62 protein-coding genes (2 of these 62 cut by a window edge) are annotated in these 57,671 nt (G+C 33.0%); 30 read left to right on the top strand and 32 right to left on the bottom strand.

Features of this window, described 5'->3' with window-relative positions; all coding sequences use genetic code 11:
- Positions 1–11,336, bottom strand: partial view of a LamG-like jellyroll fold domain-containing protein gene (locus ACX119_RS00650; protein ID WP_459351243.1) — the 5' portion only. The gene continues 6,583 nt to the left of window position 1, outside the view; the window shows 11,336 of its 17,919 coding nt (coding positions 1–11,336); it begins with the start codon at positions 11,334–11,336; its stop codon lies off the left edge, out of view.
- Positions 11,337–11,695: 359 nt separating this feature from the next.
- A complete protein-coding gene (gene rqcH, locus ACX119_RS00645) occupies positions 11,696–13,624 on the bottom strand; it encodes a ribosome rescue protein RqcH (RefSeq protein ID WP_459351242.1) in 1,929 nt (642 codons plus the stop codon).
- A 104-nt stretch (positions 13,625–13,728) separates the two neighbouring features.
- Here rqcH and ACX119_RS00640 point away from each other — a divergent pair, with 104 nt between their 5' ends.
- Genes ACX119_RS00640 through cobM form a run of 4 tightly spaced genes read left to right on the top strand, consistent with a single transcriptional unit; the run spans position 13,729 to position 16,345 of the window.
- Entirely contained in the window at positions 13,729–14,208 is a 480-nt protein-coding gene (locus ACX119_RS00640; RefSeq protein ID WP_459351241.1) for a hypothetical protein, read from the top strand.
- 30 nt (positions 14,209–14,238) lie between these two features.
- On the top strand, positions 14,239–14,829 hold the full coding sequence (cbiT, locus tag ACX119_RS00635; protein WP_459351240.1) for a precorrin-6Y C5,15-methyltransferase (decarboxylating) subunit CbiT: 591 nt from the start codon (positions 14,239–14,241) through the stop codon (positions 14,827–14,829).
- 36 nt (positions 14,830–14,865) lie between these two features.
- Entirely contained in the window at positions 14,866–15,588 is a 723-nt protein-coding gene (gene cobI, locus ACX119_RS00630) for a precorrin-2 C(20)-methyltransferase (protein WP_459351239.1), read from the top strand.
- Positions 15,581–16,345: a precorrin-4 C(11)-methyltransferase gene (cobM, locus tag ACX119_RS00625; RefSeq protein WP_459351238.1), complete on the top strand. Its 765-nt coding sequence runs from the start codon at positions 15,581–15,583 to the stop codon at positions 16,343–16,345. The genes cobI and cobM overlap by 8 nt, the downstream gene beginning before the upstream one ends.
- Here the strand turns inward: cobM and ACX119_RS00620 are convergent.
- On the bottom strand, positions 16,338–17,102 hold the full coding sequence (locus ACX119_RS00620) for a glutamate racemase (RefSeq protein ID WP_459351237.1): 765 nt from the start codon (positions 17,100–17,102) through the stop codon (positions 16,338–16,340). The genes cobM and ACX119_RS00620 overlap by 8 nt on opposite strands.
- Positions 17,103–17,206: 104 nt before the next feature.
- Between ACX119_RS00620 and ACX119_RS00615 the strand changes: the two genes are divergently transcribed.
- On the top strand, positions 17,207–17,857 hold the full coding sequence (locus ACX119_RS00615) for a Snf7 family protein (RefSeq protein WP_459351236.1): 651 nt from the start codon (positions 17,207–17,209) through the stop codon (positions 17,855–17,857).
- Positions 17,858–17,905: 48 nt separating this feature from the next.
- On the opposite strand, the gene ACX119_RS00610 is transcribed toward ACX119_RS00615, so the two are convergent.
- Both ACX119_RS00610 and ACX119_RS00605 read right to left on the bottom strand, forming a co-directional pair.
- The gene (locus ACX119_RS00610; protein ID WP_459351235.1) at positions 17,906–19,060 is read right to left on the bottom strand and encodes a glycosyltransferase; all 1,155 of its coding nucleotides are present in this window, start codon (positions 19,058–19,060) and stop codon (positions 17,906–17,908) included.
- A gap of 117 nt (positions 19,061–19,177) precedes the next feature.
- Positions 19,178–19,939: a DOMON domain-containing protein gene (locus ACX119_RS00605; RefSeq protein WP_459351234.1), complete on the bottom strand. Its 762-nt coding sequence runs from the start codon at positions 19,937–19,939 to the stop codon at positions 19,178–19,180.
- Positions 19,940–20,053: 114 nt separating this feature from the next.
- Here ACX119_RS00605 and ACX119_RS00600 point away from each other — a divergent pair, with 114 nt between their 5' ends.
- Complete coding sequence (locus ACX119_RS00600) at positions 20,054–20,266, top strand: hypothetical protein (protein WP_459351233.1); 213 nt, start codon at positions 20,054–20,056, stop codon at positions 20,264–20,266.
- Between the two features lie 76 nt (positions 20,267–20,342).
- A complete protein-coding gene (locus ACX119_RS00595; RefSeq protein WP_459351232.1) occupies positions 20,343–21,050 on the top strand; it encodes a hypothetical protein in 708 nt (235 codons plus the stop codon).
- A gap of 34 nt (positions 21,051–21,084) precedes the next feature.
- Here the strand turns inward: ACX119_RS00595 and ACX119_RS00590 are convergent, their stop codons facing one another.
- Positions 21,085–21,744: an endonuclease III domain-containing protein gene (locus ACX119_RS00590; protein WP_459351231.1), complete on the bottom strand. Its 660-nt coding sequence runs from the start codon at positions 21,742–21,744 to the stop codon at positions 21,085–21,087.
- Between the two features lie 55 nt (positions 21,745–21,799).
- On the opposite strand from ACX119_RS00590, the gene ACX119_RS00585 reads away from it, so the two are divergent.
- Together ACX119_RS00585 and ACX119_RS00580 are read left to right on the top strand one after the other, a co-directional pair.
- Entirely contained in the window at positions 21,800–22,954 is a 1,155-nt protein-coding gene (locus tag ACX119_RS00585) for an aconitase X (protein ID WP_459351230.1), read from the top strand.
- Positions 22,951–23,343, top strand: coding sequence for an aconitase X swivel domain-containing protein (locus tag ACX119_RS00580; RefSeq protein WP_459351229.1), 393 nt, complete (start codon positions 22,951–22,953; stop codon positions 23,341–23,343). Before ACX119_RS00585 ends, ACX119_RS00580 begins: the two co-directional genes overlap by 4 nt.
- A gap of 5 nt (positions 23,344–23,348) precedes the next feature.
- Here the strand turns inward: ACX119_RS00580 and ACX119_RS00575 are convergent, their stop codons facing one another.
- The 3 genes from ACX119_RS00575 to ACX119_RS00565 are packed head-to-tail and all read right to left on the bottom strand — an operon-like array spanning position 23,349 to position 25,917.
- Positions 23,349–24,020 (bottom strand): hypothetical protein, encoded by a 672-nt coding sequence (locus tag ACX119_RS00575; protein WP_459351228.1) that lies wholly within the window; start codon positions 24,018–24,020, stop codon positions 23,349–23,351.
- Between the two features lie 30 nt (positions 24,021–24,050).
- The gene (gene sat, locus ACX119_RS00570) at positions 24,051–25,190 is read right to left on the bottom strand and encodes a sulfate adenylyltransferase (RefSeq protein WP_459351227.1); all 1,140 of its coding nucleotides are present in this window, start codon (positions 25,188–25,190) and stop codon (positions 24,051–24,053) included.
- A 13-nt stretch (positions 25,191–25,203) separates the two neighbouring features.
- A complete protein-coding gene (locus ACX119_RS00565; protein WP_459351226.1) occupies positions 25,204–25,917 on the bottom strand; it encodes a phosphoadenylyl-sulfate reductase in 714 nt (237 codons plus the stop codon).
- An 83-nt stretch (positions 25,918–26,000) separates the two neighbouring features.
- On the opposite strand from ACX119_RS00565, the gene ACX119_RS00560 reads away from it, so the two are divergent.
- From ACX119_RS00560 to ACX119_RS00545, 4 genes are all read left to right on the top strand, one after another.
- Positions 26,001–27,116: a thiamine biosynthesis protein gene (locus ACX119_RS00560; RefSeq protein ID WP_459351225.1), complete on the top strand. Its 1,116-nt coding sequence runs from the start codon at positions 26,001–26,003 to the stop codon at positions 27,114–27,116.
- Positions 27,117–27,146: 30 nt separating this feature from the next.
- Positions 27,147–28,382 (top strand): glycosyltransferase, encoded by a 1,236-nt coding sequence (locus ACX119_RS00555; RefSeq protein WP_459351224.1) that lies wholly within the window; start codon positions 27,147–27,149, stop codon positions 28,380–28,382.
- A gap of 153 nt (positions 28,383–28,535) precedes the next feature.
- A complete protein-coding gene (locus tag ACX119_RS00550) occupies positions 28,536–28,844 on the top strand; it encodes a hypothetical protein (RefSeq protein WP_297594109.1) in 309 nt (102 codons plus the stop codon).
- 11 nt (positions 28,845–28,855) lie between these two features.
- Positions 28,856–29,254 (top strand): hypothetical protein, encoded by a 399-nt coding sequence (locus ACX119_RS00545; protein ID WP_459351223.1) that lies wholly within the window; start codon positions 28,856–28,858, stop codon positions 29,252–29,254.
- A 7-nt stretch (positions 29,255–29,261) separates the two neighbouring features.
- On the opposite strand, the gene ACX119_RS00540 is transcribed toward ACX119_RS00545, so the two are convergent.
- The 3 genes from ACX119_RS00540 to ACX119_RS00530 all read right to left on the bottom strand — a co-directional run bounded on the left by ACX119_RS00540 (position 29,262) and on the right by ACX119_RS00530 (position 31,361).
- A complete protein-coding gene (locus tag ACX119_RS00540; RefSeq protein ID WP_459351222.1) occupies positions 29,262–30,056 on the bottom strand; it encodes an SDR family NAD(P)-dependent oxidoreductase in 795 nt (264 codons plus the stop codon).
- Between the two features lie 37 nt (positions 30,057–30,093).
- On the bottom strand, positions 30,094–31,107 hold the full coding sequence (locus tag ACX119_RS00535; RefSeq protein ID WP_459351221.1) for a lysylphosphatidylglycerol synthase transmembrane domain-containing protein: 1,014 nt from the start codon (positions 31,105–31,107) through the stop codon (positions 30,094–30,096).
- 110 nt (positions 31,108–31,217) lie between these two features.
- A complete protein-coding gene (locus tag ACX119_RS00530) occupies positions 31,218–31,361 on the bottom strand; it encodes a hypothetical protein (RefSeq protein ID WP_459351220.1) in 144 nt (47 codons plus the stop codon).
- 135 nt (positions 31,362–31,496) lie between these two features.
- Here ACX119_RS00530 and ACX119_RS00525 point away from each other — a divergent pair, with 135 nt between their 5' ends.
- The 3 genes from ACX119_RS00525 to ACX119_RS00515 are packed head-to-tail and all read left to right on the top strand — an operon-like array spanning position 31,497 to position 33,866.
- Positions 31,497–32,255 carry an ATP/GTP-binding protein gene (locus tag ACX119_RS00525; protein ID WP_459351219.1) on the top strand — a complete coding sequence of 253 codons (759 nt, stop codon included), beginning with the start codon at positions 31,497–31,499 and terminating at the stop codon, positions 32,253–32,255.
- Entirely contained in the window at positions 32,256–33,182 is a 927-nt protein-coding gene (locus ACX119_RS00520; protein WP_459351218.1) for a homoserine kinase, read from the top strand. It abuts the gene before it with no gap.
- A gap of 9 nt (positions 33,183–33,191) precedes the next feature.
- Complete coding sequence (locus ACX119_RS00515) at positions 33,192–33,866, top strand: 7-cyano-7-deazaguanine synthase (protein WP_459351217.1); 675 nt, start codon at positions 33,192–33,194, stop codon at positions 33,864–33,866.
- Here ACX119_RS00515 and ACX119_RS00510 read toward each other — a convergent pair.
- The 7 genes from ACX119_RS00510 to ACX119_RS00480 all read right to left on the bottom strand — a co-directional run bounded on the left by ACX119_RS00510 (position 33,863) and on the right by ACX119_RS00480 (position 38,135).
- Positions 33,863–34,120, bottom strand: coding sequence for a hypothetical protein (locus ACX119_RS00510; RefSeq protein WP_459351216.1), 258 nt, complete (start codon positions 34,118–34,120; stop codon positions 33,863–33,865). The genes ACX119_RS00515 and ACX119_RS00510 overlap by 4 nt on opposite strands.
- 41 nt (positions 34,121–34,161) lie before the next feature.
- Complete coding sequence (gene folE, locus ACX119_RS00505) at positions 34,162–34,719, bottom strand: GTP cyclohydrolase I FolE (protein ID WP_459351215.1); 558 nt, start codon at positions 34,717–34,719, stop codon at positions 34,162–34,164.
- A gap of 63 nt (positions 34,720–34,782) precedes the next feature.
- Positions 34,783–35,496: a 7-carboxy-7-deazaguanine synthase QueE gene (locus tag ACX119_RS00500; RefSeq protein ID WP_459351214.1), complete on the bottom strand. Its 714-nt coding sequence runs from the start codon at positions 35,494–35,496 to the stop codon at positions 34,783–34,785.
- A gap of 45 nt (positions 35,497–35,541) precedes the next feature.
- On the bottom strand, positions 35,542–35,736 hold the full coding sequence (locus ACX119_RS00495; protein WP_459351213.1) for a hypothetical protein: 195 nt from the start codon (positions 35,734–35,736) through the stop codon (positions 35,542–35,544).
- A 44-nt stretch (positions 35,737–35,780) separates the two neighbouring features.
- Complete coding sequence (locus tag ACX119_RS00490; RefSeq protein WP_459351212.1) at positions 35,781–36,812, bottom strand: hypothetical protein; 1,032 nt, start codon at positions 36,810–36,812, stop codon at positions 35,781–35,783.
- Positions 36,809–37,870, bottom strand: a complete 1,062-nt coding sequence (locus ACX119_RS00485; protein WP_459351211.1) for a helix-turn-helix transcriptional regulator — start codon at positions 37,868–37,870, stop codon at positions 36,809–36,811. The genes ACX119_RS00490 and ACX119_RS00485 overlap by 4 nt, the downstream gene beginning before the upstream one ends.
- A gap of 4 nt (positions 37,871–37,874) precedes the next feature.
- On the bottom strand, positions 37,875–38,135 hold the full coding sequence (locus tag ACX119_RS00480) for a winged helix-turn-helix domain-containing protein (protein WP_211689035.1): 261 nt from the start codon (positions 38,133–38,135) through the stop codon (positions 37,875–37,877).
- Between the two features lie 766 nt (positions 38,136–38,901).
- On the opposite strand from ACX119_RS00480, the gene ACX119_RS00475 reads away from it, so the two are divergent.
- Positions 38,902–39,366 carry a transcriptional regulator gene (locus ACX119_RS00475; protein ID WP_459351210.1) on the top strand — a complete coding sequence of 155 codons (465 nt, stop codon included), beginning with the start codon at positions 38,902–38,904 and terminating at the stop codon, positions 39,364–39,366.
- 7 nt (positions 39,367–39,373) lie between these two features.
- On the opposite strand, the gene ACX119_RS00470 is transcribed toward ACX119_RS00475, so the two are convergent.
- Positions 39,374–40,027, bottom strand: coding sequence for a Snf7 family protein (locus ACX119_RS00470; RefSeq protein ID WP_459351209.1), 654 nt, complete (start codon positions 40,025–40,027; stop codon positions 39,374–39,376).
- A 243-nt stretch (positions 40,028–40,270) separates the two neighbouring features.
- Here ACX119_RS00470 and ACX119_RS00465 point away from each other — a divergent pair, with 243 nt between their 5' ends.
- The 4 genes from ACX119_RS00465 to ACX119_RS00450 all read left to right on the top strand — a co-directional run bounded on the left by ACX119_RS00465 (position 40,271) and on the right by ACX119_RS00450 (position 42,780).
- Positions 40,271–40,702, top strand: coding sequence for a hypothetical protein (locus ACX119_RS00465; protein ID WP_459351208.1), 432 nt, complete (start codon positions 40,271–40,273; stop codon positions 40,700–40,702).
- Positions 40,703–40,966: 264 nt separating this feature from the next.
- Positions 40,967–41,710, top strand: a complete 744-nt coding sequence (locus ACX119_RS00460; protein ID WP_459351207.1) for an SDR family NAD(P)-dependent oxidoreductase — start codon at positions 40,967–40,969, stop codon at positions 41,708–41,710.
- 40 nt (positions 41,711–41,750) lie between these two features.
- The gene (locus ACX119_RS00455; protein ID WP_459351206.1) at positions 41,751–41,957 is read left to right on the top strand and encodes a hypothetical protein; all 207 of its coding nucleotides are present in this window, start codon (positions 41,751–41,753) and stop codon (positions 41,955–41,957) included.
- A gap of 10 nt (positions 41,958–41,967) precedes the next feature.
- Positions 41,968–42,780 carry a 3'(2'),5'-bisphosphate nucleotidase CysQ family protein gene (locus ACX119_RS00450; protein WP_459351205.1) on the top strand — a complete coding sequence of 271 codons (813 nt, stop codon included), beginning with the start codon at positions 41,968–41,970 and terminating at the stop codon, positions 42,778–42,780.
- Here the strand turns inward: ACX119_RS00450 and cysC are convergent.
- Positions 42,775–43,290, bottom strand: coding sequence for an adenylyl-sulfate kinase (gene cysC, locus ACX119_RS00445; RefSeq protein ID WP_459351204.1), 516 nt, complete (start codon positions 43,288–43,290; stop codon positions 42,775–42,777). The two genes, ACX119_RS00450 and cysC, sit on opposite strands and share 6 nt — an antisense overlap.
- Positions 43,291–43,326: 36 nt before the next feature.
- Positions 43,327–43,869 carry a hemerythrin domain-containing protein gene (locus tag ACX119_RS00440; protein ID WP_459351203.1) on the bottom strand — a complete coding sequence of 181 codons (543 nt, stop codon included), beginning with the start codon at positions 43,867–43,869 and terminating at the stop codon, positions 43,327–43,329.
- 118 nt (positions 43,870–43,987) lie between these two features.
- Between ACX119_RS00440 and ACX119_RS00435 the strand changes: the two genes are divergently transcribed.
- Complete coding sequence (locus ACX119_RS00435; protein ID WP_459351202.1) at positions 43,988–45,367, top strand: cation:proton antiporter; 1,380 nt, start codon at positions 43,988–43,990, stop codon at positions 45,365–45,367.
- Positions 45,368–45,425: 58 nt separating this feature from the next.
- Positions 45,426–45,569: a hypothetical protein gene (locus tag ACX119_RS00430; protein ID WP_459351201.1), complete on the top strand. Its 144-nt coding sequence runs from the start codon at positions 45,426–45,428 to the stop codon at positions 45,567–45,569.
- Between the two features lie 73 nt (positions 45,570–45,642).
- Here the strand turns inward: ACX119_RS00430 and ACX119_RS00425 are convergent, their stop codons facing one another.
- Positions 45,643–46,548, bottom strand: a complete 906-nt coding sequence (locus ACX119_RS00425; protein ID WP_459351200.1) for a transcription initiation factor IIB — start codon at positions 46,546–46,548, stop codon at positions 45,643–45,645.
- A 152-nt stretch (positions 46,549–46,700) separates the two neighbouring features.
- Here ACX119_RS00425 and ACX119_RS00420 point away from each other — a divergent pair, with 152 nt between their 5' ends.
- A complete protein-coding gene (locus ACX119_RS00420) occupies positions 46,701–47,624 on the top strand; it encodes a COG1361 family protein (protein WP_459352038.1) in 924 nt (307 codons plus the stop codon).
- Here ACX119_RS00420 and ACX119_RS00415 read toward each other — a convergent pair.
- Entirely contained in the window at positions 47,621–47,920 is a 300-nt protein-coding gene (locus ACX119_RS00415) for a hypothetical protein (RefSeq protein ID WP_459351199.1), read from the bottom strand. The genes ACX119_RS00420 and ACX119_RS00415 overlap by 4 nt on opposite strands.
- Before the next feature lie 107 nt (positions 47,921–48,027).
- Between ACX119_RS00415 and ACX119_RS00410 the strand changes: the two genes are divergently transcribed.
- Positions 48,028–48,255, top strand: a complete 228-nt coding sequence (locus tag ACX119_RS00410; protein ID WP_459351198.1) for a hypothetical protein — start codon at positions 48,028–48,030, stop codon at positions 48,253–48,255.
- Here ACX119_RS00410 and ACX119_RS00405 read toward each other — a convergent pair.
- A complete protein-coding gene (locus tag ACX119_RS00405) occupies positions 48,245–48,718 on the bottom strand; it encodes an Hsp20/alpha crystallin family protein (RefSeq protein WP_459351197.1) in 474 nt (157 codons plus the stop codon). The genes ACX119_RS00410 and ACX119_RS00405 overlap by 11 nt on opposite strands.
- 115 nt (positions 48,719–48,833) lie before the next feature.
- Between ACX119_RS00405 and ACX119_RS00400 the strand changes: the two genes are divergently transcribed.
- Positions 48,834–49,106 (top strand): hypothetical protein, encoded by a 273-nt coding sequence (locus ACX119_RS00400; protein ID WP_459351196.1) that lies wholly within the window; start codon positions 48,834–48,836, stop codon positions 49,104–49,106.
- Between the two features lie 2 nt (positions 49,107–49,108).
- On the opposite strand, the gene ACX119_RS00395 is transcribed toward ACX119_RS00400, so the two are convergent.
- Positions 49,109–49,339 carry a hypothetical protein gene (locus ACX119_RS00395; protein WP_459351195.1) on the bottom strand — a complete coding sequence of 77 codons (231 nt, stop codon included), beginning with the start codon at positions 49,337–49,339 and terminating at the stop codon, positions 49,109–49,111.
- A 6-nt stretch (positions 49,340–49,345) separates the two neighbouring features.
- Positions 49,346–49,726: a fluoride efflux transporter FluC gene (locus ACX119_RS00390; RefSeq protein ID WP_459351194.1), complete on the bottom strand. Its 381-nt coding sequence runs from the start codon at positions 49,724–49,726 to the stop codon at positions 49,346–49,348.
- Positions 49,727–49,856: 130 nt separating this feature from the next.
- Here ACX119_RS00390 and ACX119_RS00385 point away from each other — a divergent pair, with 130 nt between their 5' ends.
- Together ACX119_RS00385 and ACX119_RS00380 are read left to right on the top strand one after the other, a co-directional pair.
- Positions 49,857–50,048 carry a DUF1059 domain-containing protein gene (locus ACX119_RS00385; protein WP_459351193.1) on the top strand — a complete coding sequence of 64 codons (192 nt, stop codon included), beginning with the start codon at positions 49,857–49,859 and terminating at the stop codon, positions 50,046–50,048.
- Between the two features lie 179 nt (positions 50,049–50,227).
- The gene (locus ACX119_RS00380) at positions 50,228–51,148 is read left to right on the top strand and encodes a transcription initiation factor IIB (RefSeq protein ID WP_459351192.1); all 921 of its coding nucleotides are present in this window, start codon (positions 50,228–50,230) and stop codon (positions 51,146–51,148) included.
- A gap of 17 nt (positions 51,149–51,165) precedes the next feature.
- Here ACX119_RS00380 and ACX119_RS00375 read toward each other — a convergent pair whose 3' ends face one another.
- The 4 genes from ACX119_RS00375 to hsp20 form a co-directional block, all read right to left on the bottom strand.
- Positions 51,166–51,570: a hypothetical protein gene (locus ACX119_RS00375; protein ID WP_459351191.1), complete on the bottom strand. Its 405-nt coding sequence runs from the start codon at positions 51,568–51,570 to the stop codon at positions 51,166–51,168.
- Between the two features lie 103 nt (positions 51,571–51,673).
- Complete coding sequence (locus ACX119_RS00370) at positions 51,674–51,892, bottom strand: hypothetical protein (RefSeq protein WP_297594168.1); 219 nt, start codon at positions 51,890–51,892, stop codon at positions 51,674–51,676.
- A 35-nt stretch (positions 51,893–51,927) separates the two neighbouring features.
- Positions 51,928–54,063 (bottom strand): CDC48 family AAA ATPase, encoded by a 2,136-nt coding sequence (locus ACX119_RS00365; protein ID WP_459351190.1) that lies wholly within the window; start codon positions 54,061–54,063, stop codon positions 51,928–51,930.
- 28 nt (positions 54,064–54,091) lie between these two features.
- Positions 54,092–54,592, bottom strand: coding sequence for an archaeal heat shock protein Hsp20 (gene hsp20, locus ACX119_RS00360; protein ID WP_459351189.1), 501 nt, complete (start codon positions 54,590–54,592; stop codon positions 54,092–54,094).
- 119 nt (positions 54,593–54,711) lie between these two features.
- On the opposite strand from hsp20, the gene ACX119_RS00355 reads away from it, so the two are divergent.
- The gene (locus ACX119_RS00355; RefSeq protein ID WP_459351188.1) at positions 54,712–55,362 is read left to right on the top strand and encodes an ACT domain-containing protein; all 651 of its coding nucleotides are present in this window, start codon (positions 54,712–54,714) and stop codon (positions 55,360–55,362) included.
- Between the two features lie 69 nt (positions 55,363–55,431).
- Positions 55,432–56,790, top strand: a complete 1,359-nt coding sequence (locus tag ACX119_RS00350; RefSeq protein WP_459351187.1) for an NAD(P)/FAD-dependent oxidoreductase — start codon at positions 55,432–55,434, stop codon at positions 56,788–56,790.
- Between the two features lie 17 nt (positions 56,791–56,807).
- Here the strand turns inward: ACX119_RS00350 and ACX119_RS00345 are convergent, their stop codons facing one another.
- A protein-coding gene (locus ACX119_RS00345; RefSeq protein ID WP_459351186.1) for a peptidylprolyl isomerase crosses the window boundary here: on the bottom strand, positions 56,808–57,671 show its 3' portion. It continues 645 nt past the right edge of the window; 864 of the gene's 1,509 nt are visible here — the last part of the coding sequence; the start codon falls outside the window, past its right edge — the gene reads right to left on this strand; its stop codon occupies positions 56,808–56,810.

The raw sequence follows: 57,671 nt of genomic DNA, 5'->3' as shown, positions 1-57,671 counted from the left end.
TTGAGTGGGAGTGATTCGTCTAGTGAGATGGAGAATGTCTTGGAGATTGCGTCATTGAGTGGGAGTGATTCGTCTAGTGAGATGGAGAATGTCTTGGAGACTGCATCTTGTAGTGATAGAGACTCTGCTAGGGAGACGGAGAATGTCTTGGAGACTGCGTCATTGAGTGGGAGTGATTCGTCTAGTGAGATGGAGAATGTCTTGGAGATTGCATCTTGTAGTGATAGAGACTCTGCTAGGGAGACGGAGAATGTCTTGGAGATTGCGTCATTGAGTGGGAGTGATTCGTCTAGTGAGATGGAGAATGTCTTGGAGATTAGATCATTGAGTGGGAGTGATTCGTCTAGTGAGATGGAGAATGTCTTGGAGATTGCGTCATTGAGTGGGAGTGATTCGATTAGGGAGATAGAGAATGTCTTGGAGACTGCATCTTGTAGTGGGAGTGACTCTGCTAGGGAGATGGAGAATGTCTTAGTTATTGCATCTTGTAGTGGGAGTGATTCGATTAGGGAGAGGGAGAATGATTTGGAGACTGCATCTTGTAGTGGGAGTGACTCTGTGAGAGATGCAAAGAATGTCTTGGAGATTAGATCATTGAGTGGGAGTGATTCGATTAGGGAGAGGGAGAATGATTTGGAGATTAGATCATTGAGTGGGAGTGATTCGATTAGGGAGAGGGAGAATGATTTGGAGACTGCATCTTGTAGTGGGAGTGACTCTGTGAGAGATGCAAAGAATGTCTTGGAGATTAGATCATTGAGTGGGAGTGATTCGATTAGGGAGAGGGAGAATGTCTTGGAGACTGCATCTTGTAGTGGGAGTGACTCTGCTAGGGAGACGGAGAATGTCTTAGTTATTGCATCTTGTAGTGGGAGTGATTCGATTAGGGAGAGGGAGAATGATTTGGAGATTGCATCTTGTAGTGGGAGTGACTCTGTGAGAGATGCAAAGAATGTCTTGGAGATTAGATCATTGAGTGGGAGTGATTCGATTAGGGAGATAGAGAATGTCTTGGAGACTGCATCTTGTAGTGGGAGTGACTCTGCTAGGGAGATGGAGAATGTCTTAGTTATTGCATCTTGTAGTGGGAGTGATTCGATTAGGGAGAGGGAGAATGATTTGGAGATTAGATCATTGAGTGGGAGTGATTCGTCTAGTGAGATGGAGAATGTCTTGGAGATTGCGTCATTGAGTGGGAGTGATTCGTCTAGTGAGATGGAGAATGTCTTAGTTATTGCGTCTTGTAGTGGGAGTGACTCTGTGAGAGATGCAAAGAATGTCTTGGAGATTAGATCATTGAGTGGGAGTGATTCGTCTAGTGAGACGGAGAATGTCTTGGAGATTGCATCTTGTAGTGATAGAGACTCTGCTAGGGAGACGGAGAATGTCTTGGAGATTAGATCATTGAGTGGGAGTGATTCGATTAGGGAGATAGAGAATGTCTTAGTTATTGCATCTTGTAGTGGGAGTGATTCGATTAGGGAGATAGAGAATGTCTTAGTTATTGCATCTTGTAGTGGGAGTGATTCGTCTAGTGAGATGGAGAATGTCTTGGAGATTGCATCTTGTAGTGGGAGTGACTCTGTGAGAGATGCAAAGAATGTCTTGGAGATTAGATCATTGAGTGGGAGTGATTCGTCTAGTGAGATGGAGAATGTCTTAGTTATTGCGTCATTGAGTGGGAGTGATTCGATTAGGGAGATGGAGAATGTCTTGGAGATTGCGTCATTGAGTGGGAGTGATTCGTCTAGTGAGACGGAGAATGTCTTGGAGATTAGATCATTGAGTGGGAGTGATTCGTCTAGTGAGATGGAGAATGTCTTGGAGATTGCATCTTGTAGTGATAGAGACTCTGCTAGGGAGACGGAGAATGTCTTGGAGATTAGATCATTGAGTGGGAGTGATTCGTCTAGTGAGATGGAGAATGTCTTGGAGATTGCATCTTGTAGTGGGAGTGACTCTGCTAGGGAGACGGAGAATGTCTTGGAGACTGCATCTTGTAGTGATAGAGACTCTGCTAGGGAGACGGAGAATGTCTTGGAGACTGCATCTTGTAGTGATAGAGACTCTGCTAGGGAGACGGAGAATGTCTTGGAGACTGCATCTTGTAGTGGGAGTGACTCTGCTAGGGAGACGGAGAATGTCTTGGAGACTGCGTCATTGAGTGGGAGTGATTCGTCTAGTGAGACGGAGAATGTCTTGGAGACTGCGTCATTGAGTGGGAGTGATTCGTCTAGTGAGACGGAGAATGATCTTGCAATGTCATCTTGAAGTGAGAGTGACTCTGTGAGAGAAATAGAGAATGATTTGTCTGTATCAATATTATCAACTAGTGAGAGTGATTCTGTGAGAGAAATAGAGAATGATTTGTCTGTATCAATATTATCAACTAGTGAGAGTGATTCTGTGAGAGAAATGAAAATATCATTAGTGTTTTCTATAGTATCATTTATTGACAAATTTTCGTTTAGGGGAATTGATATTTGACGATTTATAGAATCATTAAATGATAAAGTTTCTTCCAGTGAAACAAATGTTGTCACAGGTACTCTATAATGAATTCTCATCATTACAATATCAACTGATACATCATCGTTTCCACTACCACCCATTGCAAATGTTAGTTGAGCACCAAAGTCAGGATCAGTTACAGTTGTAACATTTAATCCTGTAAATCCATGCAATGATGTTGCACCGCCAAAAGTGTGAACTGTTCCTTCAGTTGCATCAAATGTTACATGGGTAGTAGTATTTCCACTAGAGTGTAGGTTTCCAAGTTGATTATACAAGGTTACATCAGAAACACTACCTGATGGGGCACCATTATGCAAAAATCCTTCAATCACAAATTCAATTCCTTCAATGAATGCATTTGATGGAATTTGAGTACCGCCACCAGTACCAGTAGTGAAACCAAATCCATGTAATTGGAGAGTCTCTGTATCTACACATTCAGCATATTGACCATCATCAGCAGCTACATTACCAGGTTTGAAACAACCTGCTGTTGTAATATCTGTAGAAACAGCATATGACGTAGTAAACTCAGATGCAAAATTTGCAAACATGCTATCATTGAACGAAAGAGATTCTGTGAGAGAGATTAATGGTCTTTTGAAGCTAGTAGTATCAATTAAGGATAAAGATTCTGTGAGAGAGACTTTAATAGAATTTATGGATTCAACTGTTCCATCAGATAAGAAAAGTGATTCTGTGAGAGATGTAGATATATTTTTGTTGATGCTGTCCTGTAGGGAAAGAGATTCTGTGAGAGATGATGAGAATGCGTTTATGGATTCAACTGTTCCATCAGATAGGGAAAGAGATTCTGTGAGAGAGACGGATGAAGTTTTGCCAGTTATTACAGTATCTGCAAATGATAGTGATTCTGTGAGAGAGACGGATGGCTTGGTGAAGCTAGTAGTGTCAGCTAGTGAAAGTGATTCAAATAGATTAACAGGTAATATTACTCTAAAATCGATACTAAAAGTCATTGATTCAAAGAGAGAAATTGATGGTCTTTTGAAGCTAGTAGCGTCAACTAATGATAGAGATTCTGTGAGAGAGACGGATGAAGTTTTTGCAACGTTGTCTTGAAGAGAAATATTCTCTAATAGAGATAAAGTGAATGTTTTGTCAGTATCTACAACATCATCAAGTGATAATGATTCTGTGAGAGATAAAGCGAATGTTTTGTCAGTATCCAAGGCATCATCAAGTGATAATGATTCTGTGAGAGAGACGGATGAAGTTTTTGCAACGTTGTCTTGAAGAGAAAGGGATTCGGTTAAAGATACAACAAAGTCTATAGGTGTTCTGAAATGAATTCGCATTTGAACATGATCAATTGAAATATCATCGTTTCCACTACCAACCATTGCAAATGTTAATTGAGCACCAAAGTCAGGATCAGTTACAATTGCTTGAGTTAACGTATCAAAACCATGTAATGATGTTGCACCGCCAAACGTATGAACTGTTCCTGTAGTTGCATCAAATGTTACATGAGTAGTAGTATTTCCACTAGAGTGTAGGTTTCCATTTTCATCATACAATGTAACATCAGTGATTAGACCAGATATGGCACCATCGTTTAGGAATCCTTCAACAATAAACTCAATTCCTTCAATGAATGCATTTGATGGAATTTGAGTACCGCCACCAGTACCAGTAGTGAAACCAAATCCTTTGAGTTGAAGTGTCTCATTGTTTACACATTCTGAATAAGTATTATCATCAGCTGCTACATTGTTAGGATTTTTACAAGAGCCTGCATTATTTGAAGGGAATGCATATACTGTGACCTTATTAGTTGATATTGATTCAGCTGCAGATGCATCAAGTGAAAGTGATTCTGTGAGAGAGACGGATGGCTTGGTGAAGCTAGTAGTGTCAGCTAGTGAAAGTGATTCTGTGAGAGAGACGGATGGCTTGGTGAAGCTAGTAGTGTCAGCTAGTGAAAGTGATTCTGAAAGAGAAACACGTATTGGATTGACTTTAATTGTTCCATCATCAAGTGAGAGTGATTCATCTAACTCAACTAAAGTTTCACCACCACCAATTGCCAATATCTGAAGATCAAATGATAATGATTCAGTTAGAGAGATTGAAACATCTTGAATACTATCAATGACTCCATCATCAAGTGCTAATGTCTCAGACAATGATACTGATGAAAGTTTTGTCGATTCAACAGTGTCACTAAGGGTTAATGTCTCACTATGACTAGTTGAGGTTATGGCCCTGTTCACTTCAACTCCTAAAAATGCAGGGGTTGAAGCTTTTGAGAGAGTGACAGCAAGAGTTGTTGGAAGCGATGTAGAAGGATCACGACTAACAAGATCTACTTCATGTTTGTTACCTCCTGATTGGGTCAAATGAAGATCTACTACACTTCCACCACTTCCAGAAGCTGAACCTTGATCTTGGTTGGAGAGGGCACCAAGAAGTATGTTGGCTGGAGAAACATCGGTAAATGTTATGGTGGTGGTAGTTGATGTTTTTCTCTCAGAGATTGGATTTGTTCCATTAACACCAGATAGATACCATGCACCTGCACCAAAGGATTTGAATGATCCAAGTAGAGTAACTGTAACATTACATGCTGATCCATGATTTGTTGGGTTTGTGATGTACCAGATTTCAGCTTTGGATTCTGCGTTTGAAAAAGAGGCAATTCCGGTATTGACAAGAGACTCAGCAGATACGGTGTTACATCCAGTATTACCACCATATGTTACACTTAGAACTTGTGCAGCAGCAAGAGTAGAATCTATGCCTACACCTACAAAAACTGCATCATTTGCACTATCAGCAGATGTATTAATTGTAAAGGTTTGTGGGCTGGTTGAAGCCATAGAAGACATGCCTCCAGTAGTTGTTTTTGTTGCAGGATCGTTTGCAACAAACCAAGGTCTTGCCTCAGTAAAGTTTCCAGAACTGTGAATGATTTGTATTTCTCCAAGTGGATATAATTCTGGAAATACTAGTGGAACAGAGTAAGAATACTCTACTGCAGTTTTATTACCAATGAGTTCTTTTGTCCAAGTAAGTTCCTTGTGATTACCAACTGTGGTTATGTTAGCATCAGTATTGCTTATCTCAAAAACTGATGGAACTCTTTCTATGAGATCTATGCTATTTCCAGTTACAAAGGATTCTACATCTACTCTAACATCAAATAGATTAGGATTAGTAATAGGATCAATTTTACTTTGTGCTGTTCTGATTATATCAAATTCAAAGAAGTCTGCTACGTCAAATGTTGTACTAAATGTAGTATTGATTCCAGAGTCAATTGCGTGGATATTTACATTATGTGTTCCTTCTAATGAAACTAAATACTGAGAATCATACAAACCACATTCTTCATTTGGATTTATTCCATCCCCAGACTTTAGTAATGTAATTCCTGAATTTGGATCCACAATAGTCATTGTCAAATCAGCATTACATACTGGATGTCCAAGATTATCAAGTACAACAATTACAAATTCAGCAGTCTCACCTGGTTTGTAGATACTCTTTTTGGTGTTAAGTGACACAAGACCCCATGCAAATTCATCTTCAATGATGTGAGTTTGGTCATTATCTGTGAAGATAGTTTTAATCTTATAGATTCCAGGCTGTTTAGCATAATCAGATAAGAGTTTTAAGCTGACTTTTCCTTCTCGAATTGTCTCATAGGTAGAATCAATTTCAATGAGGTTTCCTTTTGGATCATAAACCTCAATTGTTATTGTTTTCTGAGAATCTACCCAGTTTCCTTTCTGAATTGGCTTAATTTCAGCGGTTTCTTCAACTGATTTTATAATATCTTTGAGTCGATTGGCATTTTGAGGATTATCCTTTTCTAAATGTTTGATAGTTGGTTTGATATGAGTAATAATTTGTTTTACTTTATTCTTAATCTCTTTTAGTTCTTTTTCATTAAATTCATTATTGCTTGATAATTCATTAATTTTTTCTTTAAGTTCATCAATTTCATTTTTAATGTCTTGAATTTGATCTAATTCCTTTATGATGATATCAGTTGCATTATCTAATCTATTTTTTTCATCTAAAATAATTTTTGAAGATCTGTTAAATTCAAATTCAAATTCTGCATCCTCATGTATCAGATAGCTTTCTTTTACGGATGTTAGTGTAGGAATGAATGTGGAATTCATTAAAGCATTATTTTCATTAGAATTAATTTGTACATCTAGTGATAGTGATTCCAAAAATACAATATTGTATGAGCCATTGATGGATACACTAGCAGTATCAGTAAATTCTAGTGATTCTGAAAGTGATATCAGATTGACATTGTTTATTGTTGCCTGAACAATATCAGTTAATGATAATGATTCAGTTATAGTTTGTATTTCATTATTCTCTGAAATATTATTAGAAATGATTGTGGCTACAACTTCATCAGAAAATTTCATTACTTCAATTGATGATTTATTTGTAGAATCATTTACTTTGCCGTTTATTTTGTATGTAACATAATCTGTAAATGATATTGATTGGACTGTTGATGGTGTAAGTCCTTGTGTATCAATTGTAGAAACAAGAATTGTTTCAGAAACAGTTGAATTGTTTACAAATACCGTTACATGATCAGTAAATGAGAGTAATTGTGACTCAAATGGAAGATTGAAACTATCAGAAGGTGTAACATATTCTCCATAGATTTTATTGATTTGATCTTCGGTAAGTGCTTCTTTGTATATTAATACATCATCAATTGTACCAGAAAAGTGGTTTGATAGGCTTATCTTGCTTCTGAGAGTGTTAAGATAGGCACCAATAATCAGATCAGATTCATTTTCAGCAATTTCTGATGGAACAGGAGTTACATCACCTTCCAGAATTTTAAATGATTCAGGAATTGTTGTTTTAGCTTCAAGATCGCCATTTAGGTATAGTGAAATTTCTGTTCCGTTAATTACTGCTACAAGATGTGACCAATCATTAATTTGTGAATTACCTTCGATTTTTGTCCATGTGATTCCATCAAAAATAGCAAATGTTGGAATTTTTTCTGGAGAATAAATATTATTAATTCCAAGTACAAATGAATTTTCTTTTGAAACTACAGTAAATTCTGCTGAACCTGATTTGTAATCCGGATTAATCCATGTAGATATAGTAAGTTTGCTAAGTTGAGTGTTTAATGATTCTTCTACAACAGGAACATAATTTTTTGTATCATTAAATGTTATAGAGTTTTTAGTGGAATTAGATAAGTCGTTTATTGTTGCATTTACATTTATTATATCAGTATTTGTAGAATTTGTAGTAATTTTTGGTGTCAATACATTAATTGCTTTTAATTCTTTTTCTTTTTCAACAATTTTTATTTCTGTTGAATTAGTTAATGATTGAATAAAGGGTAATGTTTGTAAATAGATTTCTTTAATTTGTTCTGCAGTGAGGTATACATTAAATATATTAATTTCTTTTATTTCGCCACGGAATTTTTTTGTTACTTCATCAATAGTTCTATGATTTTCAAGTGATGCACCAACAATTACATCAGAAGATGTTGCAATTGTTTCAATAGTTTTTGGTTCTAGTTGTCCATCAAGATTAATTGAAATTCTTTCTAATGATTCATTAACATTGGATAGTGAACCATTTGTGTAGATTGATAGTGTTGTTCCATTAAATGTTGCAGCTATATGAGACCAATCATCACCAATTTTTGTTGAAGTTTCTACTGTATGCCATTTAATTCCATCAAAAACAGCAAATTTTGCTATGTGTTGTGGAGCAATATTGTTATTGATTGTGAGTGCAAATGATTTTTCTTTTGAAACTACAGTAAATTCTGAAGATCCACCAGAATAATCAGGATTAATCCATGCAGTAACTGAGAGGTTTGTAATATCACTAGTAGAATTTCCATCATTTGAGACATAACCATCTCCATCAAGAATTAGGCTTGATTCAGTCTCCTTGAGATATACATCTCCAATAAAGCGAGAACCGTTAACTTGAGAATCAAATTTCCAGGTTTCAGTAGCATTTGGTAAAATAACTGGTATACCTGTAGAGTTTGTGCCTGGGATGGCTGTACCGTTAACTGGTATACCTGTAGAGTTTGTGCCTGGGATGGCTGTACCGTTAACTGGTATACCTGTAGAGTTTGTGCCTGGGATGGCTGTACCGTTAACTGGTATACCTGTAGAGTTTGTGCCTGGGATGGCTGTACCGTTAACTGGTATACCTGTAGAGTTTGTGCCTGGGATGGCTGTACCGTTAACTGGTATACCTGTAGAGTTTGTGCCTGGGATGGCTGTACCGTTAACTGGTATACCTGTAGAGTTTGTTAGATTATCATTTTGTTCATCAATATTAGTGCCGTTAATTATTGAATCAATGATCGATTCTGTTCCTGATGTTGAATTAGTAGTCAATGGATTATTGATCGATGTTTGATTAGAAGATGAAACCCCAGTAGATTCTGTATCTTCAGCTGGTGTAGAAGATGAGGTGGTATCTACTGGGGTAGATGTGTTATCAGAACTGTTAGTGATAGAATCAATGATCGATTCTGTTCCTGATGTTGAATTAGTAGTCAATGGATTATTGATCGATGTTTGATTAGAAGATGAAACCCCAGTAGATTCTGTATCTTCAGCTGGTGTAGAAGAAGATGAGGTGGTATCTACTGGGGTAGATGTGTTATCAGAAGTTGAATCCTCAGAAGTTACTGTATCTTCAGCTGGTGTAGAAGAAGATGAGGTGGTATCTGAGGCAGTTTGATTAGTAGAAGATGAAACCCCAGTAGATTCTGTATCTTCAGCTGGTGTAGAAGAAGATGAGGTGGTATCTACTGGGGTAGATGTGTTATCAGAAGTTGAATCCTCAGAAGTTACTGTATCTTCAGCTGGTGTAGAAGAAGATGAGGTGGTATCTGAGGCAGTTTGATTAGTAGAAGATGAAACCCCAGTAGATTCTGTATCTTCAGCTGGTGTAGAAGAAGATGAGGTGGTATCTACTGGGGTAGATGTGTTATCAGAAGTTGAATCCTCAGAAGTTACTGTATCTTCAGCTGGTGTAGAAGAAGATGAGGTGGTATCTGAGGCAGTTTGATTAGTAGAAGATGAAACCCCAGTAGATTCTGTATCTTCAGCTGGTGTAGAAGAAGATGAGGTGGTATCTACTGGGGTAGATGTGTTATCAGAAGTTGAATCCTCAGAAGTTACTGTATCTTCAGCTGGTGTAGAAGAAGATGAGGTGGTATCTGAGGCAGTTTGATTAGTAGAAGATGAAACCCCAGTAGATTCTGTATCTTCAGCTGGTGTAGAAGAAGATGAGGTGGTATCTACTGGGGTAGATGTGTTATCAGAAGTTGAATCCTCAGAAGTTACTGTATCTTCAGCTGGTGTAGAAGAAGATGAGGTGGTATCTGAGGCAGTTTGATTAGTAGAAGATGAAACCCCAGTAGATTCTGTATCTTCAGCTGGTGTAGAAGAAGATGAGGTGGTATCTACTGGGGTAGATGTGTTATCAGAAGTTGAATCCTCAGAAGTTACTGTATCTTCAGCTGGTGTAGAAGAAGATGAGGTGGTATCTGAGGCAGTTTGATTAGTAGAAGATGAAACCCCAGTAGATTCTGTATCTTCAGCTGGTGTAGAAGAAGATGAGGTGGTATCTACTGGGGTAGATGTGTTATCAGAAGTTGAATCCTCAGAAGTTACTGTATCTTCAGCTGGTGTAGAAGAAGATGAGGTGGTATCTGAGGCAGTTTGATTAGTAGAAGATGAAACCCCAGTAGATTCTGTATCTTCAGCTGGTGTAGAAGAAGATGAGGTGGTATCTACTGGGGTAGATGTGTTATCAGAAGTTGAATCCTCAGAAGTTACTGTATCTTCAGCTGGTGTAGAAGAAGATGAGGTGGTATCTACTGGGGTAGATGTGTTATCAGAAGTTGAATCCTCAGAAGTTACTGTATCTTCAGCTGGTGTAGAAGAAGATGAGGTGGTATCTGAGGCAGTTTGATTATCACCAAATACTGATTGATCAGCATAAGCCATTGGCCAATATGATGATGAAATAGAATAAGGTGTGATTACAATTGTTGATAAAATAATAACAACCAGAACAAAAGATAATGGTTGTTTAAATTTAGAAATTTTAAATTCAAAATCTTCAAAGCGAAGGAACAAAAATAAAATAAGTGGTGAAAAAACAATTAAAGCAAATTGTTGATCTGTTTCTGAAACAGAAATATTAGAAAGAGTGTCAAAGGAAGAAAATAATTTTAAGGTAGAATCAAATAAATTTTCTGAGAAAAATTGGAATTCATCATAAATGTTCAGATCAAGATCATGTTCTAAAATTAATAATGAATTGATTTGAATAAATGAATCAGTAGATAATGTTTCGAGTGAATTATTATCTAAAGTATCAATTAATTTATCAGATGATAAGATATTTAATTTTAGATTCTTTTTTCTATCTTTAGTTTTATCAATTGTAGTAACTCTATCAAATGTAGTTTGTGGTTGAATTATAAATGAATTAGAAAAAACAGAATTCTCAAATAATCCTGAATCAATATCTAAACTTTCAGACAGAAAAACAAATTTACCAAAAGTGTCAGATGTGGATATTCTTACTGGTTTAGATTGTGTAGAATCTTTTTTCATTGGTTGATTTGATGAGATTCCAACTGATTCCTGTAATGAAACAGAAATATTTCGTGTTTCTTTTGGTGCAGAAGAAACAGTTGGTGAGAAATCAGATGAGTCTGAATCTTCTATTGGAATATCAGCAAAGCCAAATGGAATGATGGATGTAACCAAAAATAAAATAAGGAAAATCGATAAAATAGTTCTCAATTAAAAACTCCCCCAACACAAAATGTTGCAAAAATATCTTGGTGTAGAAATTGATTTGCAAGGATTTGGTGTAGACTTTCGTCTGGGGGATTGAAAAACCAATTAATGCTATCCAAAGGATAGTCTAAGGTATCCACCTCATCTTCTTCTACACCAATGAAAAGTGATTCACGAAAAACAATAAGGAGGCTGGAAAAGAATCCATGAGGGCGATTCCATCATGGAAAATAAATTAATTCATTGATCCATTTTGGATCTTTAATCAAATGATAATTTTAAGCAAAAAATATGTTTTAAAAATTATTTTAAAATTTGTATAAATTAGGATTTAAAAATTTTTAATAAAAATTATTTTCAACCTACAAAGATGCTACATCATATTGACCAAAATTAATTTCTTTAATTTGACTTTTTCCAGCTGGAAGAACACGGACAAAATCATCTAATGTAATTTTTTTTGTAATTTCTTCTTCTAATTTTAAAAATTCAATTCGAATTTTTTTAGCTGCATCCACCATTTCTAATCCATGAGGTTCAATGATTGCATAACAAATAGAATTTCTAATAATTGGAATCACAGGACCGCATGTCAATGCATAACCATCATCTTGTGGAATAATCCCAACAGCCAATCGAAGTGTTTCTGATTTGATAAAATTTCGTTGTCCATCAATAGTAAAAGATCCTTTTGGTAAGAATTCTCCACTTGGTGCTGATTTTTTTACTTGTTCGGGATTTACCCAATATGCACTTACACCATACATTCCTTCTTTCCATGCTCTACTAAAACAAACTGTTGCATCTGCAACTTCATTCATACTTTTATCAGAAGCATTTAGTGCATCTTTTAAAATAAAAAATGGTGAACCAAAAATATCTGCATGAAATATTTTATCATTTTTTACTAAATGTTTTCTAACAACGGCTGAATTAGACGCTGCATCTCTTCCACCAATTGCAAGTAATCCATCAGTAGTGACAAACCATCTGTACCGCTCATACCAATTTTTCTTTCTAATTTCTGTAACTAATGATAAATCTTTTTCAGACTCTGTTTTATTTTGAAATTTTTGAAGTTTTGCTTGTGTTTTTTCTTTAATATTCTGAATTGACTTGATTGCAGATGATTGTTTTTTTGCTTCATTAAATAAAACAGACGCAATAGATTGTAGAGGCGAATGAGGGTTAATGTGAATTTTTTCATCGTGAATGACAAGTAATGAATTTCCTTTTTCCTTAACAAGTTTAGAATTATGATGTGATAAAATATTTTGTGCACGAGTATCTTCTATTGATATGATTCCTTGGGATATCATTTCATAAAGGGAATTAGCAACAGATGAAATATTCATAGAGCGCTCTTTAACAATTTCAATAGCTTTTTCTTGTTCGCTAATCTGAGTTTCTAATTCTTTAATTTTTTTATCAGATCCAGATGATTGAATAGTTTTACCTTTATTTACAATGCTTTCAGTAAATACTGTATCCAATCCTTCAATGAAACTTTTTACAGGTATTATTTCTCCTTCTAGATTTTTAAAGTTTAATGGAAGAACTTCTGTAGATTCATTTCTAACTATTACTGGTTCATGATTTCCAGAAATTACATCTGATACAATTGTTGTTGTTGTCTCAAATAATTTATTGATCTCCTCTGATGATAATAGATTTCCTATTTTTTTGGAATCAATTTTTGAGATTTCAAATATAGCTTCAACATATTTTTTTGGTAATCCCAGCGTTCTACCTAACCATTTAGCAGATGCAAGATCAGATTTTTTTAGTTCATCAAAATCAGATATACTAATATTAAAAATATCAAGTCCATTTCCTGGTGGTGGTACATAATCTAATCCAACACTTAGCTTTCTATGTCTAACATCTATGGAGTGTTGCAGTGCAAGAATTTTCATGTCGCTATTGCAAAGTAAAATATTTCCATCTCCAAAAAATTCTCCAACTAAAACAAACTCCTTTCCAAATCCTTCAAATGTAAAATATGCTATTCTCTCGGATCCTATTTGTTCAATTTTTTTTAATTTTAATCTTAAAAGATCATTTCTTAATCGTTTAAGAAGTCTATTTGGCTCAATTTGTTCAATTTTTACTGTAGTTAACCAAACACCAGAAGTTGAAATCATCATAAAAAGATCATTTTTCTCAGTATGATGTAACTTGAACAGAATACTATCCTTAGTAATTCCATAAACATTACTGATATAGTAATCCTGAACTTGATCGGAAATCTGATTAACTAAGTATCTAAGCTCGATTCCGGATAATGGCATAACTAACTTATTTTGTATCTAAAATTATACCCTTGCTATGAGTATGCATGTTTTATGACCAAAGATATTAAACATGGTTTAGTTGAGACACGCTAGAAAATTACTTGGCAAAATTCAAAAAGAAAAAATCTGAACCTACTAAATCACCTGAGGATTCCAATAATGAATCTATCAATAAAGAATCAATTGATGTTCCCGAAACAGAAAAATCTGAACCAGTTCCTGAAAATTCATCAACTGATCCACCAGTAAGTATTGCTGAAAGAAGTGAAAAAGATAGAAAACTAAATAAATTATTTTGGATGAGAGTTGCTCTGGCTTTCATTGCAGGTACTGCTGCAACTTTTATGTTTGAAGGAATTGAAGGTGAGGAGAGAAGATGGGCTTCTATAGCATTTATGATTATTGTATTTTTTGGAACAATTATTGTTGCTAAAGGAATGAAAATGCAATTACCATCCTCTGATAGAAAAAAAATTGTCACACAAGGTATTGGTAGCTATGTATTTTTGTATTTATTTACATGGATTGTAACTTATACAATAGCTCATTCTGGAAGTGTTACAACTGGAGTAAATCTCTAAAATGCAATTAAAATTATTTAATGAGATTTAATGTGGGATTTTAAAACTCCAGGAATTCCTGATGAATACTTTGATAGAACAGAGAAAGTTCCTATTACAAAAGAAGAAGTAAGAACTATTCAAATTAGTAAGGCTCGATTAAAACCAGGTCAGGTTGTATACGATATTGGATGTGGAAGTGGCTCTATTTCCATTGAAGCTGCAATGCAAATTGAATCAACTGGTAAAGTATTAGCAATTGATTATGATCAAAATGCTATTGAATTAACTAGAAAAAATATGGAAAAGTTTGGAATATCAAATGTAATGTTGATTCATGGAAACGCTAAAGAAAAAACATTAGATCTTGAGGAAGCTGATGCTATATTTATTGGAGGGACAGGTGGAGATACTAAAGAAATAGTAGAAATTTCACAAAATAAATTAAAATCTGGTGGAAGAATAGTAATAGGAATAATTTTAATCGAAACTCTATATTCCGTACTACAAATTCTAGATAAATTAGAGTTTAAATCGATTGATATAACACAAGTCACCATCTCAAAGAGTAGGAAAACATCTACGGGAACTATGATGCTTGCAAGAAATCCTGTAACAATAATTTCTGCAACAAGAGTCTAGTCTAGATTTTTAATTGGGATAAATTTCCTAGATTACATGTCAGGTCTTATTGGAATAGGAGTTGGTCCAGGTGATCCTGAACTCCTTACAGTCAAGGCAGTAAAGGCAATCCAAAATGCAGATATAATTATGTGTCCTGCTTCAAATGAGGATCGTCCCAGTATTGCATTGTCAGTGGTATCTTCATTAATTGACAAATCAAAAAATCAAGATATTGTTAAACTCATTTTTCCGATGACAAAAGATAAAGATGTTCTTGAGCAAACATGGAAAAAAAATGCAAAGATCATGGCAGAAAAAGTTTTGTCAGGAAAAAATGTTGTTTATCTTACAGTAGGCGATCCTTATCTATACAGCACTTGGATCTATATGCATAAAGATCTAAAAGAGAATTATCCAGATATGGAAATCAGTGTCATTCCAGGAATAGTTTCAATGTTTACTTTTGCTTCAAAAGTTGGAATAAGTATTGCTGAAGGAGCTGAAAAAGTTGCAATTATTCCATCATGCTATGATTTATCCAGTGTAAAAGAAATCGCTAAACATTCTGAAACAATGGTATTTCTTAAAGATGGTAGATATTTTGATCAAGTAATTAATGTCCTAAAAGAGTCTGGATTTCCAGATAATTCAATTTTTGCGATAGGACAAGATCTTGGAACAGAAAATGAAATTGTGAGAAAATTAACATTGGGTGAAATCAATGATGATACTTTAACAACAAAATATTTTTCAATCTTGGTGGTAAAACGTGTCTGATGTTTATTTTGTTGGATGTGGTCCAGGAGATCCCGAGTTAATAACAGTAAAAGCAAAAAAATTAATTCAAAAAGCAGATGTTGTTGTTTATTCTGGATCATTAATTCCAAAACCCATACTGAAACTTTGCAAAAAAGGAAAACTCTTTGACGCTGCAAAATTAGTAAGAGAGGAAATATTTGATTTGCTATACAAAAATGCAATTAAAGATAAATTAATAATCAGATTACATGATGGTGATCCATCAATTTATGGTGCAATTAAAGAACAGATTGACAATCTTGAAAAAAAAGGAATAAAATCAATTGTTATTCCGGGTGTAACAGCATTTCTAGCTTCAGCTGCAGCCTTAGGAACTCAACTAACACTTCCTGGTGTGACACAGACAATTATTATTACTCGTGCAGAATCTAGAACCAAAGTTCCAAAGCGTGAAAAAATTTCAGAGCTTGCAAAACACAAAGCTACATTGATCTTTTATCTTAGCATTCATTTGATATCTAATTTAGTAAAAGAGGCTGTTGCTGGTGGATACAAAAAATCTACACCTGTAGCAATTGTTTACAGAGCGAGTTGGGATGATCAAAAAATTATCAAAGGCACACTAGAAGATATAGCAAAAAAAGTAAAAGATGAAAAAATTACAAGAACTGCAATCGTAATTATTAGTGATGTAATTGATCCTGAAACTTATGAATATTCCAAACTATATGATAAAAAATTTAGTCATGGGTATAGAAAATCTAAAGTCAAATAGATAGAAAATTTACTTGGTTATTGATTCCTAATTTTTTTAATTTGTTTTGAAATTCATGAACATTACCTGAAGTAAATATTTTTAAAGAATTTTTTTTATTTTGTTTATGTTGAATTTTTTTGTAGATCTTTTTTGCAATAATGTTACCTGGATCTAGAAATTGTATTGATAAGTATTCTTTCTCTAATAATGTTTGTATAAAAGGTAAGTGAGTACTAGATAATGTAATTGTATCAATTGAGTTATTGACTAGTGTATCATCAAGAGTTTTTTTAATAATTTGAGAGCATAGTTTTTTATTTGTTAAAAATTTTCCAGATTCTACCAAATCAACAAGTTTTGAGCCATTTATCTTTGTAATTTTTGTAGATTCTAAAAACTTTTGTTGAATTATATGATTACATAAACCCTTACTCCTAATTGCAGAATCCGTAGCTAGAATTCCAATATGTTTTGTTTGAGAAAGTTTTTCAGCTAATTTTAAAGGTGGCTTTACATCAATTATTTTTTTGTTTGTCAAATCAAGCATCAAACTTGGAGTATTAGATGCTACTACTATAAAATCTGGTGAAAATTCATTTTCTAGTAATTTAATGGATTTTTTAATTATGTTATTTATTTGAGATTTAGATTTTGTCCCATATGGATAGTTTTGACTATCAGCAAAATAGATTATCTCAGACTTGCAAATCCTTTGAATTGCATTAATTATTGATAATGAGCCTAGCCCTGAATCAAAAACTGCAATCCTTGACACAAATTATAGACATAGGGGAGGCATATAGTTAGTTAGCTAAATTTAATCCAAAACTGATCTAAATTTACACTCTGTATTAAGACTAAAAATCTAAATCAACATCCATGCCAAACTTCGATAAGACTTGGGCTCATCAAGAGACCCAAAGCGTAACTGGCAAACTCCGTGAAGCAGTAAAGCCTCAAGGTGCATTGAAACCACGAATTCAAACTGCAGTCAACAAACTACAAGTCCAAATATCAAAAATGGACTCTATGTTAGGTAAACTGCACGAAAGAGATGCGCAACTCTTTCAGAGAGTCGTGACTGCAATGCAGCAACATGATACTAGCACAAGTAGAGTTTTGTCTAACGAATTAGCTGAAATTCGTAAAGTTACAAAGATGCTCGGCAATGCAAGAATGTCATTAGAACAAGTCCAACTAAGACTGACTACAATTCATGATCTTGGTGATGCTATGGTAGCAATTGGACCAGCAATGTCTACAATGAAGGGATTGAAGTCATCGCTAGGAAGATTCATGCCAGAAGCTGATTCAGAATTGAATAGTATGACACAGACTCTTAATGGACTCATGATGGATTCACTTGCTGGAGATTCATTTAGTATGGAATCTGCAACCTCAAGTGAAGAAACCGAAAAGATTCTACAAGAAGCATCTGCAGTAGCTGAGCAACAGATAGGAGACAAATTCCCATCTGTGCCATCTTCAACTGGACTTTCGTCTCAATCCTCTACTTCTACATTTGAGTAGCTGGTAAGGAAAGACGACTGTCATTCTTTTTGTTTTAATTTTTAAGAGTTAATTCCACAGTTTTTCTTTAAAAGTAAGTTTTTTGTTTAAGATAAAGTTACTAAATGCTGCAGTACCAATTGCTGTAATAAGAGCTAATGGATATGTGACATCATAAGAATCTACAAGTAGATAGATCATTCCAAGTTGTACTAATGCACCTAATGAACTAAAGAGACTAAATTTACCATATTGATAAAGTGTTTTCTTACTAGAGAAATCTCTATCTTCAAATGTCCAAATCTTGTTTAAAATAAAATTAGTTGACATTGATACTATTATCCCAAAAATATTTGCATGAAGATACCACATTTCTGTTAATCCATGTGTGAATAAGGTTGACACCACATAATTTACTAATAAACCAGATGCTCCAACAGTAAAGAATCTTGCAGCTTTAGAAAGAAAACGAACTGAAGTACGTTTCTCAGTTGATTTTCCAACTTGTTTATTGGTATATAATTTCCATATAGATTTAAAATAATCAACTATAGTTTTAGAATCTAATTTACTCGAACCAAATTTTCTATTCTCAAAAGTATAAGGAATTTCTTTAATGTTAATCCCTTTTGTTTTCACCAAAAGTTCTAAAAGAAATTTGTAACCTAAAGCATCAAAACTTAATTCCTTAATGATATTTTTTTTAAATGCAAAAAATCCAGACATTGGATCTTTTGTTTTAACTCCCAATCCTTTTTTAGCAATCATGGTTGCAATCTTACTCATTATCTTTCTTTTTGTAGTCCAACCCTGAATATTTCCTCCAGAGATATATCTTGATGCAACCACTAAATCGCATTGATATTGTTTGAACATCTCAATCATTTTTGGAATAATTTGTGGAGGATGTGAAAAATCAGAATCCATTACAACAATTGTGTCACCCTTTGCTGTTTGAATTCCGTTTAAAATTGCAGATGAAAGTCCTTTCTTTGCTTTTCTGTGTACAATATCAATAGTACTACCAGCAATTTTTTTAATATTTGAGATATAATCTTCAACTAACTTACCTGTTCCATCAGGAGAATTATCATCAACAACAATGGTTTCAGTATTTACACCCTTTGGGATATTTTCATGAATCAATTTAAGCATCCCTAGAATGTTCTGAGATTCATTATAAGTTGGAAGAATGATTGAAATCTGAGGATAATTTTGACTCATACCTATTTCTCTTAACCTAAAACAAATGAATATTAATTTATAAAAAAATTCATGCCCAACTATTCTTTTTTTAACAAGAATATGGAGATTATCTGGATTTTAATTTCCATATAATCATTATTGGTATAGTCTATTCAATTTTTTCAGTTTAAAATTAATGAGAATCATAGTTGAAAACAGTAGTAGTAATATCAATAATGGATAGTTTATTTCTGGAAGTGATTTGTCAGGAGAGATTAGATTTCCCCACTTTGATGGGGATGGGATTTGAAATGAATCTTGTGTTGAGTTATTAGGCCAAGTATAATATTCATTGGAGTTTGAATCAAATACTGAAAGATAAAAACCATAATTATCAGAACGATTCAAAATTTGAATTGGAATTTTAAATTCATAGCTAGAGTGTGGAAGTGTTGAATAACGATCATTTTCATCAGAAACAGAACTGATTGCAATTAATCCATTTGGATTAGAAATTTCATTCATAACAGAATTTGATTTACTTGTATTATTTCCTTGAAATGTTTTTGGGTGATCACTATCTAATGATATAGAAAAACAGAAATCATCATTTGAGAAAAATTTGGTTTTATCATTTTTTGCATCAAAACAAATTATTGATTCATCCATTTTTTTATCTAATGTAAGATCACTTATTGGATCAATGAAAACATAAATGTAATCTTCATAATGAGCAGTTCTTAAATGAATAATAAAATTGCCATCATCATGAGAAATGAGATTATGACTAGATTGCTTCCATTCTAAATAATTTGACCATTTTCCATCAAACAGTACATCCTCCATACTAGGTGATTTTGTAATTAAAATTGATTCTTCTGCAGCATACGAATAACTAGAAAAGAAAAAGATCATCATGAATGATATGAATAGAAAATATAATTTCAATTAAATTTTTAGAACTTATATCAGATATAAAAAAATCACTCAATGATAATCAAGTTTATAGCAATGAATGATCAAATATTTGCTATGAAAAAAACTATTCTAATTGGTGCAACAATTATAATCATTATTGGCATTCTAATTGTATCTGGAATAATTTCAAATGATATTGAAAATTCTGATGAAATAGTATCTGATCAATCATTATCTTTAGAAGATACTAAAACTGAAGTATTGGAGGAAAAAGGTAGAAATCTAAGTGTTGAGCTATCTGAGTCTATTGGCCTTAAATCACCCTAAATATTGCCAAAAAGGATCAATTTGTTGAGGGTTTTTTGCCAAGCTACCTATAATACAGTTAATCATAGTTTTTTCAATGAAAAGAACTACAACTATTGTGTTATTTGCAAGTATCTTTGCAGTAACAGTTGGGACATTAGGTCTTAGCAGTAATTCTGCTACATCTTTAATGGTATCAGCTGCCCCACAATCTCAGGAAATTAGCATGTTAGGTCATGTTGAATATCTTGTTACAGATGAGATGGGAAATGTTAAGCAATATTTGCAAGGTGACAACGAAGTAGTAAACGGCGGTGAAGACTGTGTTGCAAATTTGGTCTTTGGAGTTGGTGGATGTACTGCATCTACAGTATTTAGTTGGGTTGGAATTGGAAACCATACCAGTGGAACTGTAAGTGCAACAAACCAAACATTAGCAGATGCAACAGATAATGCTGTTGCAACATGTGCTGATACAACTAATGATGGTGACATGGCCAGAAGAAATGGAGTTGTAGCATTAACAAGTGCAGCATCAGGTCCAACAGGTACAATTGTAACAATTGATACATCAACTGTTCCATTCACATTTGACGCTAGTAATGCAACAACTGTATATGACTCGGGGTTGTTTAATGCAAATTATGCAGGATCACCAGTAAATGGTAAATGTCCAACAGCAACTTCACAAACTTCAGGTACAGATTGGGAAATGTTCTCAAGACAACTACTCAACACAAACCAAGGAATTACCGTCAGTGATGGAGATAGTCTCTCTGTCAAATGGACAATCACTGTAGGATAAGATTAATTTTTTAACACAATCTTGTCTTTTATTTTTATGTTTTTTTAGAATTATTTAGATTGTAATATTTACAATTCTTTTTAATTTTACATACATCACACATTGGAGATACTGGTTTGCAGATGTTTTGACCGTACATAACAAAAGTATCATTAATGTCAATCCAATATTTTTTTGAAATCTTTTTCATTAATTCCTGTTCAGTTTCTTCGGGATTTTTTGTCTCTACTAGCCCCAATCTATTTGATATTCTATGTACATGAATATCGACAGGGATTGCAGGTTTTTCAAATGCATATACAAGTACACAATTAGCAGTCTTTCTACCAACACCTGGTAGTTTTACTAGTGTTTCCAAGTCATCAGGCACAATTCCGTTATACTCTGAATCTATTATTTTGGCCACATCAATAATTCGCTTTGATTTGACATGATAAAACCCAATGGATTTAATAATTTTCTCAACATCTTTAACTTTGGCATTAGCTAGAGATTTCGCATTCTTGTATTTAGAAAAGAGAACTTTGCATACTTTGGTAGTGCTTTCATCTTTAGTTCGTGCAGACAGGATTGTTCCAATTAGAATACTAAAAGGACCTCCTGTTTCTACTTCATGAAGTTCTCTTAGTGCAGTCATTCTTGGTGGTTTTACAGAATTCATTGTATCTGTCATACCACGCAGAATTTTTTCCATATCCATGTAGTAATTTACGTACAAGTATTATATCTGTAGTAGTGAATCAATATTATTGGAATTAACCAAGGAAGAAGAATCTGCACTAAAAGGTGAGCAGGGAGAAATAATGCAGATGGCATACAGAATTTTAGTAGCTACAGGTGAGGCAACTGATGCCGATAGATTAATCCCCATAGAGTGGTCACATTTATCAGGTGTAAATTACAATACAATTGGTGATGCAGGAGAGGAATTTCTCTCTAGCATTAGTAAGGATGCAAGAGTCAAAGTAAGAACAACTTTGAATCCCATGGGTTTTGACATTGATAATGTTGAGAATTATAATTTAGATGATAATTTTATTGCAAAACAACTCTCAATTAAAAATTCATATGAAACAATGGGTGTTACTCCATCATTTTCCTGTATTCCATATGAGATATTTGATATTCCAAAACAGGGAACGCAGGTTGCATTTGCAGAAAGCAATGCTGCAATTCATGCAAATTCCTATGATAATCTAAAGACAAACAAGGAAAGTGCATTTAGTGCATTAGCTAGTGCTCTTACTGGTAAAAGTCCATTTTCATCTTTGCGAAAAGAAGACTCTCCCAATCTCACCATAAGAATGAAAATAAAAAATCCTAATGAGTTAACATATGGAATGCTAGGTTTCTTTGCTGGAAAAGTTGGAGACACTTCAGTAAACATTTCGGGGCTTGGAGAAATGGATAAACGTCAATGCAAGGCAATGTGTGGCGGAATGGGAACCTCTGGAACATGTGCAAAATTTCTATTTGGTGAAGGGGATGCAGACTGTGAAAAAGTAGATTTTGATGAAAAAGAGATGCAAAATGTTCATGATGAGTTAAACACATCAGAAAAAGGAGACTTGATCACTTTAGGCAGCCCACAGTTAGGATTAGAAGAGATTTCAGAACTAACATCCAGGCTAAAGGGCAGATCATTTATGAAGAGATGTCTAGTTTTTTGCCCTAGAACAGTAAAGGAGCAAGCAAAAAACATTGGATATTCAAATGAGTTGGAACGTGCGGGATGTGAAATTCTTTCAGATTGTTGTACATGCCTTACTCCACTAATCAATAAAGAAAATGTGGATGCAGTAACAACTAATAGCATTAAGGGCGCATTTTATTTGAAAAACTCTAATGGAGTTGATGTAAATCTAAAACCATTATCAAAAATTATTGAAGACGAAACAAGATGAGGAAAATTTTGGTTCAAGGAAATGTAAAGGGGAAAATACTAAAATCTAAAATGCCAATTAATTTTTTAGGTACAGTAGATAAAAAAACGGGAATAATTTCTGACAAAAATCATGAATTGTTTAACAAGTCAATTAAGGATACAGTTCTGGTTTTTCCATCAGGAGTAGGAAGTAGTGTTGGTGCATACACAATTTATTCAATTAAATCAAATAACTCTGCTCCAATTGCAATGATTTGTCAAAAAGCTGATTTGACAGTTGCTACTGGTTGTGCACTTGCAAATATTCCATTAATCATTGTTTCAAATGAAGAGTTTAAATCATTAGTTGATGGACAGGAAATTACTTTAGATACAAAAGAAGAAAATCCAATTTCAGTGATACAATAATAAAACTAGGAGCGCTTTTTAGTTAGAAACAAAACTCCTACAATTACTCCAATACCTGCAGCAATGTAAAATGGAAACAAAGCAAAAACGTTCTTTGATGGATCACCAGATAAAAATTCTACTACCATTGATCCAGAATTAACTGCTGGAATGTCAGTAGAGCCCTGCAATCCATAAACAGAGTATGAATCTATAGCAAATTTACCAATGTCTAGATTAGTAACTACTATTCGTGCACCATTATTTACTGTCAGTCCCGCTCTATCAGTGTAAGATACGATAGATTTTGCCTGAGGATACCAACCACGTTCCAAATCCCTATGGACCACGACGTATCCTTCTTTTGGGGTCTGAACTGCTACCCAAAACTTGAGATCAGGCTGCGATCCCATTCCAACTTCAATAAACTCATCATCTGATTCTTGGTCATAGAATCTAAGAATCGCATTTCCATCGGGATGAGAATATAGAAGATTATTATCGATTGTTACTTGCCAACTCACTGAATGAACATCATTTAGAGAAATTACTGGGGCATCTCGTAGAACTACGTTAAAATTTTCAGCAGGAATATCCAATGTATCAATAATGAGTGAAGGGTTTTTCAATTCTTCTTGAGCAAATACTGGTGAAATTAGAAATCCTGCAAATAAGATTAATCCAATAATATACATCATAAGCTAGAGTAATTTCGATTGAATAAATATCTAATCAACAAAAGGTTTTGGATGATCCAAGATTACTTTGGCAACTTCTGGTCTTAGAATAAATTCAGAAGGTGCTTCACCATTTTGAATCATCTCACGTAGTTTAGTTCCGCTTATCTGCTCTTTTGCATCATCATTATGTGGACAAACTTTTGGAGTAGTATATGTCAAACATTTCCTACAATAGAAAAATGCTGGGAAGAAAACTGGAGCAATGTCTAGTTCAGGATAGTCATCAAATATTTTCTGAGCTGCGAATGGATCATAGAACTTTCCAACACCTGCATGATCTCGACCAATAATTATGTGAGTACAACCATAGTTTTGTCTCATTATTGCATGATGTATTGCTTCTTTTGGTCCTGCATACTTCATCTCAGTATGTAGTGTTCCAAGTAAACATCTATTTTCTTTATAGTACAATTTTATCATGGTTTCATAGCATTTTACAATTACTTCATCAACAAAGTCGCCAGATTTTTTCTTTCCAATAATTGGATTTACAAATACGCCATCACGCGTAGTAATTGATGTTTTTTGAAGCATCTCATGTGCTACATGTGGAGGATTTCTAGTTTGAAATGCACAGATTGTTTTCCATCCTGCTTTTGAGAACGCCTCTCTGGTTTGAGTTGGAGTTAGTCTATATTTTCTAATTTCATTCTCTTTTGGTCTTTGAATATAGTCAATCTTTCCTCCTACCAAGAATTCTTTCATAGACATTGTCTTTGCAACACCTGGATGAGATGGATCAGTTGTTCCATAGACTCCTTGTGATGTCTTTTCTTTATCAAAGGAGTATGTTTCATCAACATGTAATACAGCAACACCTGTTCCTTCGGGGTTTTTCAATAATACATCACCAGCTTCTTTCATTTCGGTTGCTGTTTGCTTATCTACATCAAGAACAATTGGAATGGCCCAAGCTAAATTATTTGCTAGTCTGCCTTTGGATATTACACTCTCAAAGTCTTTTTGTCCCAAGAATCCTTCAAGAGGGCTAAAAATTCCATCTGCAATGTTTTCAACATCATTTGCCAAGTCCTCTGAAATTGTAATTGAGAACAATCCTGTCGGATCAACTTTAGTAATTCTGTTAACTAGAACTCCACCGTGTGGTTTGATCATACTATCTGACATGTAAAATCCTCAACTAAGGGTCTATATGAAGGCCACACTCTTTGTGTTCTCCTTGTTCCCACCACCATCTTCCTGCTCTAAGATCTTCTCCAGGCTTTATTGGTCTGGTACATGGCTCACATCCAATACTAGTATATCCTTTGTCTAAGAGACTATTGTATGGAAGATTATTTTTTTTAATATAATCTTGAATTTGTTCCCATGTCCAATCAATTATTGGATTAATTTTAAGAATACCTCCGTGGCCATGATCTATCTGAAACATACTAACATTTTGGCGAATTTTGGTTTGATCACGTCTCAAGCCAGTGATCCAGCCATCCAATGTTGCAAGCATCTTATTCATTGGATGAACTTTTCTAATTTCACAGCAAAGTTTTCTATTCTCTACACTATCATAAAATAGGTTCATTCCTTTTTGATTTACCATTTCTTTGACTTCATTTGCATCAGGGAATAATATTTCAACTGAAATATTGTATTTTTTTCTAACAACATCAATAATGTCATATGTTTCCTGTGGTAAACGCCCTGTATCTAAAGTAAAGAATCTAAATTTTGGGTTAATCTTTAACATAATATCCATAATAACTGCATCTTCAGCACCAAAACTTGATGCTTTTGCAACTTTAGGATGCAGATTTTCAGATACCCACTGTAAGGCCTCCTCAGTTGTCTTTATTCTAGAATTAAGATCATCTACTTGTTCTTGTGTAAATCTTGCCACAAATTCATTTAAGATATTTGTTTTATATTGATTACCCAATTTTTGTCCTAAATTATAAACAAGTATAATTGAAAATAGAAAATATGGATGAAAAGTCATTTGTTGTAGTTTTTCCAACAATATTTTCAAAAAATAAAATTCCGCAGCTAATATCCAATATCAAAAACATTCTAAAAATTAAAGATCAGCAATTCAAGTCAGTCAAACGGGATGGAGACATTATTTTAGTTGATGCAAATGATCCAGTTTTTGCATCATCTGCAATAAATTTACTTTTTGGTATTGAAAAAATAACAATTTCAAAACAAGTAAAAAATAATTTTCAAGATGTTGTAACTGAGATAACTGATGTTGGAGGGAATCTACTTCTAAAAAGAGAGAAGTTTCTAGTTAAAGTAGAAGGAGTTTCAAAAGGATTTCTTCCTAAAGATGTAGAGATTGCAGCTACATCAAACATTATTGAAAAAAAATCAAATCTTGGTGCGCATCCAGGAACAGAAGAGAATTATGATAAATTGTTGTATACTTTTTTAACAAAAAATTATGCATACATTAGTATTTTTTCAGATCAAGGAAATGGTGGAATTCCATATGAATTAAAAAATAAAAAGACAATTTGTGCAATTTATGATGAGATATCTGCAGTATCATGTTTTGAAACAATTAAACAAGGAAACCAAGTTAAGATAATTGTAGTTTATTCCCAAGAATCAGAATTACTAAATCTTGCAAAAATAATAAATCAAATTATTCCAAGGCTTGCTCAAGATAAAATCCAATTAGATTTCTATAATCTTAAAATTAAACCAAGTAGAACCAAAAATTATCTATTATTTGTAAATTCAGTTTTGGAGATAATGCTTCATTCTTCTATTGATAGAGTATCTATTGCAGTATCACCACTAGCATTTAGTTCTGATTTTATAGATAATTCATTAAGAAAAGTATTTGGAAAAAATAAAATTCCAATATTGCCTCTTTCTGGAGTTGATTACAATTTATTTTTAGAAGCAAAAGAGATTGGTTTGGAGAGAAATATCAAAAAACTAGAAAAAAGGATTTCAAATACATCAAATGAAATTCCCACTATTTTAAAAAATGAAGTTGATTTTGCCCTCAAAACAAAGAAAACTATAACTATCTCACTTGGACCAAACAACGTTCATGATATCTTAGATGCGCTGGATGCAAATCATTGAGAATTTAAACGGCATATTTGGTTTGATATTGTGCTCAAAATAGGAGAATTTATCTATCCATGGGGAAGCGGTCATTATTCTCGTATGATGAGACTAAACGAAGTCTTAGGGGATCATATTAAAGAAAAGTTTGAAATTCATTTTTCTAGCAAGGACCATGTTTATGAAAAACTATTAGATAAATTTCCAGAACAACGAGAAAAAATTCATGAGATCTTAATGCCTACCCCAATTGATGGAAAGTTTGGTCCAAGTGTTACAATGTCTCTAATGAATTTGCTCTTACCTATTTCAAAAAATCCACCATTAATTAGACAAATTATAAATTATTTGAAAGAAGAAAGAAAGCTATACAACAAAGAAAAATTTGATCTGGTAATTAATGATGGAGATATGGGTTCAAATATTCTTGCAAAAAATAGAAACATTCCAAGTCTGTTTATCACCAATCAATTCAGACCTAAATTGTATAATTCAAGATCATATTTGTATCCATCATTGATTTTTGTTGCAAAACAAATTGCTAAAGCATCAAAAATACTTGTAGCTGATTCACCACCACCATTTACTTTATGTGAATATAATCTCAATTTTACAGAGGATGTAAAAGAAAAAATAACATATGTCGGACATTTTACAAAAAATAAAATCTCCAAAAGAGAAGAAAAATCTAGTTTAGAAAAATTAGTAGAAAACAATGATTTTGGTTATTGGATGAGAACAGGGAATAAATCAACTAATGATGGAACTGGTCAGAGATATGAGCAAGTATTTCACCAAGAAGAAATGAAGGATGAAAAAAGAATAATTTCTCATGCACGAAACGATTCTAGCATAGATTCTGTTTTAGGTAAAGATGGTAAAAAATATTCAATTACTGATGCAGTTGATAAAAAAATTGATTGGATACAAATTGATGTTGGTTTTCTCTCAGAACAAGAAAAGGATTCGATACTAAATTTATGCAAATATGCAGTAGTAAATGGTTCCCATACAGTAATGGGTGAAATAATGGGTGGAAAATCAAAACCAATCATCGGATATCCCATATATGATGAGCACACTAACAACATCAAATGGGCTCATGAGAAGAAACTTGGAATTTTAGTTACAAATACAAAACAAGTAACTAAAGCAATTTTCAATATTAAAGAAAATTATGGAATTTTCGAAGAGAATTTAGTGGAATTTTCGAAAAACTTTGTTCCTAACGGAGCAGAAAATTCAGCAAAGATTGCTGCTCAAATCTTAGAAGAAAAGAGATAATAGATTATTTTTTGAATTTTGCTCATCTGGCACGCGGGATTTCGATGGGCGAACGGACCGAAAGGGATGATGAAAAAATCCGCGTGTCAGATTAATATCGATCTGCTAAGAATGTGGGAACGCTTTTATGGAAAAAATTAAGCCAAATCAACAGTGCCTAATTGTCCTGAATGTACAGCAAGAGAGAAGAAGAAGATTCAAGCAAAGTATGAAGCAGACACTCCAGAAGAAGAGAGGGGCAGAGATGATTTATTCAAACTATATGATGAAATTGAAATTCCTATGAAAATGGATGCTGCTACAAAGCATTTCATTTGTAAGAGATGTGGATTATATGCTACACGGGAACAAGTATCAGATATTCGATACAAATTAAATCAAAAAGAGAGAACTAGAGATGATAAGCACGATGACTATCTTGAATGGTGGTCAAAAAGCAAGAAAGAAAAACAAGAAAACTAGAGTGGGTTAATATGGTAAAAAAGAAAGATGACATTCCTGATTGGGTTACTGATGAGATCCAAAATGCAAAATTTCAAAAACCAACAGAGATGAAAAAAACAGGTTATATTCTTGAATTGTATGATGCAGATAACAAAATAGATACACAGTTGTATGATCCTGTGGAAGATGGAAGACATATTGTTACCATGGATTTACCAAAAAAGATCAAAATGTCAGATCTTGAAAAAGGTGTTGTCTATGAATTTACATTTAATCAACACAAAGCACCATTAAGTAAAAAAGTATCAGAGTATCTTGAAAAAGAAAAAGAAATTGAAATGAATGCAATTTATCAATTTGAATTAAAATCATTAGAAATGTTAGATGTAGGCTCAACTGAGGCTGCAGATGATGATTTGGAAGAATAATTAAAATCTATTTCTTTGAATCTAGTTGTTTTTTAAATGATTTTCCAATAATTGGATTAATAAAATATGGAAAAGTATGTTTCATCCATACTGCACCTCTAACAACAGATGGAACAATAATTTCTAATCTAGAAGAATTTGATGCTTTGAGAATTGCTTTTGCAACTGTTTTAGGACTTAATGAAGTTGGAGAATATTGAGGCATCTGTTCAAAAGAAGGATGATCAAAGAAGTTTGTTCTAACCATTATTGGACTGACTACTGTAATTCCAATTCCAGTTCCTTTTAACTCATGTTTAAGCCCCTCTGAGAATCCAAGCATTGCAAATTTAGATGCACAATATGATGTAATTCCTGGCAAACCAAAACTTGCAGCAACAGATGCCACATTAACAATATGACCAGATTTTTTTTCTAACATTGATGGAAGGAAATTTTTGATACAGTAAACCATGCCCAAATAATTTGTTTCCATTTGAGATTCAATCTCTTCGATAGATAGTTCAGATACAGAACCATAAATTGCAAAACCAGCATTATTTACTAGTATATCGATAGAATCAAATTTTTCTAAAACTATTTTTGATATTTCATTAACCTGATCTTTTTTTGAGACATCACAGGACAAAATCATTGTAGTAATATGGAATTTTTTTAATTGATTTTCTACATCTTCGAGTTTATCGGTTCTTCTAGCAACTAAAATAACATTTGCTCCAAGTTTAGCAAATTCTATGGCGGCTTCTTTCCCAATACCAGAGGATGCACCAGTAATTAGAACATTTTTGTTTTTGAAATCCACAAATTAAGAAAATCGTTTTATGATAAAGTGGTTTCTATTAAGTTTGTGGCTTTGATATTCTACTCAAGGCTAGTTTGACTAAAAGCAGCCATGTAACTACAATAGGGACATAATAAGTTGCAATTCTCCAACCAATAACTGCATCCCAAGCAACAACCCCCTTTGGAATATCAAAATCAAATGGATTCAGATTATTAAGATATGCTACAATTCCAAATTCAGCTAAACCAGAACCACCAACTGTAATGGGTAGGTTTCCAATAGCATTTGCACCCATTACTGCCATAATAGAATCAAATGCATTAATCACATATCCTGTACCCATTGCAATAATCATAAATGATATTCCATAAAATGACCATGATGCTAGTGAAAAAAAGAATGACACTGTAAAAATTTTTTTGGATTCAGAAGTTTTTAGATTTTCTTTGCTCATAGTACAAACTTCTTCCATCCAGATGTTTGTCTTATCAATATATTTAGTCCCTTTTGCTTTTCCTAATTTTATTACAAGGTTTGCCAAAACTTTTGGAACTTGGAACATATGTACAGAAGATAAGACAAACATTACCAACCACAAAGCTGTTACGACAATACTTGTAGCCAAAATAATTGCTGCAACTACATATGCTCCATTCATTAATGCTATAATTCCAGCTATAATAGATAATAGACCTGCAGCAAATACTTCAGTTACAATATCCATAATGGCAATCCATGCAGATTTTGAAGCCTTTACTCCTTTTTTGTGCAAATAATAGAGTACAACAAATTCTGCTCCTACAAACATAGGGGTAGTAAATTTGATAAATTCACTACCAACTCGGACACCAGTTAATTTCCAAAAAGAATCAAAACTTCCAAGATATTTTCTTGCAATATATGCAAATTTTACTCCCTGAAGGCCTAGTTTTATCATCATTGCAATAACTGCACCTAAAAATGGAAAAAATCCAATTGCTAGTACATCTTCTAATTGAATGTCAAATTGAATGGCAATAACGAAGATTGGAATTAGTGTAATAGGTATTACTACTAGTCTCCAGTTCATTTGATGAGTTTTTTGGGGAATCAAATATGAAAGTTGATAGACATTTAGTCACAAGAAAATTTATGCCTAAAATTAGGCGTGATTTTTTTAAAAAATTAGATTTAGGATGATTATTTTTCTTGGGTTTGTAGTTCTAGTTTTATCTCAGAGAATAATGATTCTAGTTTTTCAAATTCTGTTAGATTTCTTTCCTGAAGGAGTTTTACTACTAAATCTTTAAGATAAACTTCCTTTTCAGATGTACTTTGAATCACAAATAGAGTCTAAATTAGTAGAATAAAGTTAAAGTGGAATTTTTTGGTAACTCTCTTGTCCATTTTGGCATTTTCTATGGTGTTTTAGATAAGAACGTAGTTTGAAATATAAGCAAATTAAGAAAACTAGACGGATTGAAAACAATTTTCATTTCAGGTACTGCAGGTTCTGGAAAATCATCTCTAACATCAAAACTATATGATTATTACACAAAAAATGGAGCCTTTTGTGCTGTTCTAAATTTAGATCCTGGAGTTGAAAGTCTACCATACACATGTGATGTAGATGCTAGAGATTATGTGGATATGTTATCAATTATGCAACAATATGATCTTGGTCCCAATGGAGCTTTGGTGATGGCAAATGATATAATCGCTTCAAAAATTGATGATATTCAAAATGAGGTTAATAGAATTAATCCAGATTATTTAATTGTGGACACACCAGGACAAATTGAATTATTTGCATATAGATCTAGTGGACGTTTTATTGTAGAAAATATTTCGACAGACGAAAAAATTAGCATTTTTTTGTTTGATGGAGCTCTAATTACTACTCCAGTAAATTTTGTATCAATAGCACTTCTTGCTACTTCAATTAGACTTAGATTAAATTTACCGACAATTAATGTTGTAACAAAGACTGATCTTATTGGAGAACGATTAAAAGATATTCTCAAATGGTCAACAAGTTTGAGTACACTAGAGGATGCACTTGCTAAAGATACAGATGGTGAAACCTACACACTGACTACAAATATTTTACGTGGGCTTAACCTAGGTGGATTTGCTCAGGGGCTAATTCCAATATCAAATATTTCAGGTGATGGATTGGTAAATCTAGAAGGTGCTATGAGCAGAATTCTTAACTTGGGTGAGGAGGTAGAAGACTAGTTGGTATCAAAAATTACTGTAAAAGCACCATCATCTACTGCAAATCTGGGTCCAGGATTTGATGTATTTGGATTAGCAATAAATGCATTTTATGATGAAATCACATTAACAAAAATAAAAAAAGGAATTACAATAATTACGAATGATAACGTTCCTACAAACCCTGAAAATAATACAGCTGGATTAGTTGTAAAAAATATGAAAGAAAAATTCAAAATTAAAGATGGTATTGAAATCAAAATAAGCAAAGGTGTCCCTGCCGGATTTGGAATGGGTAGTAGTGCAGCTTCAGCAGCTGCAACAGCAGTTGCATTTGATAAATTATTTAAATTAAATCTTGATGGTAACGCATTAGTAGAATTTGCTGGATCAGGTGAAAAAGCAAGCGCTGGATCAGTACATTATGATAATGTAGCAGCTTCAGTATTAGGTGGTTTTGTTATTGTAAAAACTAATCCACTTGATGTGATTAGAATAGAACCTCCAGCAAATCTTAGAATGTGTATTGCAGTTCCTAAATTAACTGTTCCAAAAAAGAAAACTAAAGTATCAAGAGGTGTAATTCCTAAAAAGATCAAATTAACAGATAGTGTTTTGAATCTATCCAATGCTGCAGCAATAGTTGCAGGATTTATGAAAAAGGATCCAGAGATAATTGGAAAATCAATTCAGGACATAATTGTAGAGCCAGCAAGACAGCATATGATACCTGGATTTTCTAAAGTTAAGCAAAATGCCATAAAAGCTGGTGCTTTAGGTGTAACAATTAGTGGTGCAGGACCTTCAGTAATAGCATTTGCAAAGAGTTCATCGGATTTGAAAAAAATTTGTTTAGCAATGTCTAAAGGATTTGCAAGTGCTAACACAAAATGCCAAACAATAATCTGCAAACCAAGTAAGGGTTCAGTAGATAAGAGAAATAAATAGTGATAATTTATGAAAAAAGCAGTTATAGTTTTCAGTGGTGGGGTTGATTCTGTTTGTGCAGTTTCAATTCTCAAATCAAAATATGATTTGTATGGAATTACATTTTCATATGGTCAAAAGGCAAGTATGGAAATTAAGGCTGCAAAAAGTTTTGCAAAAAAAATGAGATTAAAAGATCACAAAATAATCGATATTGATTTTATGAAAAATTTGTATGGAAATTCTAATGTATTAACAAATACCAAAAGAAAGATACCTAGCGAATTTGAATATTCTATTGTAGTACCAATTAGAAATGCAGTATTTTTGTCAATTGCATCAGCATGGGCTTACTCACTTGACGCTAGATTAGTTGCATATGGAGCACATACTGGAGATAAACACTATCCAGATTGCAGACCTAAATTTGCAAAAAAACTAGAATCAGCTTTTAACCAAGGAGAAATTGATGGAATAAATTCAAAAATACGACAAAAAATAGAAATTTGGTCTCCATATCGTCAGGGATTATCAAAAAGTGATTTATTAAAATCTGGAATCAAAGTTTTGGGTGACTCTATTTTTAAAACTTGGAGTTGTTATTCAAATAAAAAATATCATTGTGGTAATTGTGAATCTTGTAATAACAGAAAAATTGCATTTGAAAAAGCTAGAATTAATGATAAAACAAAATATTTAGATTAATTAGAGTAGCTATTACCAAGGATTTTCTTTTTAAGAATAAAACCTCTAATTCCAATATACCAAATCAAGAATACAATTCCTACGATTCCCATAAACACATAATTTTGTAATTCAGGAGATAATCCTTCAAATGAATTTGTAATTTCTCTTGATGATAGCATTGAAACTGCAAGAACAATTCCAAATTCAATTGCATACCATGTCCAACTAGGCCAAGATTCTTTTGGAATATGGACATTAGGATGTGCTCCCATGACTCATCAAAAAAGATTGATTATTTAATTTTTCAGTATGGTCAAAAAGATGAATTTGAGGCACGTTTTCGTATAAGATTCATTATACTCTCATTTTCTTCTTTATTTTCATAAATACCTCTAAATGCTGAAGAAGAAAGAACTGCATCATTTCTAACACCTCGCATTTTCATACATAGATGTTCTGCATCTGCTAATACAACAACTCCTTTAACTCCTTGAGAGAATAGCTCATCAGCAATATTTTTGGTTAGTCGTTCCTGAATTTGTAATCTCTTTGAATATTTTTCAACTAATCTAACAAGTTTGGAAATTCCAAAAACTCTTCCATTTGGGGAATATGCAATGTGGATTTTCCCAAAAAATGGTAGCATATGGTGTTCACACATTGAATAAAATTGAATATCTCTTGCTATTACTACACCTGAATCCTCTGAGAATTGTACAGATAATTCAGAGTCAGAATCATAACCACCAAAAATTTCTTTATACATATTTGCAATTCTTTCTGGAGTTTCTCGTAATCCTTCACGGGTAGGATCTTCTCCAACTTCAATAATTAGCTCCCTTACGAGTTTTTTTACACGTTCTTCATCCATGGATAATGACATGGAATTTTTCTAGTATTTGAACCTAAGCTGCTTTTTAGGCAGGTGGTAATTTTATGGAGCACCAATAAATTTGTGTAATTGAGGAACTACTTTGACATCAATATAATGTGGATATACAACATCATACAATTCTAGCAATAATTCTAAAGATGGCTCTGAAATACCATAAGTGGGTTGAATGATAAAACCATCAATATCATCTTTTGAAATATTTTTAAAAATTTGATTTACAAGTGCTTTAAAATCATCAAGAGAAGTTTTTGAGCTTACTACAATTTTGATATAAGTTGTTTTATGCTCATTGACTGATGAGATTAGACATTTCATAGTATGCTCTATTAGTTTATCATAATGTTTAGAATCTACAAACTCAGAATCTTTTGTCTTAAATTCTATTTTTACAATATCTATAAAAGGTAAAACATGATTGAATCTATCAATATCAAAACATGAAGATTCAAGGTATGTTGGGATTTTTTTCATTTGAATATGCTTTGCAAGTTGTGCAACAGCTTCATGTTGAATTAATGGATCACCTCCTGTAAAATTTACTTTGTATGTTTGATTTTTTAGATTAGAGTCAATGAGTTGATTTGCTTCCTCAATAGAGTATTCTTTTCCAGAATTCATTGGAAGTGATTCTTTAGTATCACAATAATAACATGTAAATGGACATCCTGCAAGTCTTACAAAAAGTGTTTTTGTTCCATAAAGTATTCCTTCTCCTTCTACAGATGTAAATATCTCAAATAGTCTTACTTTCAAGTAATAACAGTAATTTTTTTCATTATTTATTCAATGGGATTTCTTCTAATGCATTACTGGTTCTTTAGAATGGAATAAACCTGAAATGAAAAAAACTACACCTAAAATTCCAATTGTGCTTCCGATTAATTCTATTTGATTTTGGAAAATTCCTTCAATTGGTGCCCATAACCATGCCATTAAAGCTCCAACAATTATCATGGGAATTCCTACGCCTACTGTAATTGTTTTAGAAGCCATGCTCATGCTGTTTAGAAAATGTATATGAAGTTTATGATATTATTTTAGAGAGAATTTTTAATTTCTTGTAATTGCTTTGCTAGATTTCTTAGGAGATCATTTGCTATATCGATCTCTCCATCAGATAAACTTCGTTTAATACTGTTCAATGTATTTTTAGCATCTTCTATAAGACCTTCATCAATTCCATCAATTTGAGATAATCTCAATAGTGTTTTTTCAACTTGTAAAACTCGGGATTCAAGGCGATCATTTTTTGTTAATTCAAACTGATCTTTAATTGAAATGATTTTCCTAATTTGTTCAACAATTTCTCTAGGATTATCAGCAGATGAGAGATTTTCTTTGGCATTCTCAAGTTTTTCAATTATTTCATCAGATAGATCTTGTTTCTTTGCATTTTCAATTAATCTATCGAGTTGCTCCAGGTATTGCTGTGCATATTCTTTAGCACGTTGAGATTCTTTTTTTGATGCTTCTTCTCGAATTTGTTTATTAATGTCCACAATAGTCTCCTTAATTTCTTGAAGCGTTTCTAATGCTTGGGTAAATTCATGATTGCTGACTTGTTGTCTTGAAATTGAGAATAACTCATCGAGTTGAGTAAAATTAATAGATGCATCATATTTTTTGGCAATTGCTTTTAGACTGTTAACGTATACTTGTAATCTCTGAATATCATTTGATGGATCCTTAACATTTTGACGTGTGGACTCTGATGTTGTTTTTGGTGTAATATCAGATGCTGTTTCTGTGGCAACATCTGTCGTAGGAGAATATCTAGAGATTTGAGTAAAGATTTTCATTGCTGAAAGAAAATATTTTTTGGCCGAATCAACATCATCATTTCTAATTGCCTTTTCTAATGCATTAACTTCATGAATACCTTCATCAAATAATTTCTTAATTTTATCTGGGGAATCAGAAGAAATTTGGTTTTCAATTTGGTTTTGTGCACGTTTAGCTAGTTTCAAAAGAATTGTAGGATCATCTTGAGCATAGATACTGTTAGTCATTCCACCAAAGGCCATACTGGCAACTAGAATCAATAGACTAAAGGTAACAATGGATTTCATTCTTCAGCCTCCATTTCTTTTTTCAATTTTACCAAATTTTGTAGATCTTTTTTAGAAATTTCAATAACGCCTTGTCTTTCTAATCTTTTTACTGCTCTCCACATGGTGGTTCTAGGTTGAAGAAATTTCTTTCTAAGTTCACTTTCTAATACCTGACCACCATTTTCTGAAATAAATTTTACAATTTCTTTGTCATCTTCACGCATGTCAGGTCTTAGATTGAAAATAGTTTCAATCTCGGCTGGATCAATTTTTGTTTTAGATTCTGTAATTTCAGATTGTAGTACAGATGAAGATTTTGGTTGTTTTCTTTTGATCATTATTATTGCTACTGCTGCAGCTGCAGCGATAGAAACACCAATCATAGCAAAGGCATTATTTTCAAGTAAAGGTAGATCTGGGTTTGTTGTTGGTGGGTTTGTTGTTGGTGGGTTTGTTGTTGGTGGGTTTGTTGTTGGTGGGTTTGTTGTTCCAAATATGTAATTTATTTCAGATAATCCACTTCCTAGTTCAAGTTTAGTTTGTTCATTTTCAATTATCATATTAGTTGGTAATGCATTTAATCCAACAATAATGGTGTTAGCAGGCATAAGTAACGAATAATCTGTAGGAGAATCAAGAGAAAATGTCCAAACTCGTCCTTCTTTAGAAATTAAATCATGAATATCATAATCAATTGTAATTGAGGATGACCCAAACGTATCAATGGTAGCAGTATCAGAATTTATTTCACTAGATAGCAAAAATCCATTCTCTCCAACTGCTACAAAGTTATCAATTGATGAGCCAAATAGATTAACCTCAAGATCTGGTTGCAAAGGATCCACATCTATCTGAGCAGAGATATGAGCAGAGCCATCTGAGTATAGAGTTAGATCAAGCATTCGAGTAGTGCTGAATGAGGTCTGAAGTGGCATCGTTAAGGCTACGACAATTAAGCCAGTGATTAACAAAGGTGCTTTAACCATTGTTTCGAGGATACCCTCAGTCCTTACAAAAAGCATTCCATCCTCTCGAAGAGACTCTTTCCTGTGAACAGTCACGATTTCTGGATTCATGAGATCAGTACCTTAGATTCATGCTCTCCACTAATCCCTGGAACCGCTTAAATTCCTGGAAAAATTGAAGTCCTTTTTCAGTGATCAAAAAGACTCTATTCCTATCATTTTTGACGGATTCGACTAAGCCTGCTTCTACCAGTTTCTCACATTTGTCTAGTACTGCATAGTGAGATAGGTTGGCTTTGCGAGAGATTGCAGATACAATGACTCCATTACGACCACCATCGGCGGTAACGTCTAAGATATCACCCATTATGCCCATTTCGGACCTGTATTGTTGTTTTGACATGTCTTAGTATAGAACTACTTAGTTTATGAGGGACATTTTGAAACTTCAAAGCGGAACACAAAGCGGAACAGGTATTCCATGTAAAAAAATGCCAAAATTTTTAGCATTTTTGATGCGGGAGATAAATTTCAAGAAAAATCATTCCTGAAAAAACATCTGAAAAATTAGAAAATTATTGAAAAAGGATTATTTTTTATTTTTTTGAAATAATATTTTAAATTTTGTAGAAATAACCCATTTTACATTAATTTTAGTATATAAAGAACGGTGGTGTTCCACATTTTTTACTTCAATTTATTAAAAATTCATTAAAAATTTCTTCAAAAAAAGAGTTTTAATCATTTTAGGTTTGAAAAACCAGATTTATATCAAATAATCCAATTTTTAGTATTTGAGAATCAAAAGTTGGGAATAAAAAGAATTCTCAAAAAAGTGACTAGTCAACAGCAAAATAGGAAATCGAAATAATATTTCAAATTTACAGATCATTTTTTCAGAAGAATTAGTATTAGAATCTCAAAAATTCATCACATTATCTGGAGAATTTTTGGAATAATCTTTGTTATAGGTGAATTTGTCATTATTAAAAATTCCATAATTAAGAAAATCCAATAAATTCTTAGTTTGAATATTTGTAAAAAGATCTCATATTTTCTTTAATAGACAAAAAATCATTCACAAGGTCAGCTTTGAGATTCATAATAACTTTTTATTCCCAATTTTGAGAGAAAATCATAAAATGTTTGATAAATTCAAAAAAGAAGAGGGTGGAGAGATGGTTGAAGAAAGAATTGAGGAATCGTCTGAAGAAAGTGTGACTAGAGAAGAATCCACTAGTGAAATTGGAATTGGAGAATTAATTGATAAACGTGCTAAACTAGAGGAAGCAATTGATTATGTAGGTTTGATGATACGAAATCTGAAAGAAAAGAGGACCAATCTTGAGAAAGATATTGAAGAGGAATCAGTTGACATTAAAAATCTTAAAGAAAAACTCCAAAAAGTGAGTGAATACATTGAGGAAGAAAATAGAGGAATTCAAGAATTAGCAAATAAGAGACAAAAAGTAGAGAGTGAGGCTGATGAGGTTGGAAATATTATCAATAATTTGAGAGAGAAATTATCAGGTATTGATAGAGTTATTGATAATGAAGGAAATAGAGTTAGACAAATCAAAGAGTCAAAAGATACTCTTGAGAGTTAAAGAATTTTTAATAAAATTTTGAAGTGTTAGAGGAAAGTGTAGATGTATTTGATTCAGATGGAACTGATGGGAACATCTGACCTGTTGAACTTTCAGCAACGGCAGCTGCCTCTTTGAGAATTTTTTCAGACTCTAGATTTGTTGTTTCATCTAGTCCAAATGCTGCATCACCGGAGAAACTTTCGGTCATAAATCCACCAAGCATCTCTGCCATTTGATTAATTTCTTGTTCTGCTCCTGGCATAATTTTACCTAGTGAAGATTTGAGATTCTTCATCAATCCCATTGTTGGCATGATTGCAACAACAGTATCTCCTAGATCACTGCATGTGGTTAATCGTAATTCAATTTGTTCTAATGCAATTCTTGCGCCACTCAAAATCTTTGTAACTTTTCTTACTTCTGCTAACTCATTTCCAAGTACTCTACTTGTTTGTGTATCATGATTTTGGGTTGCCTCAACAATTCTTTGAAATAATTTTGAATCTCTCTGCTTTAGATTCTCAAGCATTGAATCTAGTTTTTTAATTTGTAATTGTAATTTTTTAATTCCTTCTTGTACTCTTGGTTTTAAAGCACCTTTTGGTTTAATCGTATCATTAATTTTTTCAGAAATACTTGGTTGTGGAGGTTTTGACCATTTATTAGATATATTGGGCATGAGTTTGTTTTAAAAAATTGTACTTAATGTCAGGTGTGAAGATTGGTTAACAGTACATTAAATTTGACTAACAAGAATTAGACATTAGGAATTAACTTTCTTTGTGGATGGATTTTTCTAATATGCATCTCCAAAACTGAGCCTTGAATTAGTGATTCTCCGCAAAGTGGACATTTTGTCATTTTAGTAAAATATACGACTGGGAATATCTATTTAAGTATTTTTTATAGGATTAAGATGGTTATGGCCACAAAGAAATTACTCATTATTATTCCAGTTGTAATAGTTGTATTCCTAGTTATTTTTTCACCACAGCCAGCTGAGAAGAAAAACAATATTGTTTTTCATTTAACAATGGCAGATCAGAATATCTACAATAATGGAATTTTTACTGATTCGTTTAGTGCCCAAAGGGGAGAGTATGTTTTTAGATTTGTTCCAAATGGAAGCAGTCCAGAAATATTATCAATTACATTAGTTGGTAAAAATTTGAATTTTCATGAAGACTTTAGGCTTAAAGGAATAGCACATCAAACTGGGATCTCAGAATATTATACTTGGGAATATGAAGGACAGAAGGATATTTTGATTTATGAAGATGAAGAGATCATAATTACCATTAATCCAAATGGAAATGTGAAAGGATCAGTATCAGTGGATATTTTACAAATATAGGAAAGGCGTAACCCCTTTACTGCAGAACACTGAGAGATTTCCTCTCTTTTCTGACGTCAAAACGTCTGATTACCTTTTTCGTTCTGCGGGGCCACGCGGTTTTAGTCGATAGGAATTATATCCTTCGGCATTAATTACTATAGGAAGTTTAACTATTTAAAATTTCATATGAAAAATTTTAAGATTTTATTTCAAATTATAAAAAATTTTGTGCCTATTTTATATTTAATTGAGCTTAAATTACGAAAATCTTTGAAAATACTATTGAGTTTATCAGGAAAAGTTGCACTAGTTACTGGAGGGAGCCGTGGAATAGGATTTGCAATAGCAAAAAAATTCTCAGAAAATGGAGCTTCCGTGATTATTACATCAAAAGATTCTGAAAGAGTAAAAAAATCGGCTTTAGAAATCTCTAATACGATTGGAATTACTGCAGATATCAAAAATAAAAATGATGTAAAAAATGTCATTGAGAAAATTTTAGAAAAATTTGGAAGATTAGATATTCTTGTAAATAATGCAGGAATTTTTCCAAAGATAAAACCAGTTCACCAGATAGAAGAGGATGACTGGAATGAAGTGTTGGATGTAAATCTAACAGGACAGTTTAGATTTACAAAGGAAGCAATTCCTCATTTGCAGAAAACAAAAGGATCTATTATCAACATATCATCAGATGCCGGATTAAAAGCATATCAAGGTTTTAATGCAGATGCTTATTCTGCATCAAAAGCAGCATTAATCCTACTGACAAAATGTTGGGCTTTGGAATATGCAAAAGACAAGATTCGAGTAAATTGTATCTGCCCTGGTGTTGTAGATACTGATATGACAATCCCATTTTTGAAGACTCAGAAAGATAAAGAATTCATGGATAGCGAACATCCACTAGGGCGAATTGGCAAACCTGAAGAAATTGCAGCAGCGGCACTTTATTTTGTATCAGAAGAAGCAGCATGGACCACAGGTGCAATTTTAACTGTAGACGGGGGAGAATCAATCAAATGATTACACATGGAATTAATACAACTCAAGGGAACATATGATGATGAAGGATAGAAAAGCCAAAGCAAAATTAATTATACTTTTAGGAATTATTTGGGTGATCATTACATTGCCTTTACCTTGGATAGTAAATAATCCGGAGGTCTCAGAATCACAATTTAACACCATTCTAGGAATTATTGGAGTAATGTCTATTCCGTTTATTGTTCTAGGAATAGTGTGGACCTTAAAACCAGAATTAACAACTTAGGTTAGTTTAATTGAAAAATATTCCAATTTCAGATAGACTTTCCGAATTAGACATTGCAATAGAAGCTGCAATTAAAGCAGGAGATGCAATTTTAGAGATTTACAAAGAAGAATTTGATTCAAAAACAAAAAGTGATGATTCACCAATTACTGAAGCAGATATCACAAGTAATAAAATTATAAAAAATATTCTATCACAGACACAATATGAAATATTATCAGAGGAAGACGATGATAACCAGTCTAGATTAAGAAAGGATACAATTTGGATAGTTGATCCTCTTGATGGTACTTCTGATTTTATTGATAAGACAGGAGAATTTACTGTAATGATTGCTCTGGTGAAGAATAAAAAACCAATTCTTGGTGTAATTAATTGGCCTACTGAAAAAACTATGTTTGTTGCACAAAAAGGAAAAGGCGCATTTAGATATTCTAATGAAGAGTGGGAAAAGATAGTAGTATCCAAAGTTGAAGATCTTACCAAGTGTAAGGCCGTAGGATCTAGACATCATTTATCTGACAAAGAAAAATTGTTTATTGAAAAATTAGGAATTAATGATTTTACAAGTATTGGTAGTTCTCTAAAGGTAGGCAAGATTAGTTCTGGAGAAGTTGATGTGTACATCACAACAACCGATAAAATGAAAGAGTGGGATTCAGCTGCTTCCTATTGTATCATTAATGAAGCTGGTGGAAAAATGACAGATATCTCAGGAAATGATCTTACATACAATAACAAAGAAGTTCATCATCTAAATGGAATTGTAGTTACAAATGGATTGGTTCATAATAAAATAATTGAAGAATTTAAAAAATTATAGAAGATTTCTGCTTTTGAGAAATTCCTTTACTTTGTTAGCACTTTCTGAGAGTGGTTCATGTTCTGTATCAATTATTAGATCTGCTTTTTCTGGAGATTCGTAAGGATCGTCAATTCCTGTAAATCCTTTGATTTCTCCTTTTCTAGCCTTGGCATACATTCCTTTAACATCTCGCTCTTCACATTTTTCAAGTGAACATTTCACATAACATTCTGCAAATTGATCACCAGCATCGATTATTTTTCGAGCATTTTCCCTATTCTCAATATATGGAGATACTAAAGATACTGCACTTGGGACTCCATGTTTTAGCAATAGTTTTGCTAGATGAGCAACTTTTTTGTTGTGTTCATCACGTCCTGCTTTTGAGAAATCCTTTGGAGAGAACCATTCTCGTAGTTCATCACCATCAAGCATAGCCAAATTTGGAATATCTTTTTGAAGATCTTTGACAATTGTAGTCTTTCCCGAACATGGAAGACCAGTCATCCATAACACAAAAGGCTTCATAAAAAAAATATTCAGATAACCCATAAAGAGCTTACGCTAATTTTTACACCAGGATTTATTTTCCAAATCTTCAATCTCTTTAATCATATCTTCCATTTTTTTTGATATAGTCATGACCGATTTGAATTGTTCATACATTTCATATTCTTCTTCTTTAGTAATCACTTCAGCTTCAGCTTTATCAAAAAACTTTTCTTCTTTTGTCATGTGGTCCATAAGATAAACAGAGTATGTTTTCAGATATCTTGCAACTGGTTCTCTTGAATCCTTTCCTTCTTTCCATAATTTGAGATATCGTTTTATTTGATGCGCAATTCTTCTAGAGAATTCATGCTCAATTAACAATCCTCTAATCTCTTGTTTTAGATGATCATAACTTGCAACACAGGGAAAATAGGAATCTTCTTCTCTCGAATAATGAATGGAATCTAAGAACTCCTCTATGACTAGTGTGATTTTATCAATGTCATTAAGAGGAATATCTTTTCCTGCATATAGTTCAGTATAGCATTTTATAATTACTTGATCTAATCGTTTAATCTGTCTATGATCTTCTCGTAAAGTATCAGTTGCACTCAACTAAAAGATGTATTTTATGGCTTGATTTAATGTGTATCTAAAAATATACTAATGAGAGTAAATTAATTAAACAAATCTGATTTAATTTACAACTTCAAACATCAAAGTTCAGTTAAAGATGAATCCAATAGTTTTTTCAGTACTTGGTTTGATTAGAGGGCAAATTGATGGATTCTTTCCTATATCAAATTTTGATTCTACTCTGATTTTAGATAAATTTGCAGAGTTGCAGAGCTCAATTGGGGAGCTATCTATTCATGATGGACCAATTGCTTCAGCTCATGTAATTTTGTTGGCAGCAGGTGTGGTAATTTTTCTAGGAGTTGCAGGAGAAGCCTTCTTTAAAAAAACTGGAATTCCAGATGTAGCATTTTTGATGATTCTTGGAGTAATTATCGGACCAGTGTTTGGGTTGATTCAACCAGAGGCTGTAATTCAAGTGGTTCCATATTTTGCTGCACTAGCTTTGATTATCATCATGTTTGATGGGGGATTAAATTTAGATATCAAGCATGTTGTAAAAACTGCTCATTTTTCAGTAACATTGGCAATTCTTGGTTTTATCTTATCAGTTGCAATGATTACACTTGCTGCACATTATGCACTAGGATGGTTATGGTTAGAGAGTATATTGTTAGGATCAATTGTAGGTGGAAGTAGTTCTGCAATTGTGTTTGGATTAGTGAGAAATATAAAAATCTCAGAGGAGGCAAAATCAATTCTTAGTTTTGAATCAGCTCTAACAGATATTCTTGCCACAATTATTGCATTTATTTTGTTTGAAGCAGTCTTAGCTGGGCATTTTGATTTACAGACATTGCAGGAGACATTGGGCAGGGCAATAGTAGTAGGATTAGTTTTAGGATTTGGAGTAGGAATTCCTTGGATGTATGTATCAACAAAGCTTGGAAATGCACAGCACGCATACATGCTTACACTTGGAATACTGTTTGTTCTATTCTTCTTGGCAAATTCATTTGGAGAATCAGGTGCGTTGACGGCACTGGTATTTGGATTAATGTTAGGAAATAAGAAGCACCTATCACCTATTCTAAAATTCAAGCTTCCAAAAATTGATCTAGATGATCCTACACACAACCAACTTACATTTTTGGTCAGATCATTTTTCTTTGTATTTGTCGGATTAATGGCAAGTTTTGGTCAGATAGAGTATCTAGTATTTGGAATTTTAATTACAATAGCTATCTACTATGGTAGAACGATTGTTTGCAAGGTAACTCTGACTAAAAGATTCTCCAAATTAGATAAAGCAGTAACAAACACCATGATTCCAAGAGGGTTAGCCGCTGCAGTACTTGCAACTTATCCAATTACATTAGGTTTGCAAAATGCAGAAGCTTATCCTCAAATGGTTTTCTTTATCATTTTATCATCAGTAGTTATTACCACGATTGGTTTGGCAAAATCAAAGAAGATTCCACCACCAGAATCATTTGAGGGAGGATTTATCAAAAAACCTACAGATGATTCCAAGTAGATGAACGACTTATAATTTCTACGCGGGCCTTATATGCAAAATTATCTTTATTGATTACATGGAAGAAATTCAATCAATCTCAAAAAAAGAAAACTCATCTTTTCAAAACCTTACCTGGGAAGACATTCAGGGATTGGGTTGGACCTTAGATGAAACTAGTTTTGAATTAAATGATAAAATATCCACTTATGCATGTGCATAAGTTTGATTTTTTTTATAACTATGCAGAACTAGGCAGTTTTTACTAGATTTTGTGCCTGTTCTAGGATTAATAATTATAGATCTAATGATTCTTTGAGGCCTTTGTACCTATTTCTAATAGTTACTTCAGTTACATTTGCAGCTTCGGCAATATCTCTCTGAGTTTTATCCTCACCATTTTTCACACATGACAAGTATAATGCTGCAGCTGCTAATCCCATTGGGTCTTTTCCAGCTGAGACCTCATTTTCTTGAGCCATTTTTAGAACCTTTACTGCATATCTTTTTGTTTTCTCTAGTATTCCTATTCTACTTGCAATTCTTGCAACACATTGAATAGAATCAGTTACTGGCATCTTCAAGTCTAGCTCTTTTACCAATAATCTGTAACATCTTGCAATATCTTTTCGTTTAATGTTGGCTGCTTGCTCTACATCTTTGAGATTTCTTGGAGTCTCAGTATCACGACATGCAGCATAAAGTGCAGATGCCATCAGCGCAGAAATGGAGCGGCCTCTAACCAATCCCTTCTCAAGAGCTTTTCTGTAAATGTAAGCTGCCTTTTCAATTACAGAATCAGAGATTGCGAGTTTATCTTTTAATCTGTTTAATTCACTAAATGCTTGTCTAAAGTTTCTATCAACTGGTTCATGGACTTGACTTCTACTATCCCATGTTCTTAATCGCTCAATGGTACTCTTCATTGATGCAGTAAGTGGTCTGCCAGATGCATCCTTGTTTACTGGATTTATTATAGTTGCAAGACCCATATCATGCATTGTAAGTGATGTTGGAGCACCTGCTCTTGCTCTATCTCCATGTTCATCTTGTGTAAAGGATCTCCATTCAGGTCCAGACTCTTGTAGTTTTTCAGTAATTACAAATCCACACTTGGAGCAGAACATCTCACCTGATTCATTATCAGTAACAAGTTTGCCTTGTGCGCATCTAGGGCACATCTCTTTTGTTTTGCTAACCATATGCGATTCTAGGGTCCTCAGTAGTTTGGTATTTATGAATCATCAACTTTTTTTCCTTTCATTTTAGGCTCAATTTATGCCTGATAATAAGACAGAATAGTCAGAATCTTGTAATTATGATGAAAAGTATGAGGTTTTTTTGGTTAATTTTGATGCTGGCAGGATTTGCAATATTACTACCAAATACATATGCAGAAAAGATCACACAAAATTTTGAGGGAGGAATGGACATTGAGATTTCCTTCCCTGATGAAATAGTAGCCGGACGAGAGGGAGTCATATCAATTCTAGTTAAAAATAACGGATGGGAAGAAAAACAAGATATTTCATTTGTGTTTTCAAATGATGGCAATACACTTGATGTTGGAAAAGCAGATAGAATAATTATTGAGAAACTAGCACAAGGAGGATCGTATGGTGGAAATATTGATTTGAAAATTTCTAGTGATACAAAGCCTGGAATTCATTTTCTTAATTTAAAATATTCTCATGTACTTGTTGCAAACAATGAAACACCACAAGATGCAATTTTTCATGATATTGCAATTCCAATTACTGTAAAAGAAGATGCCAATGTAAGAATTTACACAAAAATGCCTGAATCAATTTTTGCAAATGCAGAATTTCCTATTCAAGTTGAACTAGTATCTGAAGACATTGATATTACAAATGTTAACATAAAGATAATTCCACCAAAAGACATAGAGTTTAGAGGAGAAACATCTCATACATTCTCAAAAATTCAAAAAAGTACTCCAGTTGGAATTACGTCACGAATCATTGCACCAACTGAGGAAGTAAATACTGAATACAAATTACCATTTGAAATCATTGTAATCTATACTGATGATGTTGGAGAAGAAAAACAAGACTCTCAAACGGTTTCAGTGATTCTAAGACCTAGAACATTTATGGAATTAACAACTGATGGTGGAATTTGGATAGGTGATTTTTTTATTGCACCATATGTTAGTTTAGGAACAATTATTGGAATTCCAGCTGGAACAATCATTTCTCTATTAATTAGAAAAAATCAAAAAACAGCTAAAAAACGTCCAAAAAAGAAGAAAGTCTAAGATTCTAGTCGTGATTTTATTGCATCTAGATATTTTTCATTAAACTCATTGAATATCTGGATTTTATTTTGAGCCAAGGCCATTGCTCCAGGCCTGCTGTTTACATGTTGTTTTGCAGAATTTTGATTCTCTAATAATTTTTCAAGATTTTCCTTTGGTTGAGATTCTAAATCTAATAATAAAATCTCAAGTTCTTTTTCAAAATTATTCAGAGTATCTGGAATTGCAGGTGGTTGTGCACCAATGATTTCCTTGGTAGTAATTTTTCCAAAAACCTTTCTGTCTAAATCTAGCACAAGAATTCTCACAGATTTGCGATATAAATTCAATTTTATTTTTATGCACTAAAAGTAAGTGCAGTGCAATCAAAAATTTTATCTTTGGATAGAATTTGTATAGTTTGATGACTTATTGTATTGGGAAATGTAAGAAATTCAAAGCCCTCAAACCATCAGAAATGGGAAGATATGCAGCTGGGCAAAAACGATGTAATTATTGTGAGATTTTTGTAGAATATCCTGGAATATCTTGTCCGTGTTGCAAACGACAGTTAAGATGTCTTCCTAGAAGTAGAAAGGGAAAAGAAAAGTACCTATCTCAAATAGAACAAAAAAGAGAGATTATTGTATAGAGATAGATTTCTTTTGATGAATTTTTGTTGGTTTTGATTTTGGCAATATTATTTCTAATACTCCATCTGTAAGCTTTGCCTTTGTCTTTGATGTGGATATTTTTTCTGAAAGAGGCAAAGTTCGATAATAAGATATCTGGTTTCTCTCTTTTCTTAGATAGTTTTTCTTTTTCTCTTCTGATTCTTCTTTATGTTGACCTGAAATCTGTAAAGAATTTTCAGTTACATCTAATTTTATTTCGTTTTTCTTAATTCCTGGAACATCAAGTTTTACCCTAAATTGATTTCCTTCGTCTATCATATCACATGAGGTGTGATTAACTTTTGGCAAAGTTGGAAAACTTGAAAATGCTTTTTCCATTTCTTTTCTAAGATTTTCAATTGATCTATCAATATCAAACCAACCTGAGTAAAGAGATGGTGTGTTGACAGATTTTAATTTTGAAGATTTTTTTGTTGCCATGATCTGATTTAGTAAATATTTTTAATAAAATCAAATGATGAAAATCAAATTTGAAAATAACAATTCATGCCTAGGAATAATGCTTTATTTATAAGAAAACATGACAAGTATCGTTATGGCAATTCCAGAAGAGGTTCAAGAATTTGTTGAAAAACATATCAAATTAATGATTTCTCAAACTGAGACCTATCTTCCATTTATCAAAGTGGCATTTCCATACTCAAAAAATGTAGCCGATGGGGTTTACAATCTAATTATGGGTAGTGCATTATCTATATTCATCAATCAATATACAATGAGAATGAAGTATCCAACTGCAGAGGAATTTTCAGAGTTTGGAAAAATTGCATTAAAGTACAGAGATCAAGTAGATCAATTTTTCACATAACCTTAAGCTAATTCACCAAGAAAGTGAACAGCGTCATTGAGTACTATTACAGTTCTGTCTTTTGGAATATGAAATAATTTTTTCGAACCGTTTGAAGATTGAATAATTAATTTTGAAAAAGGATCTTTTAGTGATTTGTATAGTACCCCTTTATCACTAACCGATTGTGACCAATGTGTTCCTTGTACAAAAGAAATCGATTGAAACTTTACTACTTGATAAGAATATACCATTTCTAATTAATTATTAATTATAGCACTCATTAAGGATTTTCCTCCAATTAATGCAGCAATTGATAATCCAATATTTGCAATAATATTGATTGTAAGTGCTCCATAGTAATTATTCTCAAGTAGATTTGTAGAATCAAGTGCAAAAGAAGACATTGTTGTAAGAGATCCACAAAATCCTACTGCAGCAAAGAGAGTGTATTTACTATCAAGATTCCATTGTGCAGACAATACGATGAATATTCCTAGAATAAAGGCTCCAAGTACATTGACTATCAATACATTCAGGGGTATTGTATTGAAAAGCAGGGGAGATTCAGTTACTTTGTATCTCAGAAAAGCACCAAGTACAGAACCTGCAGCTAGAAAAACAAATTCTAATCCTTTCATCTATTCAAATTGGATCATCAAACGTTATTAGTTCTATTTGGGACAATTTGATTCATTTTATGCCTGTTTTATTTTAAAATCGAGTTACAGGTCCATGGTTTTTATAGCCTCAGTATTTTTTTCAGACTAAATGACCCTCAAGTTAAGATGCGAAGATTATGGTTTTGAGTGTGAATATATTTTAGATGAAGAAAAAACTCTAGGCCTAATAGAAAAATTAAGAGATCATTTTGAAGATGAACACGGAATTGATTATACTGTTGAAGCAGTTACTCAAATGATTACTAATCGTGGTCATTCTTTAGAATCAATAAAGAAGTAAAATTCTTTAAAAAAATAATTTTTAATTTTTAACATTTAATACAAAGTGTATTGTACTTGTGATAAGAAGTCAGTTAGTGTAAAAATTCTAGGAAGTTTTAGTATCTAAAGTCAAGTTTTTAATCCAAAATTACCTGAACCAGATTGTTTTTATTTTATAATCACCATAAAGAGCTAACTGTGGTAGAAAATTATTCAAATGATTATGATGTCAAGTGTAAACTAGACGCTTGCAAAACCTACCCTGCAATAACAGATTCTGAAAGAGGAGAAATTGTTTGCGGGGGTTGCGGTCTTATCCTAGTGCAAAACATGTCTGACTCATCATATGAAAACAATGGTTACAGTCAAGAAGACTTTATGAAACTTTCAAGAACTGGTCCTGCAACATCACTAACAATGTTTGATAAAGGATTATCAACAGTTATTGGAGATAACAAAGACTCCTCAGGAAAGGCATTAACTAGTAAAACAAAATATGAATTCAATAGATTACGTACATGGGATCAAAGAAGTAAATCAAGAAAGACTGCTACTCTTAGCAAGGCCTTTACTTTACTTCATGCCATGAAGACAAAGTTGGGAGTTCCTGACAGCGTAGTAGAAAATGCAGCTTACATTTACAGAAAAACAGTTAGTGCAAAACTAACAAGAGGAAGAACTATGGCATCATTGGTATCAGCCTCATTATATGCAGCATGTAGAGAAAATAACATCCCACGAACATTAGATGATATTGCTAGTGCTGGCAATATTGAGAGAGGGATACTATCAAGAGATCTGAGAACAATTATCAAAAAACTTGGATTAAGCCTCAATCAATATGATACAACTTCATTTATCTCAAAAATTTCAAACAACATGAATTTGGATGAGAAAATCAAGAGAGATGCCTATGATATACTAATCAGATGTGAAAAAGAGCAAATCACTGCTGGAAAACATCCAGTTGCCCAGGCAGCTGCATCATTGTATATTGCATGTATCTTAAATGGTAAGAACATTAGCCAAAAGAAATTTGCAGTAGAATCTGGAGTAAGTGATGTTACAATTAGAAACAGAGCTGTAATGATTAAAAAAACGTTAAAGCTTCTAGACTAGAAAATTTCCAAAAAACCCTACAATTCTATTGTAGGTGAATAAATTTTATCAAAAATGACATTCTTTAGTTGATTTAGTAAATCCATTATTACTTTGATTTGTTCCATAGTAATCTCTTTGAGGTTCTCAATAACATCATTGAGTTCTAAGATTTCTTCATTTAATCTTAATTTTTCGTTTTGAAGTGTAGTGATTTGATTTTGTAGATTTGTATTTTGTTGTTTTAGTTTGTTATTCTCTTCAGTTAATCTTTGTATTTTTTCAGATTCAGTTTCTCCAGGGAATGGATCTGGGACTGGCTCTGGCTCTGGTTTTTTGATAGGATCAGGTCCAGGAGAAGGCTCGGGTATTTTTGGTGGTTCTGGTTCTTGTTCAGTTTCAAATGCAGATAAGAATTCTAAATTACCAATTAAGAAAAGCATGATAAATAATCCAAAAAGTTGATAGTTTTTCATTTAGTGTATCAGAAATAGTAGAACAATTTTGTATATGAATATGATTACTAACTTCTAAGAATAAAAGAGATTATTTGTAAAAGTCAGGCTCTTGGTCTCGTTTTTGTTTTGGAAGATCTTCCATTACAGCTTGAACAACTTCGTTGTGATTGTATGTTAGATGTCTAAGAAATTTTGCAGATTCATCTGCTCTTTTCTTTTCATCAGCAAAAAGCATCTCTGGGCTACTTAGTTCTGCCATCATAGTATTACACTCCTTGCATGGCTCAAAATCAAGATAGAGTTTCATGAATTAACCTAAATTTTCTTAGTATTTAGACTATTTTATGAAGTGACAGGCGGAGATTCTTTTTTTCTAGGTTTGACCTTTTCAATTGAATCTATTAGATCTTGTTGCGAAATCTTTATGGATTTGATGTTTTCAGTCTTTGAATCAACATACCTCTTTAGTGCTTTAGTTGCCGCTCTGTTTGTAACTGAGGCAATTTCTGCTCCACTAAAGCCATCAGTCAATTCTACTAATTTGCCAATCTCAACATCGCTATCCAGTGGTTTGTTTTTGGTGTGAATCTCAAAGATGTGTTTTCTTCCTTTTTCATCTGGGTTTGGAACTTCAATTATTCTATCAAATCTTCCTGGTCTTAGCAGTGCTTCATCAACAATATCTAGTCGGTTTGTAGCACCAATTATCAATACGTTGTTTAGCTCTTCTAATCCATCAATTTCAGTTAGAATTTGAGATACTACATTTTCAGTTACATGAGAGCCTGAATCGCCACTACCTCTTCTAGGAACTAGGGAATCAAGTTCATCTAAGAAAATAATGCATGGTGCTGCCTGTCGTGCTTTTCTAAATATTTCCCTAACTCCTTTTTCAGATTCACCAACCCATTTTGAGAGTAATTCCGGACCTTTGATACTGATAAAATTAGAATCAGTCATTTTAGCAAGAGCTTTTGCAATTAGTGTTTTACCAGTTCCAGGTGGACCATGAAGTAAGATTCCTTTTGGTGTTTCGACATTTACATACTCGTATGCTTCTTTGTATTTCATTGGCCATTCTACTGCTTCGCGTAATTCTTCTTTTAGTTCATCAAGACCACCAACATCATTCCAGCTAACGTTTGGAATTTGTACTTGGACTTCTCTTAATGCACTAGGTCGTACTTCTTTTAGGGCTTCTTTGAAATCATCGCTTGTAATCAGGATTTTTTGAAGAATTTCTGAAGAAATTTTCTCTTCATTAAGATCAATTTCAGGTAAAATTCTGCGAAGTGATCTCATCGCAGCTTCCTTTGCTAATACTTCCAAGTCTGCTCCAACAAAACCATGTGTAACCTTTGAGATTTTTTCAAGATCTACTTTCTCGTCAATTGGCATTCCACGTGTATGAATTGAAAGAATATCCAGTCTTCCCTCCTCATCAGGAATTCCAATCTCAATTTCTCTATCTAGTCTTCCGGGTCTTCTTAATGCAGGATCAATTGAATCTGGTCTGTTAGTAGCTGCAATTACTACAACCTTTCCTCTAGATTTCATTCCATCCATCAAGGTCAAAAGTTGAGAAACAATTCTTTTTTCTACTTCTCCTGATACCTCATCTCTTTTTGGAGCAATTGAGTCAATCTCATCAATGAATATTATGCTTGGTGCATTTTCTTCAGCTTGATTAAATATTTCTCTAATTCTCTCTTCACTTTCTCCATAGTATTTACCCATAATTTCAGGACCACTCAATGAGATAAAGTGAGCATTTGTTTCGCCAGCTACTGCTTTGGCAAGAAGTGTCTTTCCCGTGCCTGGAGGACCATAAAGTAGGACTCCTTTTGGGGCTTCCACACCAATTTTCTCAAATAATTCTGGATGTCTCATTGGAAGTTCAACCATCTCTCGAATTTTCTGAACTTCATTTTTTAGACCACCAAGTTCATCATAAGTAATTCTTGGTATAGATGCATCAATTGCCTTAGTCATTGCTCCAAGTTTGAATTCTGTTTTTTCTGTAACAATTACTGGTTTTGATGGTTTGGTACTTGTAACAACAAATTGAACTCTTCCACCCATCTGGGTTTTCAGAGATACTGAATCTCCTGTAGTAAATACATGATTAAGATAATTATAGATCATATAGTCTTGCAAACCTTCTGTTGCAATTTTTTCAGTTGGAGATAAAACAATTTGTTCAGCTTGAGCAGCTTCTACTGATTTTAAAGAAATTTTATCATCAATTCCTGCACCAATATTTTGTCTTGTTATTCCATCTATTTTGATAATTCCAGAGCCATATTCTTCAGGATTTCCTGGCCATAGTTTAACATGTGTTTTTTTGTTAAATGTTAATTCTAAAATTTGGCCGGTATTCCAGTTTTGATCTTCAATAATTTTTGGATCAACTATTGCTCTGCCTCTTCCTACATGTTGTTGTGGGATTTCTGCTATTTTTAAAATAATTTCACTCATATTTTTACCTCAAAAATTAATGGGGGGTTTATTCAACCTCCACCGTTTTGCCTTTAGGTTTTTCCTCTTCAATTAACTTGAAGACAAGTTGTAAAATTCCATTCTTGTAAGTAGCCTTTGCAGAGTTTTCATCAACTTTGTATTTCAAAGGAACTTTTACATGGTATTTTTTGTCGTCGTGAACTGCAGAGAGATCTACAATTTTGTTCTCTACAACAATTTTTACATCAGTTTTTTCTACTCCTGGCATCTCAGCTATGAGTTTTACAACTTTTTCTTTTTCATCTACAATAGTATCAACTAATGGTTGTCGTTCATCAGATGATGGAAGTAGACCGGGTTTGGCATTACCATATTCCCTTACAACAGGTTTTCCATCAGGTCCTACAGTCATTGTATAACCATAATAGATTGGTCCAGCTGTACTACCATTTTTTCCAAATTCTTCAAAAATGTCATCTATGTCAAAAAAAGAGTTTGACATTCTCTTGAAGATTCTATCAAATTCGCTATCAAAGAACATTGTCATATTCACCTATGTTATGTAATGTATATGACATAATATAAAGTTTATTGATATTTCATCAATATCTTACACAATCCTATTATAACTGACATAACATAATAATCTTAATGCGAGTATCGAGCATGTCAGTTCCTGAGGTAGTCAAGGAAATCATTACCAGAAATCGCTCTATTTATGATTGCATGAAAATGGATTTGATAAATTACACAGCACTTGCAGTAAAAATACAGCCAGAGATTGAAAGAATTCTGGGAAACCCAGTAAATCTCAATACTGTAGTAGTTGCAATCAAACGATATGCTGACTCATTTGAATCAAAAGAAGAGATTAAGGAAGAATCAATTCTAAAGAATGCCAGATTAGCATTAACTGATGGAATTATGGATGTTAAATTTTCAATAAAGGATTCAAATCAAATTGATCCTATAGCGATTTTAGATAAATTCTCCAAGATTACAAATAATTATGAATTTTTCAGAATGTCTGACTCCTTTAGATTTCTAACTGAAGATATGGCAGATGTAAGGGAGATTTTTAGTAGTCTTTCAGATAATGAGAATTTGTTTAGTACAGGTCTAGCTAAAATTAGAATTTCAATACCACCAACCCAAAATCAATCTGATGTAGTTTCTTATGTAGCAGAGGTATTGCATGCAAATGGAATTGAATTGGTAAATGCATTTTTCAGTCAAGATAGCATCATAATAATTCTAAATGAAAAGGATTCATCAAGGGCTTATGATGTATTGCATTCTGAGATTATGAGAGCCTGATTGTTCCTGTGGATTTTTTGAAAATTATTCTTATAGCATATATTCTCCCTGTTTGTGGGAAGGACGTCATTGGCTAGAAATAAGAAGAAAATTGTAATTTTAGGAGGGGGTTTTGCAGGTGTTGAATGTGCAAGGCAATTAGAGTCCTATTTTGGAAATAATTCAAAACTAGAATTAGTAATGGTTAGTGAAGATAATTTTTTGTTATTTACCCCAATGCTTCCTCAAGTTGCTTCTGGGATGATTGAAACTAGACACATAGTTTTGCCAATTAGAACAATATGTCAAAAAACAAAATTCTACGAAGGTCGAGTAAAGAACATTGATCCATATGGAAAATTAGTTAATCTTTGGGGAACTGGAGACAAGAGAGGCATCTCAATTCATTATGATTTTTTAATTGTTGCACTTGGAAGTGAAACAAATTTCTTTGGTATGGCAGATGTTGAAAAAAATGCCTACACAATGAAGACTCTCAATGATGCAGTAATGCTTAGAAATCGAGTAATAGATATGCTTGAGCAGGCAGAAAATGAAACAAACCCAATCCTAAGAAAGAGTTTTTTGAATTTTGTTGTAGTAGGTGGTGGATTTGCAGGAATTGAAACTGCAGGTGAGTTAATGGATCTTCTTTTGGATGCAAGAAAACATTATCCTACAATTCTCAAAGAAGAACTCAAAGTAATTATTCTAGAAGCATTACCATTAATCTTACCTGGATTTAATCAAAAATTAGCAAATTTTGCTAAAGAAAAAATGATGGAGAGAGGAATTGACATCAGACTAAAAACTGCAGTAACCAGTTTTGATGGAAATGAAGTTACAATAAAATCATTAGATGAAACCCCAAATGATGCTACTGATGATTCAAAAATTGATGTAATAAGAACAAAAACTTTGATTTGGACTGCAGGTGTTACTCCAGTTAATACAATTAAAAGATCAATGTTCAAGACAGATAAAGGAAAGATAATCATAAATGATTATCTTGAAGTTCCTGAATTTTCAGGAGTTTTTGCAATAGGTGATTGTGCATTATTTTTAGATCCTGAAACAAAACGACCATTTCCTCCAACTGCACAAATTGCAGAAGCCCAAGCTAAAATTGCAGCTAAAAACTTGAAAGCATTGATTACAAATTCTGAGAAGGAGAAATTTGAATATCATTCTAAAGGACAGATGGCAATAATTGGAAAGAGATCCGGTATTGCCACATTTTTAGGCATGAATATTTCTGGTTTTTGGGCCTGGTTGATCTGGAGAAATGTCTATCTTTCAAAAATTACAACTTTGGATAAAAAAATAAGAGTTTTTCTAGATTGGACAATTGATTTGTTTTTTGATAGAGACATTTCTAGACTAAAACTAATGAAACGAGAAACTGAGAAAGAATACAAAGAACTAGATGAAGTAGACGATGTTTGGTAAAAAATTAGAATAAAAAATTATTTTCTAATTTTATAGATGATAATTGCAGGAGCCACAAAATACATTCCAACATTCATTAGAATAATTCCAATTCCATATGAAATCATTTCAGATTCAGAATTAATATCTGCATAATTTAGAATTGATAGAGTTGATAACATTGGAGTAATTGAGAGTTTAACAATTTCTTTAAAAATTGGAATTTCTCTTTCTAGATCTGCTATTGTAGGTGAAAATGAATAGTATAATTGATTAAATCCACTCATAAATACAGTTCCCGATTTTGTTGATAGTATAGTATTGTCTCGTAGTTCCCTTAATTGTTGAACTTGAGGGGCTAATTCAGAACCAAATGTTGCAGTTGCAATTAAACAACCACCCCCTTCCTGAAATGATTCAGGATTAGTAGATTCATCAACTAGTATTTCAAATGAATCTATAGTTTCATCAAATCGAGGAAGTTGTGAATCAAATTCATTTACTCCATTGCTATATGCTAATGTGTAAAACTTTTCATTGCCATAAACCATTATTTCTTTAAATTTAACATTAAAGAATTGATCACCAGAAGAAAAATTTCCTATGGCATCAATAGAATATGCTTCATTTCCGTCAATAGTTATTCTTCCTTGTGAGATAATATTCAGTTGGCCTGAATCAATAACAGGTTTGATTGTTTTTTGTTTTTCAGCAATTAATTCATTAAATGTTCTTTGATTAGTATCTTGAACAGTTAATGAAATTACAGGATTAATTTCTCCTGTCTTTGGTCCAACAGCCACTACATCAGGAGAATTTTCTTGTGATTTATCAGGTTCTTGTAATAACCATCCCTCAGGAATGCTAAATGAGATTTCATGTTGAGTGCTTTCAAATTTTTG

It is taken from the genome of Nitrosopumilus sp. S4 (assembly GCF_054515835.1).
The sequence above is the reverse complement of the archived record's forward strand: the minus strand, read 5'-3'. Positions and strand labels throughout refer to the sequence as shown.

What these genes read in the sequence shown, in the direction of transcription:
- ACX119_RS00590 (WP_459351231.1), bottom strand. Translation starts at nt 21,744, where the DNA reads ATGGAAAAAATTCTGCGTGGTATGACAGATACAATGAATTCTGTAAAA.
- ACX119_RS00480 (WP_211689035.1), bottom strand. Translation starts at nt 38,135, where the DNA reads ATGGGCATAATGGGTGATATCTTAGACGTTACCGCCGATGGTGGTCGT.
- ACX119_RS00435 (WP_459351202.1), top strand. Translation starts at nt 43,988, where the DNA reads ATGAATCCAATAGTTTTTTCAGTACTTGGTTTGATTAGAGGGCAAATT.
- ACX119_RS00615 (WP_459351236.1), top strand. Translation starts at nt 17,207, where the DNA reads ATGCCAAACTTCGATAAGACTTGGGCTCATCAAGAGACCCAAAGCGTA.
- rqcH (WP_459351242.1), bottom strand. Translation starts at nt 13,624, where the DNA reads ATGCCATTATCCGGAATCGAGCTTAGATACTTAGTTAATCAGATTTCC.
- ACX119_RS00485 (WP_459351211.1), bottom strand. Translation starts at nt 37,870, where the DNA reads ATGAATCCAGAAATCGTGACTGTTCACAGGAAAGAGTCTCTTCGAGAG.
- ACX119_RS00420 (WP_459352038.1), top strand. Translation starts at nt 46,701, where the DNA reads ATGCTGGCAGGATTTGCAATATTACTACCAAATACATATGCAGAAAAG.
- ACX119_RS00455 (WP_459351206.1), top strand. Translation starts at nt 41,751, where the DNA reads ATGAAGGATAGAAAAGCCAAAGCAAAATTAATTATACTTTTAGGAATT.
- ACX119_RS00425 (WP_459351200.1), bottom strand. Translation starts at nt 46,548, where the DNA reads ATGGTTAGCAAAACAAAAGAGATGTGCCCTAGATGCGCACAAGGCAAA.
- ACX119_RS00475 (WP_459351210.1), top strand. Translation starts at nt 38,902, where the DNA reads ATGTTTGATAAATTCAAAAAAGAAGAGGGTGGAGAGATGGTTGAAGAA.
- ACX119_RS00560 (WP_459351225.1), top strand. Translation starts at nt 26,001, where the DNA reads ATGGATGAAAAGTCATTTGTTGTAGTTTTTCCAACAATATTTTCAAAA.
- ACX119_RS00600 (WP_459351233.1), top strand. Translation starts at nt 20,054, where the DNA reads ATGAAAAAAACTATTCTAATTGGTGCAACAATTATAATCATTATTGGC.
- ACX119_RS00545 (WP_459351223.1), top strand. Translation starts at nt 28,856, where the DNA reads ATGGTAAAAAAGAAAGATGACATTCCTGATTGGGTTACTGATGAGATC.
- ACX119_RS00385 (WP_459351193.1), top strand. Translation starts at nt 49,857, where the DNA reads ATGACCCTCAAGTTAAGATGCGAAGATTATGGTTTTGAGTGTGAATAT.
- ACX119_RS00515 (WP_459351217.1), top strand. Translation starts at nt 33,192, where the DNA reads ATGAAAAAAGCAGTTATAGTTTTCAGTGGTGGGGTTGATTCTGTTTGT.
- ACX119_RS00510 (WP_459351216.1), bottom strand. Translation starts at nt 34,120, where the DNA reads ATGGGAGCACATCCTAATGTCCATATTCCAAAAGAATCTTGGCCTAGT.
- ACX119_RS00405 (WP_459351197.1), bottom strand. Translation starts at nt 48,718, where the DNA reads ATGGCAACAAAAAAATCTTCAAAATTAAAATCTGTCAACACACCATCT.
- ACX119_RS00395 (WP_459351195.1), bottom strand. Translation starts at nt 49,339, where the DNA reads ATGGTATATTCTTATCAAGTAGTAAAGTTTCAATCGATTTCTTTTGTA.
- ACX119_RS00365 (WP_459351190.1), bottom strand. Translation starts at nt 54,063, where the DNA reads ATGAGTGAAATTATTTTAAAAATAGCAGAAATCCCACAACAACATGTA.
- ACX119_RS00355 (WP_459351188.1), top strand. Translation starts at nt 54,712, where the DNA reads ATGTCAGTTCCTGAGGTAGTCAAGGAAATCATTACCAGAAATCGCTCT.
- ACX119_RS00375 (WP_459351191.1), bottom strand. Translation starts at nt 51,570, where the DNA reads ATGCTTTTCTTAATTGGTAATTTAGAATTCTTATCTGCATTTGAAACT.
- cobI (WP_459351239.1), top strand. Translation starts at nt 14,866, where the DNA reads ATGTCAGGTCTTATTGGAATAGGAGTTGGTCCAGGTGATCCTGAACTC.
- ACX119_RS00430 (WP_459351201.1), top strand. Translation starts at nt 45,426, where the DNA reads ATGGAAGAAATTCAATCAATCTCAAAAAAAGAAAACTCATCTTTTCAA.
- folE (WP_459351215.1), bottom strand. Translation starts at nt 34,719, where the DNA reads ATGGATGAAGAACGTGTAAAAAAACTCGTAAGGGAGCTAATTATTGAA.
- ACX119_RS00595 (WP_459351232.1), top strand. Translation starts at nt 20,343, where the DNA reads ATGAAAAGAACTACAACTATTGTGTTATTTGCAAGTATCTTTGCAGTA.
- sat (WP_459351227.1), bottom strand. Translation starts at nt 25,190, where the DNA reads ATGTCAGATAGTATGATCAAACCACACGGTGGAGTTCTAGTTAACAGA.
- ACX119_RS00490 (WP_459351212.1), bottom strand. Translation starts at nt 36,812, where the DNA reads ATGAAATCCATTGTTACCTTTAGTCTATTGATTCTAGTTGCCAGTATG.
- ACX119_RS00370 (WP_297594168.1), bottom strand. Translation starts at nt 51,892, where the DNA reads ATGAAACTCTATCTTGATTTTGAGCCATGCAAGGAGTGTAATACTATG.
- hsp20 (WP_459351189.1), bottom strand. Translation starts at nt 54,592, where the DNA reads ATGACAATGTTCTTTGATAGCGAATTTGATAGAATCTTCAAGAGAATG.
- cysC (WP_459351204.1), bottom strand. Translation starts at nt 43,290, where the DNA reads ATGAAGCCTTTTGTGTTATGGATGACTGGTCTTCCATGTTCGGGAAAG.
- ACX119_RS00495 (WP_459351213.1), bottom strand. Translation starts at nt 35,736, where the DNA reads ATGGCTTCTAAAACAATTACAGTAGGCGTAGGAATTCCCATGATAATT.
- ACX119_RS00610 (WP_459351235.1), bottom strand. Translation starts at nt 19,060, where the DNA reads ATGAGTCAAAATTATCCTCAGATTTCAATCATTCTTCCAACTTATAAT.
- cbiT (WP_459351240.1), top strand. Translation starts at nt 14,239, where the DNA reads ATGTGGGATTTTAAAACTCCAGGAATTCCTGATGAATACTTTGATAGA.
- ACX119_RS00575 (WP_459351228.1), bottom strand. Translation starts at nt 24,020, where the DNA reads ATGATGTATATTATTGGATTAATCTTATTTGCAGGATTTCTAATTTCA.
- ACX119_RS00470 (WP_459351209.1), bottom strand. Translation starts at nt 40,027, where the DNA reads ATGCCCAATATATCTAATAAATGGTCAAAACCTCCACAACCAAGTATT.
- ACX119_RS00390 (WP_459351194.1), bottom strand. Translation starts at nt 49,726, where the DNA reads ATGAAAGGATTAGAATTTGTTTTTCTAGCTGCAGGTTCTGTACTTGGT.
- ACX119_RS00580 (WP_459351229.1), top strand. Translation starts at nt 22,951, where the DNA reads ATGAGGAAAATTTTGGTTCAAGGAAATGTAAAGGGGAAAATACTAAAA.
- ACX119_RS00605 (WP_459351234.1), bottom strand. Translation starts at nt 19,939, where the DNA reads ATGATGATCTTTTTCTTTTCTAGTTATTCGTATGCTGCAGAAGAATCA.
- ACX119_RS00400 (WP_459351196.1), top strand. Translation starts at nt 48,834, where the DNA reads ATGGCAATTCCAGAAGAGGTTCAAGAATTTGTTGAAAAACATATCAAA.
- ACX119_RS00535 (WP_459351221.1), bottom strand. Translation starts at nt 31,107, where the DNA reads ATGAACTGGAGACTAGTAGTAATACCTATTACACTAATTCCAATCTTC.
- ACX119_RS00410 (WP_459351198.1), top strand. Translation starts at nt 48,028, where the DNA reads ATGACTTATTGTATTGGGAAATGTAAGAAATTCAAAGCCCTCAAACCA.
- ACX119_RS00465 (WP_459351208.1), top strand. Translation starts at nt 40,271, where the DNA reads ATGGCCACAAAGAAATTACTCATTATTATTCCAGTTGTAATAGTTGTA.